The organism is Actinoplanes sp. NPDC023714, from assembly GCF_040639855.1.
Lineage (GTDB): Bacteria > Actinomycetota > Actinomycetes > Mycobacteriales > Micromonosporaceae > Actinoplanes.
On sequence record NZ_JBFAAR010000001.1, the window covers coordinates 474406 to 531542 of the forward strand.

Annotated in this window: 52 protein-coding genes and 1 tRNA gene (2 of these 53 only partly in view); 35 read left to right on the plus strand and 18 right to left on the minus strand. The window is 71.4% G+C overall.

From position 1 onward, the window contains the following. Nucleotides 1-1304, plus strand: the 3' portion of a protein-coding gene (locus tag AB0G10_RS02385) for a capsular polysaccharide synthesis protein (protein ID WP_360915255.1). 664 nt of this gene lie to the left of the window's left edge; the window shows 1304 of its 1968 coding nt (coding positions 665-1968); the start codon falls outside the window, past its left edge; it ends in the stop codon at nt 1302-1304. A 68-nt stretch (nt 1305-1372) separates the two neighbouring features. After that, complete coding sequence (locus AB0G10_RS02390) at nt 1373-1597, plus strand: hypothetical protein (RefSeq protein WP_360915258.1); 225 nt, start codon at nt 1373-1375, stop codon at nt 1595-1597. Here the strand turns inward: AB0G10_RS02390 and AB0G10_RS02395 are convergent. After that, a complete protein-coding gene (locus tag AB0G10_RS02395; protein WP_360915261.1) occupies nt 1594-2595 on the minus strand; it encodes a glycosyl hydrolase in 1002 nt (333 codons plus the stop codon). The two genes, AB0G10_RS02390 and AB0G10_RS02395, sit on opposite strands and share 4 nt — an antisense overlap. Before the next feature lie 74 nt (nt 2596-2669). On the opposite strand from AB0G10_RS02395, the gene AB0G10_RS02400 reads away from it, so the two are divergent. Together AB0G10_RS02400 and glmS are read left to right on the plus strand one after the other, a co-directional pair. Next, nucleotides 2670-4808 (plus strand): bifunctional polysaccharide deacetylase/glycosyltransferase family 2 protein, encoded by a 2139-nt coding sequence (locus AB0G10_RS02400; RefSeq protein WP_360915264.1) that lies wholly within the window; start codon nt 2670-2672, stop codon nt 4806-4808. Between the two features lie 66 nt (nt 4809-4874). Further along, the gene (gene glmS / locus AB0G10_RS02405) at nt 4875-6695 is read left to right on the plus strand and encodes a glutamine--fructose-6-phosphate transaminase (isomerizing) (RefSeq protein ID WP_360915267.1); all 1821 of its coding nucleotides are present in this window, start codon (nt 4875-4877) and stop codon (nt 6693-6695) included. Nucleotides 6696-6943: 248 nt separating this feature from the next. On the opposite strand, the gene AB0G10_RS02410 is transcribed toward glmS, so the two are convergent. The 3 genes from AB0G10_RS02410 to AB0G10_RS02420 all read right to left on the minus strand — a co-directional run bounded on the left by AB0G10_RS02410 (nt 6944) and on the right by AB0G10_RS02420 (nt 8538). Continuing rightward, nucleotides 6944-7015 (minus strand) — tRNA-Arg (locus AB0G10_RS02410). 66 nt (nt 7016-7081) lie between these two features. Next, on the minus strand, nt 7082-7741 hold the full coding sequence (locus AB0G10_RS02415) for a DUF305 domain-containing protein (RefSeq protein ID WP_360915270.1): 660 nt from the start codon (nt 7739-7741) through the stop codon (nt 7082-7084). Further along, nucleotides 7741-8538, minus strand: a complete 798-nt coding sequence (locus AB0G10_RS02420; RefSeq protein ID WP_360915273.1) for a DUF3105 domain-containing protein — start codon at nt 8536-8538, stop codon at nt 7741-7743. Before AB0G10_RS02420 ends, AB0G10_RS02415 begins: the two co-directional genes overlap by 1 nt. Nucleotides 8539-8624: 86 nt before the next feature. On the opposite strand from AB0G10_RS02420, the gene argS reads away from it, so the two are divergent. The 4 genes from argS (at nt 8625) to thrC (ending at nt 14098) form a co-directional block, all read left to right on the plus strand. Next, nucleotides 8625-10283: an arginine--tRNA ligase gene (gene argS, locus AB0G10_RS02425; RefSeq protein WP_360915276.1), complete on the plus strand. Its 1659-nt coding sequence runs from the start codon at nt 8625-8627 to the stop codon at nt 10281-10283. 3 nt (nt 10284-10286) lie between these two features. Further along, the gene (gene lysA, locus AB0G10_RS02430; protein ID WP_360915279.1) at nt 10287-11672 is read left to right on the plus strand and encodes a diaminopimelate decarboxylase; all 1386 of its coding nucleotides are present in this window, start codon (nt 10287-10289) and stop codon (nt 11670-11672) included. Continuing rightward, the gene (locus AB0G10_RS02435) at nt 11669-12967 is read left to right on the plus strand and encodes a homoserine dehydrogenase (protein ID WP_360915281.1); all 1299 of its coding nucleotides are present in this window, start codon (nt 11669-11671) and stop codon (nt 12965-12967) included. Before lysA ends, AB0G10_RS02435 begins: the two co-directional genes overlap by 4 nt. Before the next feature lie 81 nt (nt 12968-13048). Further along, nucleotides 13049-14098, plus strand: coding sequence for a threonine synthase (gene thrC / locus AB0G10_RS02440; protein WP_360915284.1), 1050 nt, complete (start codon nt 13049-13051; stop codon nt 14096-14098). A 150-nt stretch (nt 14099-14248) separates the two neighbouring features. On the opposite strand, the gene AB0G10_RS02445 is transcribed toward thrC, so the two are convergent. After that, nucleotides 14249-14890, minus strand: coding sequence for a MarR family transcriptional regulator (locus tag AB0G10_RS02445; protein ID WP_360915287.1), 642 nt, complete (start codon nt 14888-14890; stop codon nt 14249-14251). Nucleotides 14891-14929: 39 nt separating this feature from the next. Between AB0G10_RS02445 and AB0G10_RS02450 the strand changes: the two genes are divergently transcribed. The 5 genes from AB0G10_RS02450 to AB0G10_RS02470 all read left to right on the plus strand — a co-directional run bounded on the left by AB0G10_RS02450 (nt 14930) and on the right by AB0G10_RS02470 (nt 24283). Beyond that, entirely contained in the window at nt 14930-18169 is a 3240-nt protein-coding gene (locus AB0G10_RS02450) for an efflux RND transporter permease subunit (protein ID WP_360915290.1), read from the plus strand. A 57-nt stretch (nt 18170-18226) separates the two neighbouring features. After that, nucleotides 18227-19468 carry an MFS transporter gene (locus tag AB0G10_RS02455; protein WP_360915293.1) on the plus strand — a complete coding sequence of 414 codons (1242 nt, stop codon included), beginning with the start codon at nt 18227-18229 and terminating at the stop codon, nt 19466-19468. Between the two features lie 24 nt (nt 19469-19492). After that, complete coding sequence (thrB, locus tag AB0G10_RS02460; protein WP_360915296.1) at nt 19493-20437, plus strand: homoserine kinase; 945 nt, start codon at nt 19493-19495, stop codon at nt 20435-20437. Between the two features lie 314 nt (nt 20438-20751). Beyond that, nucleotides 20752-22905, plus strand: a complete 2154-nt coding sequence (rho, locus tag AB0G10_RS02465) for a transcription termination factor Rho (protein WP_360915299.1) — start codon at nt 20752-20754, stop codon at nt 22903-22905. A gap of 214 nt (nt 22906-23119) precedes the next feature. Beyond that, nucleotides 23120-24283 (plus strand): nitric oxide synthase oxygenase, encoded by a 1164-nt coding sequence (locus AB0G10_RS02470; protein WP_360915301.1) that lies wholly within the window; start codon nt 23120-23122, stop codon nt 24281-24283. A gap of 6 nt (nt 24284-24289) precedes the next feature. Here the strand turns inward: AB0G10_RS02470 and AB0G10_RS02475 are convergent, their stop codons facing one another. Genes AB0G10_RS02475 through AB0G10_RS02485 form a run of 3 tightly spaced genes read right to left on the minus strand, consistent with a single transcriptional unit; the run spans nt 24290 to nt 26844 of the window. Further along, nucleotides 24290-24907 carry an RNA ligase family protein gene (locus AB0G10_RS02475; RefSeq protein ID WP_360915304.1) on the minus strand — a complete coding sequence of 206 codons (618 nt, stop codon included), beginning with the start codon at nt 24905-24907 and terminating at the stop codon, nt 24290-24292. A gap of 1 nt (nt 24908) precedes the next feature. Beyond that, nucleotides 24909-25805, minus strand: a complete 897-nt coding sequence (locus AB0G10_RS02480) for an AAA family ATPase (RefSeq protein ID WP_360915307.1) — start codon at nt 25803-25805, stop codon at nt 24909-24911. Then, complete coding sequence (locus tag AB0G10_RS02485; protein WP_360915310.1) at nt 25762-26844, minus strand: RNA ligase; 1083 nt, start codon at nt 26842-26844, stop codon at nt 25762-25764. The genes AB0G10_RS02480 and AB0G10_RS02485 overlap by 44 nt, the downstream gene beginning before the upstream one ends. A gap of 197 nt (nt 26845-27041) precedes the next feature. On the opposite strand from AB0G10_RS02485, the gene rpmE reads away from it, so the two are divergent. Together rpmE and prfA are read left to right on the plus strand one after the other, a co-directional pair. Then, nucleotides 27042-27266 (plus strand): 50S ribosomal protein L31, encoded by a 225-nt coding sequence (gene rpmE / locus AB0G10_RS02490; RefSeq protein WP_127543228.1) that lies wholly within the window; start codon nt 27042-27044, stop codon nt 27264-27266. A gap of 84 nt (nt 27267-27350) precedes the next feature. Then, nucleotides 27351-28442: a peptide chain release factor 1 gene (gene prfA, locus AB0G10_RS02495; protein ID WP_360915313.1), complete on the plus strand. Its 1092-nt coding sequence runs from the start codon at nt 27351-27353 to the stop codon at nt 28440-28442. On the opposite strand, the gene AB0G10_RS02500 is transcribed toward prfA, so the two are convergent. From AB0G10_RS02500 to AB0G10_RS02510, 3 genes are read right to left on the minus strand one after another with little or no spacing between them, the layout of a single operon-like run. Continuing rightward, nucleotides 28426-29772 (minus strand): PQQ-binding-like beta-propeller repeat protein, encoded by a 1347-nt coding sequence (locus AB0G10_RS02500; RefSeq protein WP_360915316.1) that lies wholly within the window; start codon nt 29770-29772, stop codon nt 28426-28428. The two genes, prfA and AB0G10_RS02500, sit on opposite strands and share 17 nt — an antisense overlap. After that, the gene (locus AB0G10_RS02505; protein ID WP_360915319.1) at nt 29769-31067 is read right to left on the minus strand and encodes a PQQ-binding-like beta-propeller repeat protein; all 1299 of its coding nucleotides are present in this window, start codon (nt 31065-31067) and stop codon (nt 29769-29771) included. Before AB0G10_RS02505 ends, AB0G10_RS02500 begins: the two co-directional genes overlap by 4 nt. Beyond that, nucleotides 31068-32564, minus strand: a complete 1497-nt coding sequence (locus AB0G10_RS02510; protein ID WP_360915322.1) for a GGDEF domain-containing protein — start codon at nt 32562-32564, stop codon at nt 31068-31070. It lies immediately after the preceding gene. A gap of 83 nt (nt 32565-32647) precedes the next feature. On the opposite strand from AB0G10_RS02510, the gene prmC reads away from it, so the two are divergent. Genes prmC through AB0G10_RS02530 form a run of 4 tightly spaced genes read left to right on the plus strand, consistent with a single transcriptional unit; the run spans nt 32648 to nt 35749 of the window. After that, nucleotides 32648-33520 carry a peptide chain release factor N(5)-glutamine methyltransferase gene (prmC, locus tag AB0G10_RS02515; protein WP_360915325.1) on the plus strand — a complete coding sequence of 291 codons (873 nt, stop codon included), beginning with the start codon at nt 32648-32650 and terminating at the stop codon, nt 33518-33520. Between the two features lie 24 nt (nt 33521-33544). Beyond that, nucleotides 33545-34189 carry an L-threonylcarbamoyladenylate synthase gene (locus AB0G10_RS02520; protein ID WP_360917928.1) on the plus strand — a complete coding sequence of 215 codons (645 nt, stop codon included), beginning with the start codon at nt 33545-33547 and terminating at the stop codon, nt 34187-34189. Between the two features lies 1 nt (nt 34190). After that, a complete protein-coding gene (locus AB0G10_RS02525) occupies nt 34191-34808 on the plus strand; it encodes a phosphotyrosine protein phosphatase (protein ID WP_360917929.1) in 618 nt (205 codons plus the stop codon). Next, a complete protein-coding gene (locus AB0G10_RS02530; RefSeq protein WP_360915327.1) occupies nt 34805-35749 on the plus strand; it encodes an L-threonylcarbamoyladenylate synthase in 945 nt (314 codons plus the stop codon). The genes AB0G10_RS02525 and AB0G10_RS02530 overlap by 4 nt, the downstream gene beginning before the upstream one ends. Here the strand turns inward: AB0G10_RS02530 and AB0G10_RS02535 are convergent. After that, nucleotides 35702-37195, minus strand: coding sequence for an SDR family oxidoreductase (locus AB0G10_RS02535; RefSeq protein WP_360915330.1), 1494 nt, complete (start codon nt 37193-37195; stop codon nt 35702-35704). The two genes, AB0G10_RS02530 and AB0G10_RS02535, sit on opposite strands and share 48 nt — an antisense overlap. A gap of 76 nt (nt 37196-37271) precedes the next feature. Here AB0G10_RS02535 and glyA point away from each other — a divergent pair, with 76 nt between their 5' ends. The 14 genes from glyA (at nt 37272) to AB0G10_RS02605 (ending at nt 49077) form a co-directional block, all read left to right on the plus strand. Continuing rightward, nucleotides 37272-38561 carry a serine hydroxymethyltransferase gene (glyA, locus tag AB0G10_RS02540; RefSeq protein WP_360915333.1) on the plus strand — a complete coding sequence of 430 codons (1290 nt, stop codon included), beginning with the start codon at nt 37272-37274 and terminating at the stop codon, nt 38559-38561. Nucleotides 38562-38593: 32 nt separating this feature from the next. Next, nucleotides 38594-39040, plus strand: a complete 447-nt coding sequence (locus tag AB0G10_RS02545) for a hypothetical protein (protein ID WP_360917930.1) — start codon at nt 38594-38596, stop codon at nt 39038-39040. Nucleotides 39041-39250: 210 nt separating this feature from the next. Beyond that, complete coding sequence (locus AB0G10_RS02550) at nt 39251-39484, plus strand: hypothetical protein (RefSeq protein ID WP_360915336.1); 234 nt, start codon at nt 39251-39253, stop codon at nt 39482-39484. 14 nt (nt 39485-39498) lie between these two features. Next, a complete protein-coding gene (gene atpB / locus AB0G10_RS02555; protein WP_360917931.1) occupies nt 39499-40287 on the plus strand; it encodes a F0F1 ATP synthase subunit A in 789 nt (262 codons plus the stop codon). Between the two features lie 75 nt (nt 40288-40362). Beyond that, complete coding sequence (locus AB0G10_RS02560; RefSeq protein ID WP_360915339.1) at nt 40363-40587, plus strand: ATP synthase F0 subunit C; 225 nt, start codon at nt 40363-40365, stop codon at nt 40585-40587. A 32-nt stretch (nt 40588-40619) separates the two neighbouring features. Beyond that, nucleotides 40620-41171 (plus strand): F0F1 ATP synthase subunit B, encoded by a 552-nt coding sequence (locus AB0G10_RS02565; RefSeq protein ID WP_360915342.1) that lies wholly within the window; start codon nt 40620-40622, stop codon nt 41169-41171. After that, entirely contained in the window at nt 41171-41992 is an 822-nt protein-coding gene (locus tag AB0G10_RS02570; protein ID WP_360915344.1) for a F0F1 ATP synthase subunit delta, read from the plus strand. Before AB0G10_RS02565 ends, AB0G10_RS02570 begins: the two co-directional genes overlap by 1 nt. A gap of 75 nt (nt 41993-42067) precedes the next feature. Next, nucleotides 42068-43633, plus strand: a complete 1566-nt coding sequence (atpA, locus tag AB0G10_RS02575) for a F0F1 ATP synthase subunit alpha (RefSeq protein WP_360915347.1) — start codon at nt 42068-42070, stop codon at nt 43631-43633. Nucleotides 43634-43635: 2 nt separating this feature from the next. After that, nucleotides 43636-44565, plus strand: a complete 930-nt coding sequence (locus AB0G10_RS02580; protein WP_360915350.1) for a F0F1 ATP synthase subunit gamma — start codon at nt 43636-43638, stop codon at nt 44563-44565. Further along, nucleotides 44562-46007 carry a F0F1 ATP synthase subunit beta gene (gene atpD / locus AB0G10_RS02585; RefSeq protein ID WP_360915353.1) on the plus strand — a complete coding sequence of 482 codons (1446 nt, stop codon included), beginning with the start codon at nt 44562-44564 and terminating at the stop codon, nt 46005-46007. Before AB0G10_RS02580 ends, atpD begins: the two co-directional genes overlap by 4 nt. Before the next feature lie 176 nt (nt 46008-46183). Further along, nucleotides 46184-47332: an LCP family protein gene (locus tag AB0G10_RS02590; RefSeq protein ID WP_360915356.1), complete on the plus strand. Its 1149-nt coding sequence runs from the start codon at nt 46184-46186 to the stop codon at nt 47330-47332. Nucleotides 47333-47403: 71 nt separating this feature from the next. After that, complete coding sequence (locus tag AB0G10_RS02595; protein WP_196413689.1) at nt 47404-47685, plus strand: F0F1 ATP synthase subunit epsilon; 282 nt, start codon at nt 47404-47406, stop codon at nt 47683-47685. Nucleotides 47686-47693: 8 nt separating this feature from the next. Then, complete coding sequence (locus tag AB0G10_RS02600; RefSeq protein WP_360915359.1) at nt 47694-48161, plus strand: DUF2550 domain-containing protein; 468 nt, start codon at nt 47694-47696, stop codon at nt 48159-48161. Between the two features lie 70 nt (nt 48162-48231). Further along, nucleotides 48232-49077 carry a PhzF family phenazine biosynthesis protein gene (locus AB0G10_RS02605; protein ID WP_360915362.1) on the plus strand — a complete coding sequence of 282 codons (846 nt, stop codon included), beginning with the start codon at nt 48232-48234 and terminating at the stop codon, nt 49075-49077. On the opposite strand, the gene AB0G10_RS02610 is transcribed toward AB0G10_RS02605, so the two are convergent. Next, nucleotides 49033-49614 (minus strand): cob(I)yrinic acid a,c-diamide adenosyltransferase, encoded by a 582-nt coding sequence (locus tag AB0G10_RS02610; RefSeq protein ID WP_360915365.1) that lies wholly within the window; start codon nt 49612-49614, stop codon nt 49033-49035. The genes AB0G10_RS02605 and AB0G10_RS02610 overlap by 45 nt on opposite strands. 55 nt (nt 49615-49669) lie before the next feature. Here AB0G10_RS02610 and murA point away from each other — a divergent pair, with 55 nt between their 5' ends. Next, nucleotides 49670-50959 (plus strand): UDP-N-acetylglucosamine 1-carboxyvinyltransferase, encoded by a 1290-nt coding sequence (gene murA / locus AB0G10_RS02615; protein WP_360915368.1) that lies wholly within the window; start codon nt 49670-49672, stop codon nt 50957-50959. A 3-nt stretch (nt 50960-50962) separates the two neighbouring features. On the opposite strand, the gene AB0G10_RS02620 is transcribed toward murA, so the two are convergent. Further along, nucleotides 50963-51295 carry a hypothetical protein gene (locus tag AB0G10_RS02620; protein ID WP_360915371.1) on the minus strand — a complete coding sequence of 111 codons (333 nt, stop codon included), beginning with the start codon at nt 51293-51295 and terminating at the stop codon, nt 50963-50965. A 123-nt stretch (nt 51296-51418) separates the two neighbouring features. Here AB0G10_RS02620 and AB0G10_RS02625 point away from each other — a divergent pair, with 123 nt between their 5' ends. Continuing rightward, entirely contained in the window at nt 51419-52267 is an 849-nt protein-coding gene (locus AB0G10_RS02625) for a 3-hydroxyacyl-CoA dehydrogenase family protein (RefSeq protein WP_360915374.1), read from the plus strand. A gap of 12 nt (nt 52268-52279) precedes the next feature. On the opposite strand, the gene AB0G10_RS02630 is transcribed toward AB0G10_RS02625, so the two are convergent. The 4 genes in view from AB0G10_RS02630 to AB0G10_RS02645 are tightly spaced (at most 57 nt apart) and all read right to left on the minus strand, a layout consistent with a single transcriptional unit that may run on beyond the window. Further along, nucleotides 52280-53050 carry a hypothetical protein gene (locus tag AB0G10_RS02630; protein WP_360915377.1) on the minus strand — a complete coding sequence of 257 codons (771 nt, stop codon included), beginning with the start codon at nt 53048-53050 and terminating at the stop codon, nt 52280-52282. After that, nucleotides 53037-55586: an FtsK/SpoIIIE domain-containing protein gene (locus AB0G10_RS02635; RefSeq protein WP_360917932.1), complete on the minus strand. Its 2550-nt coding sequence runs from the start codon at nt 55584-55586 to the stop codon at nt 53037-53039. Before AB0G10_RS02635 ends, AB0G10_RS02630 begins: the two co-directional genes overlap by 14 nt. A 57-nt stretch (nt 55587-55643) precedes the next feature. Further along, nucleotides 55644-56960 carry a hypothetical protein gene (locus AB0G10_RS02640; protein WP_360915380.1) on the minus strand — a complete coding sequence of 439 codons (1317 nt, stop codon included), beginning with the start codon at nt 56958-56960 and terminating at the stop codon, nt 55644-55646. 8 nt (nt 56961-56968) lie between these two features. After that, nucleotides 56969-57137, minus strand: partial view of a DUF4126 domain-containing protein gene (locus AB0G10_RS02645; RefSeq protein WP_360915383.1) — the 3' end only. 455 nt of this gene lie beyond the right edge of the window; the window shows 169 of its 624 coding nt (coding positions 456-624); the start codon falls outside the window, past its right edge — the gene reads right to left on this strand; the stop codon is at nt 56969-56971.

Below are 57137 nucleotides of genomic sequence, written 5' to 3' on the forward strand. Positions count from 1 at the left end.
ACGTCTTCGAGTGGACCGGGGAGCCGGACGCGTCGCCCTCGCGCCGGACCCTCCAGGTCTCTTCGTCGGCCTCGCCGCCGGATATCGCGGCCGAGGCCGTCCGGCTGGCCCGGGCCGGCGTCGCCGACGAGGCCGCCTTCCTGCGCAAGCAGATCACCGGCGACCGGATGGCGGTCGCCCGGATCCTCCTCGCCTCCGGTGACGAGGAGAAGGCGCTCAAGACGCTGCGCAAGGTGGTCAAGGCCGGCGATCCGGACGGCGAGGCCGCGTACGAGCTGGGCCGGCTCGCGCTCGCCGAGCACAAGTGGGCCGCCGCCGAGAAGCACCTGCGCACCGCCGTGTCGAAGCAGCCCTCGGCGCCGGAGCGGGGGTACGCGCTGGCGTTCGCCCTGGACAAGCTGAAGCGGCGGGACGACAGCAAGCGCGCCTCGAAGGCCGCCCTCGCGCACGACCCGACGCTGCCGTTCGACGGCCCGGCCGTGCTCGACCTCGACGTGAAGTCCTTCGGCGCCCGCCGCGAGCTGGGCATCTTCGTGGCGGAGAACCTCGGGCTGATCCGTACGCAGGCCGAGCAGCGGCTCGCCCGGCGGGTCACCAGCACGTTCGACCAGCCGATCTTCGTCTTCTGGGCGCAGGGCTTCGACCAGGCGCCGCCGGTCGTGCAGGCCTGCCTCGCGGCGCTCAAGGCCAACAACCCCGGCTCCCGCGTGCACGAGCTCACCGAGGCGAACGTCGGCGCCTACGTCGACATGCCGGAGGACCTGGTCGCCACGCTCGGCGGCAACCGCACCCACTTCTCCGACCTGCTGCGGATGCTGCTGCTGGAGAAGTTCGGCGGCGTCTGGGTGGACAGCACCTGCTTCGTCTCCGAGCCGCTGCGGCCGCACATGGACCGGGCGCTCGCGCAGGGCAGCATCTTCGCGTTCAACTACACCGGGCCGTACATCTCCAACTGGTTCCTGGCGAGCCGGCCGGACAGCTACGCCATGCACCTGTGGCGGGCCGCCTCGTTCCTGTGGTGGGAGAAGCGCGGCGAGCTGATCGACTACTTCCAGCACCACCACATCTTCGAGATGCTCTACCACCTCGACGAGAGGTTCCGCGCCGAGTGGGACGCCGGCCTGCGGCTCAACTCGCAGCCGCCGCACGCGCTCCAGGGCGTGATGCTTCAGGCGTACGAGCCGGACATGTACCAGACGGTGATGGAGGGGGCGTTCGCGCACAAGCTGCGCTACAAATACCGCCCGCACGAGCTGCGCAGCGAGTCGTATCTCGCGCGGATCATCCGCGGTGACCTTCCGTAATCTCATCCACAGAATGCGTTGGGAACTCACTGGGGAAACTCATAGGCTGAATTCCTAATGTGTTTCCCATGCCAGAAGACATTCGTTCCGCAGTCGAGCCGGTAGGGGTCCAGGTCTTCGTGGACTCCACCGGCCGGCGAAAGCGCCTGCTCGCCGTTCTCGGATTCTTCGTCGCTCTCCTCGCCGCCGTCTACATCGGCGTCGTGGGAGCCAGTGTGGTGCAGGCCGGCGATTCCGGTCTCTCCACGAAGGCGTCGATATCGGTGTCGGAGTCGGCTGGTGCGTCGTCCTAATTCGCGAAATCCGCGAACATCTCGGTGAATGCGTAATCGTCCTGCTCGATCCCGCTGCAGGTCGCCACCACCTCGCCGTCCAGGCAGTCGCCGTTGTCGCGGTTGACCGACCAGAACCGGACGAATCCCAGCTTCTTCTCCTCGGCGTGGTCGAGCAGCGTACGGGCGTCCGCCGTCCCGGTGACCGGCCCGGTGTCGTTCACCCCGATCATCGGCGTGACGCCGAGCATCGCGGAGATCTCGGTTCCGTCCAGGCCGGTCCAGACCGACTTCACGTCGGCGGCGACCGCCTCGGTGGCCGTGACCATCGAGGCGCCCCAGTCGCCCTCCCCGGTGAAGTTCATCGTCATGGCGTTGACCGTGACGTCGAGGCCGGCGTCCTTCGCGCTCCGCAGCAGGGCGATGCCGGCGTCGGTGAGGCCGAGGACGGTGCCGCCGACCGGCACGGTCAGCGTGATCGCGGTGCCCCGGGCGGCCTGCAGGGTGCGCAGGGCCGTCGTGACAGTGGCCGGCGTGACCGCCTGTTCGATGTCCACGTCGAGGGCGTTGCTGCCGGCCGCGTCGAGCGCGGCGGCGTACGCGGTGGCGAGCTGATCGGCGGTGCAGACACTCTCCAGATAGGTGCCGGTGGCGCCGCCGGTGGCGACCACCACGTCACCGTCCAGCGCCGCGATCTTCGCGATCTCGGCCTGGATGGCGGCGTCGGTGAGCGCCCGGGTGCCGCCCCAGGTCGCGGTGCACGAGCCGGTGCTGTCGGCCAGGACGAACGCGAGCGTGAAGTCCCGCTGCCCGGTCTTCTCCGCCACGTCGGCGACGTCGGCGGTGCCGCTCACGATGTCGATGTACGGCGCCACCTCGGGCACGTCCGCGGCGGCGGCGGTGCTCGCCGCGACCGACGGCGCGGCGCTCGCCGCCGTCGTCGTGTTCTCCGTCCCGTCGTCACCGGAGCATCCGGCGGTGAGCAGCAGGAGGGCGGCCGCGAGCCTCTTCAAGTGCACGTTCCCACTCTTGCAAAACATTCCGGGCGAATTCCGGCGCTCAGCGAATCCCGTTTGCGGCCGATGAGAAGTTCGTGCCCGTCGCTCGGCGTCGTATTCCGGTTCCCCGGCCGCGCTGGATCGTCCTCTCCGTCGTGCTCCTCCTGTTCGCCAGCCTGCTGCTGGTGAACGGTGTGGTGCAGGGCGAGTTCGCCCAGGACGGGGCGGTCGAGTCGACCTCGGACACCGGCCGGGTGCCGGACGAGGCGCTCAACGGCGGGCCGATCATCCAGACCGACGGGACCACCACGACGACGGCCTCGGCCGGGGCCGGCCAGATCGTGCTGACGTTCGACGACGGTCCCAGCCCGGAGTACACCCCGGAGATCCTGGAGGTGCTGGCGGAGTACGACGTGCCGGCCACCTTCTTCATGATCGGCTCGGAGATCAGCAAGTACCCCGGGCTCACCCGGGACGTGCTCGACGCCGGCCACGAGATCGGCATCCACACCTTCACCCATCCGGACATGTCCACGAAGAGCGACCGGCGCCGGTCGGTGGAGATGCAGGAGACCCAGTACGCCCTGGCCGGCGCGGCCGGGGTGACCAGTGTGATCTTCCGGCCGCCGTACTCGTCGACGGTGGCGGCGCTGGACGACACGAACTGGGCCGTCATGGCGGAGATGGGCGCCGAGGGCTACCTCACCGTCGTCAACGACCTGGACAGCCGGGACTGGGAAGCGGACGTCACGAACGACGACATCGTCGAGGCCGTCACCCCGACCGGCGACGACGGCGCGATCCTGCTCTTCCACGACGGCGGCGGCGACCGGTCGAAGACGGCGGCGGCGCTGCGCACGGTCATCCCGGCGCTCCAGGACGGCGGCTACACGTTCACCACGGTCGCGGCGATCACCGGCATGAGCACTGTCAACCCGGCCGCGACCACCCAGGAGAGGGTGCTCGGCCTCGGCATCGTCAGCGCCGTCCAGGTCGCCACGAAGGCCACCGTCTGGTTCTCCGCGCTGCTGGTGATCCTCGGCGTGCTGACCGTGCTCCGGCTCGTGCTGATGCTGGTGCTGGGCCGCCGGCACGCCCGCCGGTACCGGGGCGGGGACGCGGTCTGGGGTCCGCCGTACACCGAGCCGGTCACCGTGATCGTGCCGGCGTACAACGAGAAGGAGATCATCGCCGAGACGCTCGGATCGCTGGTGGCGAGCACCCATCCCATCCGGATCGTGGTGGTCGACGACGGTTCGGACGACGGCACCGCGGAGATCGCCGAGGGTCTCGGGTACGAGAACGTGACGGTGGTCCGGCAGCCGAACGGCGGCAAGTCGGCGGCCCTCAACAACGGCATCGCGCACGCGGACACCGACGTCGTCGTGATGATGGACGGCGACACGGTCTTCGAGCCGGACACCGTGCGGCTCCTCGTGCAGCCGTTCGCCGCGCCGGAGATCGGTGCGGTGGCCGGCAACGCCAAGGTCGCCAACCGGAACAGCATGATCGCGATCTGGCAGCACATCGAGTACGTGGTCGGCTTCAGCATCGACCGCCGGGCCTACGACGTGATGCGCTGCATGGCGACCGTGCCGGGCGCGATCGGCGCGTTCCGCCGTACCGCCCTCCAGCAGGTCAACGGCCTGAGCGACGACACCCTGGCGGAGGACACCGACCTCACCGTCGCGATCATCCGGGCCGGCTGGCGGGTCGTCTACGAGGAGCGGGCCCGCGCCTGGACCGAGGCGCCGGCGACCATGCCGCAGCTGTGGCGCCAGCGCTACCGGTGGAGCTACGGCACCATGCAGGCGATGTGGAAGCACCGGCGGGCGCTGTTCGAGAAGGGGCCCGGCGGGAAGTTCGGCCGTCGCGGCCTGCTGAACCTGGCCCTGTTCCAGACCCTGCTGCCGCTGCTCTCGCCGCTCATCGACGTCTTCCTGGTGTACGGCCTGATCTTCCTGGATCCGGCGCGCACGGTGATCGCCTGGCTCGCGATGCTCGGCATCCAACTGATCAGTACGGTCTGGGCGTTCCGGCTCGACCACGAATCCCTGAAGCCGCTCTGGCGCCTGCCGCTGCAGCAGTTCGTCTATCGGCAGCTCATGTACCTCGTACTGATCCAGTCGGTGCTGGCGGCGCTCGGCGGGATCCGGCTCGGGTGGCAGAAGCTGCGCCGTACCGGTGGCCTCAACGCGCTGATGGGTTCCCGGCTGCCGACAGGGGACGCATAGCTCTCTCGGGAAACCCATAAAAGCGGCACAGCGGAACCCCTCCCCAGAGTTCCTACCGTTGCTCGCATGTGCGGAATCGTGGGATATGCCGGCGGGCAGCCGGCCCTTGACATCGTGATGGACGGCCTGCGGCGCCTGGAGTACCGCGGCTACGACTCGGCGGGCGTCGCCATCGTGGACGCCGGTTCCCTGGTCTCCGAGAAGGCCGCCGGGAAGCTGGTCAACCTGGAGAAGGCGCTCGCCGAGCGGATCGACACCGGGTTCGACGTCGGGACGACCGGAATCGGTCACACCCGCTGGGCCACGCACGGCGGCCCGACCGATCGGAACGCGCACCCGCACGTCTCGGACGACGGCCGGGTCGCGGTCGTCCACAACGGCATCATCGAGAACTCCGCGGCGCTGCGGGCGTCGCTCGAGGCCGGCGGCGTCGCGTTCGTGAGCGACACCGACACCGAGGTGGCCGCCCACCTGATGGCCCGATTCCTGACCGCGACGCTGCGGGAGGGACTGCCGGGACCGGCCGCCCTCGCCGAGGCGATGCGCCGGGTGGCCCGGCTCCTGGACGGCGCGTTCACGCTGCTCGCGGTCTCGCCGGACGTCCCCGGCGCGGTCGTCGCGGCCCGGCGCGACTCGCCGCTCGTGGTCGGCCGTGGCGACGGCGAGAACTTCCTGGCGAGCGACGTGTCGGCGTTCATGGAGCACACCCGGTCGGCGATCGAGCTCGGCCAGGACCAGGTCGTGCTGATCACCGCCTCGGACGTGGAGATCACCGGCTTCGACGGCACCCCGGCGGCCGGCACCCCGCTGACCGTGGACTGGGACCTCGCGGCCGCGGGAAAGGGCGGCTACGACTTCCACATGCTCAAGGAGATCGCCGAGCAGCCGCAGGCGGTCGCCGGCACGCTGCTCAGCGCGTTCCCGGAGCTGCCCCTCGACGGCGTCGAGAAGGTCGTCGTCGTGGCCTGCGGCACGGCGGCGCACGCCGGCATGGTGGCCCGCTACGCGATCGAGCAGTGGGCCCGCATCCCGTGCGACGTCGAGCTCGCCGGCGAGTTCCGCTACCGCGACCCGCTGGTCGGCCCCGGCACGCTGGTGATCGCGGTGAGCCAGTCCGGCGAGACCATGGACACCCTGATGGCGCTCCGGCACGCGAGGGCGCGGGGCGCCCGCGTCCTGGCGATCTGCAACACGAACGGCGCGACGATCCCGCGCGAGTCGGACGCGGTGCTCTACACGCAGGGCGGCCCGGAGATCGCGGTCGCCTCCACGAAGGCGTTCCTCACCCAGCTGGTGGCCTGCTACCGGGTCGGCCTCGCCCTCGCCGAGGCGCGCGGCCGGGCGGTCCCGTCGATCCGGGAGGCGCTGCGCGAGGTGCCGGACCAGCTGCGCGCCCTCCTCACCCGGACCGCCGCGATCCGCGAGGTGGCGTACGACCTCGCCCCGTCCCGCCAGGTCCTCTTCATCGGCCGGCACGTCGGCCACCCGGTGGCCCTGGAGGGCGCGCTCAAGCTGAAGGAGCTCGCCTACATGCACGCCGAGGGCTTCGCGGCCGGCGAGCTCAAACACGGCCCGATCGCCCTCGTCGACGCCGGCACGCCGGTGATCTGCGTGGTGCCGGGGCCCGGCCCCCTCCACGACAAGGTCGTCTCCAACATCCAGGAGGTCCGCGCCCGGGGCGCCCGAACCGTCCTGATAGCCGAGGAGGGCGACGACGCTGTGCTGCCCTACGCCGACGTCCTGATCCGCGTCCCGGCCACCCCACCCCTGCTGGCGCCGCTGCTCACCACGGTCCCGCTCCAGATCCTGGCCTGCGAGATGGCGGCAGCCCGAGGCCACGACGTGGACCAGCCCAGAAACCTGGCCAAGTCGGTGACGGTCGAATAGGGGCGACCACCCACCAACGCGAGACGCGCGTCACGGCCCGGACCCACCACCGGGCCCGCGCAACCGACCGTCAACAGTTCACCTGCGGTTGGTGACCCGAAAAGTTCGTACCCCGAAGAAAGCGCAACAAAAATCCCCCACCGCAACCATCGCACCGTGGGGGGGGGTTCGGGGGGCTCGGCCCCCCGGCAGACAAAACGAGGCGGATCGGTCCAAGGGTTATTTGGACACGAACCGCCTCCGACTCGTGCCCCCGGCAGGATTCGAACCTGCGCTTTCGCCTCCGGAGGGCGACGCTCTATCCCCTGAGCTACGGGGGCCCAGTGGTTCAGAACTCTAGCAGGCCCGCCGGAACCATCGCCAACCGGTTCCGGCGGTGTCGCTCATCAGCTGCTCTGAGCCTTCTTGAGCAGGGAGTCGATCAGCTGGATCTCGCCCTGCTGGGCGGTCACCATGCTCTCGGCGATCCACTGGACGTCTTCGTCGTCGGAGAGCTCGAGGGCCTCCTGGGCCATGTGCACGCCGCCGACGTGGTGGGCGCGCATGAGGGTGAGGAACTGGACGTCGAGGTCTTTGCCGGTGGCGGCGCGGAGGGCGGCCATCTGCTCGGGGGTGGCCATGCCGGGCATCAGGCCGTTCACGATGGAGCCCTCGGAGCCGGGGATCCACGCCATCGGCTCGGCGGTGCCGGTGGGGGAGAGGTCCCAGTCGCGCAGCCAGGACTGCATGTAGCCGATCTGGCCCTGCTGCGTCGTGGCGATGTCGGCGGCCAGGGTGACCACGTCGGGCGTGGCCGAGCCGGCGTGGGCGATCATCGCCATCTCGACGGCCTGGGCGTGGTGGGTCGACATGTCGCGCAGGAAGCCGGCCTCGATCGAGTCGTCGCCGGGGTGGCGCAGGCCGGGCAGGACCAGGCCGGCGCCGAGGCCGAGGATCAGGCCGACCAGCAGGGTCGCGACGGCGACATAGCCGATCTTGCGGGTGCCGCCCGCTCCGGGCGCGTCCGTGGACGCGTCCGAAGCCGGCGGCTGGACCTCAGAGATCATCAGGACGCGGCGGAGGCGGCGGGCGCCGGGACCGGGTCGCTGGTGGTGTTGCCGCTGGAGCAGGCGGCGCCGGGCTCCATCGAGGCCTTGACGCGGGTGATCCGCATGAAGTCGTCGATGCGGGAGTCGTCGGCGCTGTCGACCTTGAGCTGGTAGCCCCAGACCTGGACCGAGACGTTCTTGTCGAGGTTCGCGATGGGGGACAGGAACGTGTAGTCCTTGCCCTCGACCTTCTCCTGGAGCTTCTGCACCTGGGCGGCGTCGAGGCCCTGCTTGTAGGTCACCCAGACCGCGCCGTGCTCGAGGCTGTGCACCGCGTGCTCGTTGGCGATGGGCTCGGTGTAGACGTCGCCCATGCAGTTCTGCCAGGTGCTGTTGTGCGCGCCGCCGACCGGGGGGTTGGTCACGTAGGTCTGCGGACCCTCCTTGTGGGTCCGGTCGTCGATCTGCGCGTTCTTCTGGGCGCGGTAGTCGACGACGCCGTCGATCGCGGCGACCTGCTCCTCCCAGGGCTTGCTGCCCTGGACCGAGGCGAAGACGCCGTAGCCGATGATGCCGGCGGCGATGAGGACCACGACGCCGATGAGCGCGATCGGTCCCCAGTTGCGGCCGCCCGCGACCTTGACGGGGGCGACGGGCTTGCGGCCCTTGCCCTTGCCGCCGCCCTTGGCTCCGGGACGGGCCGCGCCGGGCCGGTTGGATCCGGACTTGCCCGCGGGGGGCTTGCCCTGACCGGTCGTCTTGCCGACCTTGACGGTGGACGGGACCCGTTCGGGACCCGGCGTGCTCATGCTCATCGTGCCTCGTCGATTCGTAAAGGTGGGGAAGGGCGGGGCGCGGGTGGCCGCCGAACGCCGAAGTCTACCCCCGATAGCATGTTCCGGTGACTCCCGCCAACCTTGCTGACACCGTTCTCTCAGCTGCTCGTGCCGTATTCGAGACGCGCGGTCTCGACGTCGCGGCGCTGCCCGCCACGACGGCGGTGGAGCGTCCGCGCAACCCCGAGCACGGCGACTACGCCTCGACCATCGCGCTCCAGGTCGGCAAGAAGGCGGGTGTGGCGCCGCGCGAGCTGGCCGCCGCTCTCGCCGAGGAGCTGGGACGACGCCCCGGCATCAAGTCGGTGGAGATCGCCGGGCCGGGCTTCCTGAACATCCGGCTCGACGCCGCCGCGGCCGGCGTGCTGGCCCGCGACATCGTGCTCGCCGGATCAGCCTACGGCCGGACCGACCGGCTCGCCGGGGAGAAGATCAACCTGGAGTTCGTGTCGGCGAACCCGACCGGCCCGGTGCACATCGGCGGCGTCCGCTGGGCGGCCGTCGGCGACGCGCTCTCCCGGCTGCTGCGCACGGCGGGGGCCGAGGTCGGCACCGAGTACTACTTCAACGACGCCGGCTCGCAGATCGACCGCTTCGCCCGGTCGCTGCTCGCCGCCGCGAAGGGTGAGCCGGCGCCGGAGGACGGGTACGGCGGCGCGTACATCGCGGAGATCGCGGCCGAGGTGGTCGAGCGCGAGCCCGGGGTCCTGGATACAGCGGATCCTCAGGAGACCTTCAGGCGGGTCGGCGTCGAGCTGATGTTCGCCGAGATCAAGCAGTCGCTCGGCGAGTTCGGCGTGCACTTCGACACCTACTTCAACGAGAAGGACCTGCACGACCGCGGCGAGCTTCAGGAAGCCCTGGACCGGCTGCGCGAGCAGGGCCACATCTTCGAGTCGGACGGCGCGACCTGGCTGCGGACCACCGACTTCGGCGACGACAAGGACCGGGTGCTGCGCAAGTCGGACGGCGACTGGACCTACTTCGCCGCCGACTGCGCCTACTACCTGGACAAGCGCAAGCGCGGCTTCGACCGGGTCGTGATCATGCTGGGCGCCGACCACCACGGCTACATCGGCCGGATGAAGGCGATGTCGGCGTGCTTCGGCGACGACCCGGCGAAGAACCTGGAGATCCTGATCGGCCAGCTGGTCAACCTGGTCCGGGACGGCGAGCCGGTACGGATGAGCAAGCGGGCCGGCACGGTCGTGACGCTCGAGGACTTCGTCGAGGCGCTCGGCGTGGACGCGACGCGGTACGCGCTGGCGCGGTACTCCAGCGACTCCCCGATCGACATCGACATCGACCTATGGACCAGCGCGAGCCGGGAGAACCCGGTCTACTACGTGCAGTACGTGGCGGCCCGGACCGCCAGCGTCGCCCGCAACGCCGCCGACGCCGGGCTGGTGCGGACCGACGACTTCAAGCCCGAGCTGCTCGCCCACGACAAGGAGAACGAGCTCCTCAAGACGCTGGGCGAATACCCGGAGACGGTAGCCTTCGCCGCCGAGCACCGGGAGCCGCACCACGTCGCCCGGCTGCTCGAGAAGATCGCCGGCGCCTACCACCGCTTCTACGACGAGCCCGCCTGCCGGATCACGCCCAAGGGCGACGAGCCGATCACCGACGGGCACCGCTCGCGGCTCTGGCTCAACGACGCCACCCGTACGGTGATCGCCAACGGTTTGTCACTTCTCGGCGTCTCGGCCCCGGAGAGGATGTAACGCATGCGCGCACACGAGGCCGGGGCGCTGCACGGCGACCTCGGCAGCCGCGGCCCGGCCTGGCTGCGGAGCCCGGAGGACGTGAACGCCCTGGTGCCACAGCTGTGGCCGCGGACGGTCACCCGCGGTTCCGAGGGCTCGCTCGAGATCGGCAAGGTGAAGGTCACCGACCTGGCCGCCGACTACGGCACGCCGGCCTACCTGCTCGACGAGGACGACCTGCGGGCCCGCTGCCGCGACTTCAAGGCGGCGTTCGCCGGGGCCGACGTCTTCTACGCGGGCAAGTCGTTCCTCTGCAAGGCGGTCGTCCGGATCGTCGAGGAGGAGGGCCTCTTCCTGGACGTGTGCTCGGGCGGCGAGCTGGCGGTGGCGCTCGCGGCCGGGTTCCCGCCGGAGCGGCTCGGCTTCCACGGCAACAACAAGTCGGTGTCGGAGCTGTCCCGGGCGCTCGACGCGGGCGTCGGCCGGATCATCGTCGACTCGTTCGACGAGATCGCCCGGCTGACCGAGCTCGCCAGGGAGTCGGGCAAGCGGCCGGGCGTCCTCATCCGCGTCACGGTCGGCGTCGAGGCGCACACCCACGAGTTCATCGCGACCGCCCACGAGGACCAGAAGTTCGGCTTCAGCCTGGCCGGCGGGGCGGCGTTCGCGGCGGCCGCGCAGATCCTCGACGAGGACGTGCTCGACCTGCGCGGGCTGCACTCGCACATCGGCTCGCAGATCTTCGACACCAGCGGGTTCGAGGTGGCCGCCCGCCGGATCCTGGAGCTGCAGGCGCAGATCCGGGACGCGCGCGGCGTCGAGCTGCCCGAGCTCGACCTCGGCGGTGGCTTCGGCATCGCGTACACCACGCAGGACAGCCCGTCGACCGCCGGCGACCTGGCCAAGCGGATCAACAAGATCGTCGAGTCCGAGTGCGAGCTGGCCTCGCTGCGGGTCCCGCACCTGTCGATCGAGCCGGGGCGGGCCATCGTCGGCCCGGCCGTCTTCACCCTCTATGAGGTGGGCACGGTCAAGGACGTGGACGGCATCCGCAGTTACGTGAGCGTCGACGGCGGGATGAGCGACAACATCCGCACGGCCCTGTACGACGCGTCCTACTCGGCCACGATGGCGAACCGGCGCTCCGAGGCGGAGCCGATGCTCGCCCGCGTTGTGGGAAAACATTGTGAGTCCGGGGACATCGTCGTGAAGGATGAATTCCTGCCCGCCGACGTGCAGCCCGGAGATCTTATCGCTGTGCCGGGCACCGGTGCCTACTGCCGGAGCATGGCCAGCAACTACAACCACGTTCCTCGGCCGCCCGTGGTGGCGGTGCGCGACGGCGCCGCCCGCGTCATCGTGCGGCGCGAGACCGAGGACGACCTGCTTGCATTGGATGTTGGATGAGCTCAGCGAAACCGGTCCGCTTGGCACTGCTCGGCTGCGGCACCGTCGGTACTGAAGTGGTCCGGCTGCTCCACGAGCAGGCCGACGACCTGACCGCCCGGATCGGCGCCCCGCTGGAGCTGGTCGGCATCGCGGTGCGCCGGGCCGGCCGGGAGCGCGGCGACCTGCCGGTCGGCGAGGAGCTCTTCACGACGGACGCGCTGGGCCTGGTCAAGCGGGACGACGTGGACGTGGTGATCGAGGTGGTCGGCGGCATCGAGCCGGCCCGGACCTGGCTCACCGAGGCGCTGCGCGCCGGCAAGAGCGTCGTCACGGCCAACAAGGCGCTGCTCGCCGAGGACGGCGGCGCGCTGCACGACGCCGCGGCCGAGGGCGGCGCCGACCTCTACTACGAGGCCTCGGTGGCCGGCGCGATCCCGCTGCTCCGCCCGCTGCGCGAGTCGCTGCACGGCGACCGGGTCACCGCCGTGACCGGCATCGTGAACGGCACGACCAACTTCATCCTCTCCTCGATGGCGGCCACCGGCGCCGGCTTCAGCGAGGCGCTCGAGGAGGCGACCGAGCTCGGCTACGCCGAGGCCGACCCGACCGCCGACGTGGAGGGCTTCGACGCCGCCGCGAAGGCCGCGATCCTGGCCTCGCTGGCGTTCCACACCCGGGTGACCGCCGCCGACGTGTTCCGCGAGGGCATGACCTCGGTGACCGCCGGCGACATGGCGAGCGCCCGGGAGATGGGCTGCACGATCAAGCTGTTGTGCATCGCGCAGCGTGGGGACGACTCCGTCTCCGTCCGCGTGCATCCGGCGATGATCCCGCTGACCCATCCGCTCGCGAGCGTCGGCGACGCGTTCAACGCCGTCTTCGTGGAGGCCGAGGCGGCCGGCCCGCTGATGTTCTACGGCCGGGGCGCGGGTGGCCGGCCGACCGCGAGCGCGGTCCTCGGCGACATCGTGGCGGCGGCCCGCAACAAGCTGACCGGCACCCGGGCACCGAGCGAGAGCAACTACGCCCGGCTCGCGGTCCGGCCGATCGGCGAGTCCCTGACGCGCTACCACATCAGCCTCGACGTGGCCGAGCGTCCGGGTGTCCTGGCCGCCGTGGCCGGGGTCTTCGCCGACCACGAGGTCTCGATCGCGACGGTCCGGCAGTCCGGTCGTGAGGATGACGCGAAATTGGTCATCGTGACGCACAGTGCTCCGGACGCGGCCCTGGCGGCTACCGTCGAAGCACTGTCGCGACTGGACATCGTCCGTTCGATCGCCAGCGTGCTCCGCGTCGAAGGCTCCGCTTCCTGAATAGTGGGCGCCTGGTCCCATAGATCGGATAACTGGGGCACCCTAGGCGACGAAAACACCAGCTTGAGTGAGGAGTAGGCCATGTGGCGGGGCTTGATTGAGGCGTACCGGGACCGGCTGCCGGTCACCGACGCCACCCCGGTGGTCTCGTTGCACGAGGGTAATACCCCGCTGGTGCCGGCGCCGGTGCTGTCGTCGCGGGTGGGGGCGGACGTCTACCTCAAGGTCGAGGGCGCGAACCCGACCGGCTCCTTCAAGGACCGCGGCATGACCATGGCCGTCTCCAAGGCGGTCGAGGAGGGCGCCAAGGCGATCATCTGCGCCTCCACCGGCAACACCAGCGCGTCGGCCGCCGCCTACGCGGCCCGGGCCGGCATCACCTGCGCGGTCCTGGTGCCACAGGGCAAGATCGCGCTCGGCAAGCTGGCCCAGGCGCTCGTGCACGGCGCCCGGCTGCTCCAGGTCGACGGGAACTTCGACGACTGCCTCGCGCTCGCCTCGAAGCTGTCCCAGGACTACCCGGTCGCCCTGGTCAACTCGGTGAACATCTTCCGCCTGCACGGGCAGAAGACGGCGTCCTTCGAGATCGTCGAGGCGCTCGGCGACGCGCCCGACATCCACTGCCTCCCGGTCGGCAACGCCGGCAACATCTCCGCCTACTGGATGGGCTACCAGGAGGACCTCGAGGCGGGGAACTCGACGAGGCTGCCGAAGATGTTCGGCTTCCAGGCCTCCGGCGCCGCCCCGATCGTGAACGGCAAGGTCGTCGAGAACCCGTCGACCATCGCCACCGCCATCCGGATCGGCAACCCGGCCAGCTGGACCAAGGCCCTCGACGCCCGCGACGCGTCCGGCGGCCTCATCTCCGCGGTCACCGACCGTGACATCCTCAACGCCTACCGCCTGCTCGCGCGCGAGGTCGGCGTCTTCGTCGAGCTCGGCAGCGCGGCCAGCGTCGCGGGCCTCCTTCAGCAGGCCGCGGCGGGGAAGATTCCGTCCGGCTCGCGCATCGTCTGCACCGTGACGGGCCACGGCCTCAAGGACCCGGAGTGGGCGATCTCCACCGCTCCGTCACCCACGGTCATCGCCAACGACGCCCTGATCGCCGCGAAGGCGCTCGATCTCGCCTGACGCGGGGGTCGTTCCAGGACTGCCGGTTCCGCTTTCCTTCATGGGTACGAGGGGGCTGGCAGTCCCCGGCCGCATCACCGGCGTCCCCGCCCACGACGCGGGCTCCTGCCCACTCCAGGCCGTCCGGCGCGTTTCGCTATCGGTGCATGGTCAAGCAGCATCCGGCGGGCCCGCGTCCGCCGCGCCCTCGCCCGTTCCGGCGCTCCCGCCGGCCGCGCTCCCCCCGGCCGCGCTCCCGCTCTCGCTCGAAGCCGCGGCCGCGCCGGCCTCGCGCAGCAGCAGCTCCATCGCATGAGCGACCACCGACAGCTCCTCGGCTGAGAGCCGGCTGAGGAGCTCGCGCTGTCTCGACACGCCTGCGGTGATGATGCCCTCGATGACCTCCGTGCCCGCTCTGGTGAGACCGATCCGGCGAACGCGCCGGTCGTGCAGATCCTCCGTGCGCGTGACCAGGTCCTGCACCACGAGGCGGTCGACCATCCCACTCAGCGCGGCGGCGCCGACGCCGAGCATGCGGGCCAGTTCGCCGCCGGAGACGGTGCCGTGCCGGGCCAGCAGCAGAAGGATCTTCAACTGCGACATGGTGAGGTGCGTCTCGAACAGCGGGTCGGACCGGTCATCGGCAAACACGTGCTGCAGCCGGATCTGCGCGCCCATGATGTCTGCGATGAGCTTCTCTTTCTCGCTCAGCGCCTGCTCCTTCGGTGACGGGCTGATGTCCGGGCGGGGTCCATCTGATGTCGGACGGTATCCCATCACCCCGGCTGAAAACCATTTGTTCGCGTCAGGCAAACTATCAGTATCGACCGAACTTTTCTCGGGGGAGCGCCCATGTCAGCTCTGACACGGCTAAGCCTTGCCAACCGAGGTCTCGTAGCCCTGATCGCCATCGTGATCAGCGGCTTCGGCCTCTATGCGATCCCGTCCCTGAAGCAGCAGCTCTTCCCCTCGATCGAGCTGCCCGCCGCGTTCGTGAGCGCGGTGCTTCCCGGCGCCTCCCCGGAGGCCGTCGAGGAACAGGTGACGAAGCCGATCGAGGACGCGGTCAAGGGCATCGACGGGATCGACACCGTCACCTCGACCTCCCGCGAGAACGCCTCGAGCGTCGTGGTGCTCTTCGAGTACGGCACCGACATCGAGTCCGCGGTCAACCAGGTCACCACCTCGCTGAACCGGATCCAGTCGCAGCTTCCGGACGACGTCGACCCGCAGGTCTTCGCCGGCGGCACCGACGACATCCCGGCCATCGTGCTCGCCGCGACCGGCGGCAGCGACGAGAGCGACCTGCTCAACCGGCTCGACGAGACCGTGGTGCCGGAACTCAGCGCGATCAGCGGCGTCCGCGACGTGCAGGTGACCGGCGCGCGCGCCGAGCAGGTCGTGATCACGCCGGACCTGGCGAAGATGGGCGCGGCCGGGGTCAGCCCGCAGTCGCTCACCACGGTCCTGCAGGCCAACGGCGTCTCCATCCCGGCCGGCGCGGTCGTCGAGGACGACAAGTCGCTGACCGTCCAGGTCGGCTCCCCGATCACCTCGGTCGACCAGCTGAAGAACGTCTACCTGACCGGCTCGAAGGGCTCGGTCAAGCTCGCCGACGTGGCGAGCGTGGCGAGCAAGCTCCCGGCCGCCGAGTCGTACACCCGGACCGACGGCGTCGACAGCCTCGGCATCGCCGTGACGGCCCGCCCGGACGGCAACCCGGTCGAGATCTCGCACGAGGTCCGCGACATCCTCGCCGACCTGGAGGCCGACTCCGGCGCGACGCTGACCGTCATCACCGACCAGGCGCCGTACGTCGAGCGCTCGATCGAGAGCCTCACCACCGAGGGTCTGCTCGGCCTCGTCATGGCCGTCATCGTGATCCTGGTCTTCCTGCTCAGCGTCCGGTCCACTCTGGTCACCGCGGTCTCGATCCCGCTCTCCGTGCTGGTCGCGCTGATCGCGCTCTGGATCGGCGACTACACCCTCAACCTGCTCACCCTCGGCGCGCTCACCATCGCGGTCGGCCGGGTGGTGGACGACTCGATCGTCGTGCTCGAGAACATCAAACGACACCTCGAGTACGGCGAGGAGAAGTCGCACGCGATCCTCGCCGCGGTCAAGGAGGTGTCCGGCGCGGTCACCGCCTCGACGCTCACGACGGTGGCTGTCTTCGCCCCGATCGCCCTGGTCGGCGGCCTGGTCGGGCAGATCTTCTCGTCCTTCGCGATCACCGTGACGGTCGCGCTGCTGGCCTCGCTCTTCGTGGCGCTGACCGTCGTGCCGGTCCTCGCGTACTGGTTCCTCAAGCCGCCGGCCGCCGACGCCGACACCGAGGCGATCCGCAAGGCCGCCGAGGAGAAGGAGCTGCGGAACCCGCTGCAGCGCGGCTACCTGCCGGTGATCCGGTTCGCCACCACGAAGCGGTGGACCACCGTGGCGATCGGCGTGCTGGTGCTCATCGGCACGTTCGCCCTCTCCACCCGCCTGGAGACGAACTTCCTCGACGACTCGGGCCAGGACAGCATCACGGTCAGCCAGGAGTTGCCGGCCGGCACCAGCCTCGCGGCCACCGACGAGGCGGCCAAGAAGGTCGAGACGATCCTCGCGGACCGCGACGACATCACGACGTACCAGGTCACGGTCGGCGGCAGCTCGGCGAACCCGTTCGCCGGCGGCGGCGGTGGCAGCACCGCGACGTTCAGCGTGGCCCTCGACGAGGACGCCGACAGCGAGAAGGTCACCGAGGAGCTGCGCACCGAGTTCGACGGGCTCACCGACGCCGGTGAGATCAAGATCGGTCAGGAGAGCGCCGGCCTCGGCAGCAGCGGCCTCTCCGTCCAGGTGAGCGCCGCCGACAACGAGGTGCTCGCGTCGGCGACCGAGCAGGTGCGCGGCGCGATGGCCGGGATCTCCGGCGTCACCGACGTGGACACCACCCTGAAGGCCAGCGTGCCCCGCCTCGACGTGGTGGTGGACCGCGAGGCCGCGGCCGACGCCGGCCTCACCGAGGCGCAGATCGGCCAGACCGTGGCCGGTCAGTTCCGGGCCGCCCCGGCCGGTCAGATCAGCGTCGACGGCGCGAGCCAGGACGTGGTGATCTCGTTCGGCAGCGCTCCGGCCGACCCCGAGGCGCTGAAGAAGCTCCCGCTCACCACGAGCAAGGGCATCGTCCCGCTCGACCAGGTCGCCGACGTGAAGCAGGTCGACGGCCCCGAGCAGGTCACCCGGGTCGACGGCAACCGGACCTCGACGGTCACCGGCACGGTCACCGGCTCGGACCTGCGGGCGATCAACGCGGACCTGACGAAGAAGCTCGACGCGCTCACGCTGCCGCCGGGCGCCGAGTACACGATCGGCGGCGTCAGCGCCGACCAGGACGAGGCGTTCGGTCAGCTCGGCCTCGCCGTGCTCGCCGCCATCGCGATCGTCTTCATCATCATGGTGGCGACGTTCCGCAGCATCCTGCAGCCGATCATCCTGCTGGTGTCGATCCCGTTCGCGGCGACCGGCGCGATCGGCCTGCTGCTGATCACCGGCACCCCGCTCGGCGTCCCGGCCCTGATCGGTGTGCTGATGCTGGTCGGCATCGTGGTCACCAACGCGATCGTGCTGATGGACCTGATCAACCACTACCGGGCGGCCGGCATGGGCGTCCAGGAAGCGGTGATCGAGGGTGGCCGGCACCGCCTGCGCCCGATCCTGATGACCGCGATCGCGACCATCTTCGCGCTGATCCCGATGGCGCTCGGCCTCACCGGCGAGGGCGGCTTCATCTCGCAGCCGCTGGCCATCGTGGTGATCGGCGGTCTGGTCAGCTCGACGCTGCTGACCCTGGTGCTGGTGCCGACGCTCTACACGCTGGTGGAGAACCGCAAGGAGCGGTCGCGGGAGAAGCGGCAGGCCAAGCGGGCCCGCAAGGCGGCCGGGAAGTCCGGCACGCCGGCCGGGACCGAGGCGTCCGAGGTGCCCGCCGACGACGCCCCGGAGGCGGAGGAGGCGCCGGAGCCGCCCGCCAAGGAGGGCGCGCTCCGCGGCTACACCGACCAGTTCGAGGTGCTGAAGATGCCTCGGAAGCCCAACGAGGCGTGACGACGAGGTGAGGATGCCCGGCCACCGGCCGGGCATCCTCTTTTATAGGCTCGGTGAGTGCCGCCAGCCCTTTCGGTCCTTACCCGCAACCGTGACTTCCGCCGTCTCTTCTCGGCCGAGCTCGTCGTCTTCGGCGCGGACTGGTTCGTCATGGTCCCGCTGCTCGTCCTGCTGCCGGAGCTGACCGGCAGTGGCGTCTGGGGCGCGATGGTGCTCGCCGTGGACACCGGCATCAACGCGCTGCTGCTGCCGTACACCGGCACGATCGCCGACCGGGTGGACCGCCGGAAGATCCTGGTGGTGGCGAACCTGGCGTCGTTCCTCGCGGTCCTGCTGCTGTTCGCCGTGCAGTCGGCGGCCACCGCGCCGCTGGCCCTGGTCGCGGTCGGCGCCATGGCGGTGGCGAAGTCCTTCTACTCGCCGGCCGCCTCGGCCGCCCTGCCCAACGTCGTCGACCCGGCGGACCTGGCCGCCGCGAACACCGTCGCGGGCTCGGCCTGGGGGACCATGACGGTCGTCGGCGCCTCGCTCGGCGGCGTCGTGAGCACGGTCGCCGGCCCGTACGCATGCTTTGCCGTGACCGCGGCCCTGCTCCTGGCCGGAAGCGTGCTGACCGCCCTGATCCGCCGCCCGCTCCAGGCGCCGCGCAGCGGCGGCGAGCGCCCGGAGACCCTGCACGCCCTGGTGGAGGCGCTGCGCTACATCGGGGCCCGGCCGCGGCTGCGCGCCCTCATCACGGTCAAGTCGGCGGTCGGTCTCGGCAACGGCGTGCTCACCGTCTTCCCGCTGATCGCGGTGGCGCACGGCGTGGGCGCGCTCGGCGCCGGCCTGCTCTTCGCGCTGCGCGGCGCCGGCGCGCTGATCGGCCCGCTGCTGATGCGCCCGGTCCTGAACCGGCCCTCCTGGCTGCTGCCCGGCCTGGCCCTCTCGATGGGCCTGTACGGGCTCGGCTACCTCGGCGTCGCCTTTGCCCCCTGGTTCCCGCTGGTGCTCGCGCTGGTCTTCGTGGCGCACTTCGCCGGCGGCACGAACTGGGTGCTGTCCAACTACGCGCTCCAGGGCGAGGTGCCGGACGCGCTGCGCGGCCGCGTCTTCGCCACCGACATGATGCTGGCGACGCTGGCGATCGCGATCAGCCAGCTCGGGGCGGGCGCGGTCATCGACGTGGTGGACATGAAGTGGGTGCTCGCCGGGTGCGCGTCGATCACGCTGGTCTACGCGGTCGTGTGGCGGATCGCGACCCGCCGCCTGGGGGCGCCTCGACATTCGGGAATACCAGGGCGGGACACCTCGGTTTAAATGATCAAGCCCTAGCATGTGGCGATGGGCCTGTCCTTCGTCTCCGACCCGGTCTCCGTCAGCACGCCCGCGACCAGCGCCAATCTCGGTCCCGGCTTCGACGCGCTGGGCCTGGCGCTCACCCTCTACGACGACCTCACCGCGCGGGTGACCGGCGCGGGCTTCACCGTCGAGGTCACCGGTCAGGGCGCCGGCGAGCTGCCGGCCGACGAGTCGCACCTGGTCGTCCGCTCCATGCTCGCCACCTTCGACGAGCTGGGCGAACGGCCGCCGGGTCTCGCGGTCACGTGTGTGAACCGGATTCCGCAGGCGCGCGGCCTGGGCAGCTCCTCGGCCGCCATCGTGGGCGGGGTGCAGCTGGCCCGCGGCCTGGTCGAGGGCGGCCTCGAGCTGATCAGCGACGAGGACGCGCTGCGGATCGCGGCGCGCATCGAGGGTCACCCCGACAACGTGGCGCCCTGCCTGCTGGGCGGGTTCACGGTGGCCTGGACCGAGGGGACCGGCGCCCGCGCGGTCAGCCTGCCGCCGTCCGCGGCGGTCCGCCCGACGGTTTTCATCCCGGACGAGCGTGGGTACACCGCCACCGCCCGGGCCGCGCTGCCGTCCGAGGTCCCGCACCGGGACGCGGCGTTCAACGCCGGCCGGGCCGCGCTGCTGACGCACGCCCTCACGAGTGATCCGTCGCTGTTGTTCCCGGCGACCGAGGACCGGCTGCACCAGGGTTACCGGGGACCGGGGATGCCGGGCAGCGCGTCGCTCGTGGCGGCGCTCCGCTCGGTCGGCGTGGCCGCCGTGATCAGTGGCGCGGGGCCCACGGTTCTCGCGTTGACCGAGGTCCCGGCCGATTTCCAGCCGGGATCGCACTGGCGCGGCGAAGTGCTGGGCGTGGATGACGCCGGTGCTCGTGTGAAAGGGGGTATGGTGGAACACGCCGAGCGGGGCCCTGTTGCCGCAGGTCGCACGAGTTGACTACGCTCAAGACCTAGCACAGTGCTTCAGGACCAGCCGCGAAGCAAGCGATCTCTGCGATTGATTCGGCGCACCCCCGAGATTTCTGGGCCGACGGCCTGTCTCAAACTCTCATCAAGGCACACGCCGAGCAGCAGTCGATGGATCGCTGCACTCGCCGAGACCTACCCGTCAAGCCCTGGCGGGCAGGGACACCGTCGAGCTGCCGTGCTGCACGAAACTCCCGCGCCGCTGTTGCGAAGCGGGCTCCGAGGGCACCCGGCCCAGGCTGCAGTTCCGGGTGGACTCGGGTTTTTTCCGACGGAAGGAATCCATTGAGCGACACCACCGACGTGACGTCGGGTGTTTCTGACGTCGCTGACGGCGCCGGCACCACCGCGACCGCCACGAAGCGCCGCCGCGGCGGCACCGGGCTGTCCGCGATGCTGCTGCCCGAGCTGCAGAGCCTCGCCGCCTCCCTCGGCATCTCCGGCACCGCCCGGATGCGCAAGGGCGAGCTGATCGCCGCGATCACCGAGCGCCAGAGCGGTGGCGGCGCTGCCGCCGAGCCGGCGCCCCGTCCGCGTACCAACGGCTCCGACGCCGTCGCCGCGGCCGCCCCGGCCCAGCCCGCCTCGGCCCAGCCCGCCCCGGCCCAGTCCGCCTCGGCCGCCCAGCCCGCCCCGGCTCAGGCTGCGGCCGCCCAGGCCGCATCCACTCAGGCCGCCCCGGTCGAGGCCGCCCCGGCGGAGAAGCCGCAAACCGCAGCCGCCCCCGCCGAGAAGGCCGAGCGCCCGTCGCGGCGCAGCCGTGAGCGGGTCTCCCGCGAGCCGGCCGCCCGCGAGACCGCCGAGGCCGCCCCGGCCGCCGCCGCCGCGGCTCCCGCCGAGGCGCCGGCAGCCGTCGCCACGGCTCCGGCCGAGACGACCGAGCGCCCGGAGCGGGGCGAGCGTCCCGAGCGGGGCGAGCGCAACCGCGACCGGCAGCGCAACCAGCGCGACGGCCAGCGTGACGGCGGCCAGCGCGACGGCGGTCCTCGTGACGGCCAGCGCGATGGTGGCCAGCGTGACGGCGGTCCGCGTGACGGCCAGCGCGATGGCGGTCCGCGTGACGGCGGTTCCCGTGACGGCCAGCGCGACCAGCGCGACCGCAACGACGACCGGGCGCCGCGCTCCGACCAGGGCCGCAACGACCAGGGGCACGACGACGACGACAACGAGTCCGAGGGCGGCCGCCGGAGCCGGCGCAGCCGTTTCCGGGACCGCCGCCGTGGCCGGGACCGTGACGAGGACGGCGGTGGCCGTCAGCGTGACGGCGGCCGCGAGGGCCGGGAGCCGCACGTCTCCGACGACGAGGTGCTCGTCCCGGTGGCCGGCATCCTCGACGTGCTCGACAACTACGCGTTCGTCCGGACCACCGGTTACCTCTCCGGCCCGAACGACGTCTACGTGTCGATGTCGCAGGTGAAGAAGTACGGTCTGCGCCGCGGCGACGCGGTCACCGGCGCGGTGCGCTCCGCCCCGCGGGACACCGGTGAGCAGCGCCGGGACAAGTACAACCCGCTCGTCCGCCTCGACACCATCAACGGGATGGAGCCCGAGGAGGCGCGCCGGCGTCCCGAGTTCTACAAGCTCACCCCGCTCTACCCGCAGGAGCGCCTGCGGCTGGAGACCGAGCCGCACATCCTCACCACCCGCGTCATCGACCTCGTGATGCCGATCGGCAAGGGCCAGCGCGCCCTGATCGTCTCGCCGCCGAAGGCCGGTAAGACGATGGTGCTGCAGGCGATCGCCAACGCGATCACCCACAACAACCCCGAGTGCCACCTCATGGTCGTGCTCGTGGACGAGCGGCCCGAAGAGGTCACCGACATGCAGCGCTCGGTGAAGGGCGAGGTCATCGCGGCCACGTTCGACCGGCCGCCGCAGGACCACACCACGGTCGCCGAGCTGGCGATCGAGCGGGCCAAGCGCCTCGTCGAGCTCGGCCACGACGTGGTCGTCCTGCTCGACTCGGTGACGCGGCTCGGCCGGTCGTACAACCTGGCGGCGCCGGCCTCCGGCCGCATCATGTCCGGTGGTATCGACTCGACCGCCCTCTACCCGCCGAAGCGGTTCCTGGGCGCGGCGCGCAACATCGAGAACGGTGGCTCGCTCACCATCCTCGCGACCGCGCTGGTCGAGACCGGCTCGATGATGGACACGGTGATCTTCGAGGAGTTCAAGGGCACGGGTAACGCCGAGCTCAAGCTCGACCGCAAGATCGCGGACAAGCGCGTCTTCCCGGCCGTGGACACCGCCGCCTCCGGCACCCGTAAGGAAGAGATCCTGATGGGCAAGGAGGAGCTCGCGATCGTCCACAAGCTCCGCAAGGTGCTCAGCTCGCTGGAGTCGGGCGCCGCTCTGGACCTCCTGCTGGACCGGCTCAAGCAGAGCCGCACCAACATCGAGTTCCTGATGCAGATCGCCAAGTCGACACCTGGCGAATAATGAGGCTTGTTCGCGACCTACGGTGAGTTGCAATCCGCGCTAGTAGCGGCAATTGATCTGAACCGTCGCGAACAAGGCTCACTCGAGCAAAAGGCCGGGATCCATCCGAATCGGGTGGGTCCCGGCTTTTTTGTCGCACAACTTGTCTGATTCGCCCCGGTCGGGGTCATGCAACCTCCGGTTACTACGCCCCTCAAGTAATCCGGAGGCCTCGATGATCGTGCCCGGCTACCGGGACCACCCGGCCGAGCCCTGGGACCCGGAGGCGCCCGCCGACCCCGGCGAGGCGGAGGACTTCCTGCGCCGCTGCTACACCGAGAACCCGCGACTCGGACCGGTCGAGCCCCGGCTCGCCATCGTCCGGGCGCAGATCGCGGCGACCGGCACCTACGTGCACACGCCCGAGGAACTGGCACACGGCGCCCGGATGGCCTGGCGCAACGCGAGCCGGTGCATCGGGCGGCTCTACTGGCGGAGCCTCGTGGTCCTGGACCGCCGCCGGGCGCGGACCGCCGATGAGATCTTCTCGCTGCTGGTGCAGCACCTGCAGACCGCCGGCGACGGCGCGATCCGGCCGGTGATCAGCGTCTTCGCGCCGGCCGAGCCGGGCCGGCCGTGCGCGCGGGTCTGGAACGAGCAGCTGATCCGCTACGCCGGGTACCGGACCGGGTCCGGCGAGACGGTCGGCGATCCGCGGCAGACCGGCCTCACCGACGCGGTGCGCGGCTTCGGCTGGCGGGGCAAGGGCGAGGCGTTCGACGTCCTGCCGCTGGTGATCGAGACGCCGGGCGAGGGCATCCGCCTCTACGAGCTGCCGGAGCGCGCGATCCGCGAGGTGCCGCTGACCCACCCCGAGCACGCCTGGTTCGCCGAGCTGGGCCTGCGCTGGCACGCCGTGCCGGCGATCGCCAACATGCGGCTCACGATCGGCGGCGTGCACTACCCGCTCGCGCCGTTCAACGGCTGGTACATGGGCACCGAGATCGGGGCGCGCAACCTCGCCGACGCGGACCGGTACGACCTGCTCCCGGAGATCGCGAAACGGCTGGAGCTCGACACCAGCCGCGAGTCGACGCTCTGGCGGGACCGCGCCCTGGTGGAGCTGAACCGGGCCGTGCTGCACAGCTTCGAGCAGGCCGGGGTGAAGATGACCGACCACCACACCGAGTCGCAGCGGTTCATGGCCCATCTGCGCAACGAGGAGAAGGCGGGACGGCCGGTGCCGGCGGACTGGACGTGGATCGTGCCGCCGATGTCCGGGGGTCTCACGCCGGTCTTCCACAGGTACTACGAGGAGGCGGATCTGCGGCCGGCGTTCTATCTCGACGACGAGGCGGCGAACCTGGCGCAGGGGTGCCCGTTCAAACGGACGCGGTGAGAGGGCTCAGGCGAACTCGTTGACCGCGAAGTCGTCGCGGTGCCGCCACGACGCCTCGGTGCGCACGTGGCCGGCCCGCACCCACTTCAGCACCCGGTGATCGAAGTCGGCGGCCGGGATGCGCCCGGCCGCCCGTACGACATAACCCTCGGAGCGGTCCTCGGACCGCTGCCGCGACCAGGCCGCGCACGCCTCGGAGAGGCTGCCGCCGCGGTAGAGGACCGGGACGACCGGCAGCTCCAGGCGCTGCGCCCAGTCGACCGTGTCGTCCCAGCCCAGCAGGGTGTCCGTCTCGTCCCAGATGCCGAAGACCAGGAAGACGCCGGGCAGGTCGGCGTAGGCGATGCTGCGGCGGGCCCACATGGACTCGCCGCAGACCCGCCACTCGTCCGGTATCCGGTGCGCGGTCATCGCCCAGAGCGCCTTCGCCGGCCGGTCCCAGGGCTGGGTGCCGGAGTCGAGCGAGCGGGCGTACATCGCGTCGCGGGTGAAGGTGAGATTCCCGCCGTCCATCTTCTCGGTCACCACGAGCTCACCGTCCAGCCAGGACAGATCGTGCTGCACCCGGTCGTCGGAGGTGGCCCCCGGTGATCCGGGCAGATGGAACGTACGCGGGTATTTCACCCTAGAAGTCCCCTTCCGCCACCTGGAAGACCGTGAGGCCGAGCGCCCGCCACATGCGTACCACCTGCCGGCGGTCGTCGAACACCCCGGTGATCCGCCAGCGGTCCCGGATCTCGGAGTCGAAGATCTCGCGCTTCACGATCGCATCCTTGCGGCTGTCGCCCTCCGGCCGCATGAACAGCGCCTCGTACGGCACGCCGACGAAGAGCTCGAGCCACGCCTCGGTCTCGGCCCGGCACACCGCGTCCCGGCCCGAGCAGAAGACGATCGCATGCCCGGCCGCGTGCATCGCCCGCACCGCCGTGATCACCGACGGGTTGGGCGCGTCCTCGCCGACCCGGCCCCAGTCGTACGGGCTGCGGCCGCTCATCAGCGCGACCGTGCCGTCGATGTCGACGAGCACCGCCTCGGGCAGCTCCGGGTCGGGCCGGTAGACCACGCCGGGGCCGCCGCGCTCGACGAACGGGACGGGCAGCGGCAGGTTCCGCCCGGCCAGGTAGCGCTCGTGCATGCGGCGGATGCCGGCCTCGCCGACCCGCTCGTCCCCGGGCCGGCCGGCGTCCCGGCGCAGGCACTCGTCGAGCGGCACGCCGGTGAAGTCGTGCACCTCGAACGACGCGTCGAACCGGGCCGCCAGCTCGGCCCACTCGCGGACCGTCTTCGCCCGCAGGTTGGTGTCGTCGACGACGACGCTGCCGCGGGCCCGCAGCAGCGCCTCGACGGCCGCCCGCTGGGCCTGGGTGACCTGCGCCTCGGAGCGCTGGGTGTAGAGCCGCGCGCCGTGCAGCATGCGGCGCAGATCGTCCCGGTTGACCCGGACCACGTCCGGCTGGAGCTTGCGGGCGAACGTGGTCTTACCGGAGGCGGGCAGCCCACGCGTTATCAGAAGTCGGGTCATCGGAGAGGCTCCTTGCTCGCTGCCACAGGCCGGGACGGTAGTCCTTGCCGTCGAGTCGCAGGAACAGCTCCCCGCGATGTTCGCTGTGCACCGCCGCCGCCGCGAACTCCTTGCGGCCCCAGCCGTCCGGCAGCGAGGCGACGATCGCGGCGAACGCCGACTCCACCGCCGCGGCCCGGGCGTCGACGGCCGCGGTGAGCTCGCCGGCGACGCCGCGCGCCCAGACGTGGAATTCGTCGGGGAGCGGCGCGAGCAGGGCGTCCAGGTCGCCGCCGTTCGCCAGGACCTCCCAGACGGTACGAGGGGTCAGCCCGGTGACGAGACGGTGCAGCCGCACGTAGTCGGCGTACTTGATCTTCACGCGCTGGTCGGTCTCGGTGAAGTGCACCACGAGCCCCTCCCGTCCGGCGCGCGCCGGCGCGTCCAGCGCCTCGGCGAACGTCGCGTACCCGAACGTCTTCACGACCGGGCCGGGCCACCCCGGCACCGCCGACGGCCCGTAGGTGCGGCCGCCCGCGATGTCGACGGCGCCGAGCAGGACGAGGTCGTCCAGGCCCGCGTAGTCCACGACGATCCGGTTCCCCGGGTAGATGATCTCGACGAGGACCGTGACGCCGGCCGGGGGCGCGAACGAGGCGTACCTCGTACGCAGAAGGTCTGTCGCATGGCGTGCCTGATCCGACGCGAAGGACCCCCGCGTGGCGACGGCGTAGCCGGAGCCGTCGTGATAGATCAGGCCGAGGCTGCCGTCCGCCTTGTCGGTCACCGTCACGGCGGCGTCCGGGAGCAGGGCCGGCGCCTGGGGCTCGGAGTGGTTGAAGAACTTCGGCAGCGGGCGCGCCACGATCCGGCCGGCGGCGTCCACGATCAGGCCCCGGCAGGCCAGCGTCACCGGGGTCCAGGCCGCCGAGTACTGGCAGGCCTCGGTGTAGTTGTAGATCGTGAAGGGCCGGGACGGATGACGCTGCGCGCGAACCAGCCCGGTTTCGACCGCGGAGGCCAGTTCGACCGGATCGAGGACGTCGGCGAGCAGGGTCATCGGAGCGCCTTTCAGCTGCGGGAATCACCGGAAGGCCGCTCACGTTAGGTACGACGAAACCAGTTGCACCTCCTGATTTCTCGTTGCTACGGGGGTCATGGCAGACTGGTACATCGGCCAGTAGGGGTTCCGGTTCACGTCTTCCAGCACGTGCAGGCGACCCGGCGACCCGACCATCTGAGAGGGACCGAGTAAACATGAAGAGCGGCATCCACCCCGAGTACGCGACCACCGAGGTCGTCTGCTCCTGCGGCAGCACCTTCACCACCCGTAGCACCGCCAAGGGCGGCGAGATCCGCGTCGAGACCTGCAGCGCCTGCCACCCGTTCTACACCGGCAAGCAGCGCGTCCTCGACACCGCGGGCCGGGTCGCGAAGTTCCAGGCGAAGTACGCCAAGGTGAACGCCGCGAAGAAGAAGTAACTGCTTCAACGGCGCCCGTCCCGGTTCTCGGGGCGGGCGCCGTTCGCATGTGGTCCGCTTTTCTCACAGGCTTGGGAGACTTCGATGAGCAACGACCGTCTGAGCGCGCTTCTCGCCGAGTACGCGGACCTCGAGAAGCAGATGGAGGACCCCTCCATCCACGCCGACCAGGCGCTGGTCCGCCGCGTCGGCAGGCGCTTCGCCGAGCTGGCGCCGCTGAACGCGGCGAACAACGAGCTCGAGGCGGCCCGCGCCGACCTGGCCGCGGCGAAGGAGCTCGCCGCCGAGGACCCGGCGTTCTCGTCCGAGGTCGAGGCGGTCGCCGCGACGCTGCCGGCGCTCGAGGAGAAGCTCGGCGAGATGCTGATGCCGCGCGACCCGAGCGACGCCAAGGACGTGATCGTCGAGATCAAGGCGGGTGAGGGCGGCCAGGAGTCCGCGCTCTTCGCCGGCGACCTGCTGCGCATGTACACCCGGTACGCGGAACGCCGCGGCTGGGTGGTCGAGGTGATCGACTCGCAGGAGTCGGACCTCGGCGGCGTGAAGGACATCTCGGTGGCCGTGAAGACCAGGGGTGTGCCGGAGGGAGGCCACGGCGTCTGGTCCCGGATGAAGTGGGAGGGCGGCGTGCACCGCGTGCAGCGGGTGCCCGTCACCGAGTCGCAGGGCCGGATCCACACCTCCGCGGCCGGCGTGCTCGTGCTGCCCGAGGCCGAGGACGTCGACGTCCAGATCGAGCCGGGCGACCTGCGGATCGACGTCTACCGCTCGTCCGGCCCCGGCGGCCAGTCGGTAAACACCACCGACTCGGCGGTCCGGATCACGCACATCCCCACCGGCACGGTGGTGAGCTGCCAGAACGAGAAGAGCCAGCTCCAGAACAAGGAGTCGGCCATGCGGATCCTGCGCTCCCGCCTGCTGGCGCAGGCGCAGGAGGCGGCGGACGCGGCGGCCGGCGACGCGCGCAAGGCACAGGTGCGTACGGTGGACCGCTCCGAGCGGGTCCGCACCTACAACTTCCCGCAGAACCGGATCACCGACCACCGGATCGGATACACGGCGTACAACCTCGACCTGGTTCTCGGCGGCGAGCTGGACGGCGTGCTGGACGCGCTGGCCGAGGCGGACCGCGCGGCCCGGCTGGCCGGCGAGACCGAGATCAGCCGACGGCCGTGACGACCAGCCGGTCCTCCCGCTGGCAGGCCAGGTAACGGTCGATCGAGCCGCACCGCCAGCGCTGCTCCACGTCGGCGAACGTCTCCAGCAGGCCGACCCGGGTGACCTCGCCGGTGGTCAGGTCGAGGTAGTCGACGGCGTCCCGCATCGGGTCGCGGTAGACCCGGTGCAGCAGCAACAGCGAGCCGTTGTACTCCTCGGCGCGCATCGGGTAGCCGACGCCGCCGGGGCCGACCCTCCCGCCGGTGGCCGGGTCGACCACGACCTGCCGGGGCGGGTCGGCCACCTCCTCGGCGATCAGGCGGTCGCCGACCATCACGGCGGCGCCGAAGCCGGGCAGCTCCCAGAGCCGGCGGCCGGTGCGCGGCTCGAGGCCGTAGAGCGCGCCGGCGTCGGCGTGGCAGAGCACCGGGCCGCACTCGGAGATGTACGAGTACGACGACATCTCGGTCTCCCAGAGCCGTTCCAGGCTGCCGGCCCGGTAGGCGGTGACCCGCGCCCTGCTCGGGCTGTTGCGGCTCACCAGCACGAGGTCGTCGGCGATCGAGAGGTACGTGTCGGTGCCGGCCACCGTGTCGGTCGGCGTCCACGGCAGGTTCTTCTCGTTGATCACCGAGCCGTCGGCGTAGCGCAGCACCGTGGTGCGGCCGGCCCGGTTCGCCAGGATGACCAGGATCGGGGACGGCCCCTCGTTCTGGACGTTGAGGTGCAGCGCGCCGCCGGCCGCGTGCCGCCAGATCTCGGCGCCGGTGCGGGCGTCGACCAGCCGTACGGTCACGTAGTCCCCGGTGCTGTCCCGGTCGGCGAGCAGCACCGACGCGGACGCCACGGCCTGCACCTCGCCGGTGACCTTCCAGAGCCGGCGCCCGGTGGACGCCTCCACGGCCGTGGTGCTGCCGCCGTACGCGATCTGCCCCTGGCTGCCGTCGTCGAACTCGAGGTTCGCGTACTTCTCGTCGCCCGGGATCAGCAGCAGGCCGGCCTCCGGGCCCTGGTACATCCAGCTGACGTTGCCGTCCGACTCCCGGGTCCAGCGAACCGCGCCGGTCGCCGGGTCGTACGAGGTCAGCTCCACCGTGGCGGGGCCGGTGCTCCGGAAGACGAAGATGCCGTCCTTGCGGATCGCCATCGAGTCCTGGTCGCCCATCGGCGCCGACCAGACGTCGTGCACGAGCGGGGTGGCCGGCGGCGCCGCGCCGCCGAGGAGCAGCAGGCTGGCGAGGACCACGGCGCCGAGGAGCGCACGGCGTACCGATCGGGGGTGGAACTCGCCCGGGGAGCCCTCGGGTTCGGTGGGGACGTTGAACTCGCCCAGCTCGATGATGGTCATCGGGGCACCGCGGCGACGACCATCCGGTCCCAGCCGGTGCAGACGAGGTAGCCCGGCGCGGTCCGGCAACCCTGCTGGTCGGGCAGCGGCTCGAGGGACCCGAGCACGGACACCCGGCCGGTCGCCAGGTCGACGCGGGTCACCGAGGTCCGGCCGATCGGCTCGCTGGTGGGGCGCAGCAGCAGGATCTCGTCCTGCCAGCGGTCCGGATACGCCATCCAGCCCGGCACCGGCGGGGAGAGCGCGCGGCCGGTCCGGCTGTCGAGGAGCACGTGCTCGGAGCCGTTCTGCCGGTCGGTGAGGATGCGATCTTCGGTCATGACGGAGGCGATGATCTCAGGCCCGCGCCACAGCTCGCGGCCGTTCCCCGGGTCCAGCGCCGCGAAGCCGCCCTGTCCCCAGGTGCAGATGACGCCGACGCAGTTCGCCAGCGGCCCGCTGATCAGCGGCTCGAGGCCGTCCAGGCGGTAGACGTCGGTGTCCGGGTCCCCAGGGCCGAAGGCGCTCATGTAGAGCAGGCCGGCGCCGACGCTGAGCTCGGAGTACCGCCCGGCGCCGGCCGTGATCCGGCGGCTTGCCAGGCGGGCGCCGTCGGCCCAGGCCAGGACCGTCACGTCACCGGCCGCCGTCCGGGTGACCACCCGGCCTCCGGCAGCCTCCACGCCGACGTCCTGGATCGGGGCGCCGTCGTCGCGGGTCCAGAGCGGGACGCCGTCCTCGAGCCGGACCCGGGACAGCGAGCCGATGCCGCCACGCGGGTCGAACCGCTTCAGCAGCGCGCTGCCGGCCTCGATCCCCTCCGCGTGCGGCTCACCGGGCCGCCGCCACAGCTCGGCGCCGGACGCCGCCCGCAGCGCGATCGTGGTCCGGGAGGCCAGCGCGGCCGGCCCGTCCGGGTCGCCGGAGGAGGCCGGGTCGGCGGTGACCAGCACCGGCCCGCCGTCCGGCGCCGGGCCGACCGAGATCAGGTGGGCGTCGGTGCTCCAGCGCCACAGCCGCCGGCCGTCGGTCAGCGAGTACGCCACCAGCTCGGACCGCTCGCCGCCGCTGAGGACGTAGAGCGTGTCGCCGGCGAGGGCGACGCTGTCCTCCTCCTGGTCGTGCGGGGCCGTCCAGAGGAGACGGACGCCGGGGGCGCCCGGCCGGGTGGCAGCACCGCAGGCGAGCAGGCAGATCAGCACGGCGAGCAGGGCGACCGGGCGCAGCCGGCGGCGGTCGAGCCCGGCGGTGATCCGGTCCGCCACCGGTTCCGGTGTGCGGGCGCCGGACACGTCGCCGAGCTCGATCAGGGCCATCTACGTCGGTTTCCGGCTCGCCGCCGCGGCCGCGAGGGCCGCGCTCAGGCCACGACCGTTGCGGCCCACCTCGGACCAGCCGGCGGCCAGTCCGATCGGGGAGCCGGGCACGAGCGCCTGCCAGTTCTCCGCGTTCGCCGCGGCGCCGATGCGGCGGGCCACCTCGGCCGCCTGGCCCGGCCCGGCGCCCGGCAGGATCAGCACGAACTCGTCGCCGGCGAACCGGGCCACGAAGTCGCCGCGCCGCATGGTCCGGTGCAGCACCCCGGCGATCCGCTGGAGGACCAGGTCGCCGCAGTGCCGGCCGTGCCGGGCGTTCACCGCGGTGAACCCGACGATGTCGCAGATGCCGACGGCGGCCCGCTCGCCGCGCGCCAGCAGAGTGTCCACATAGCGCTCCAGCTGGCGGCGGTTCGGCAGGCCGGTGAGCGGGTCGACGAGCGTCTCGTCGCCGTAGCGGGTGGGGTCGCGGTGGGTCTCCTGGGCGTCCAGCCGGGCGGCCACCCCGTCGAGATAGCCGTCCCGGAGCTGGTCGATGCGCTGGGCGGCGAGGCGGAAGGCGTACCGGTCCAGGGCGTGCGCGGCCTCGTGGTCGCCGGCGCTGGCGTGGCAGATGCTGCGCAGCCGGGCCGGCTCGGGCGCGCCGAGCACCTCGGCCGAGACCGGCACGGCCTCCAGCATGGACAGTGCGCGCTCCGGCTTGCCGTCGGCGATGGTGAGGCAGACCGAGCCGAGATGCCGCAGGTCACGGGTGCGCACGCTGTCGCCGCCGCCGATCAGCCAGGGGGCGGCGTCGGCGCCGGTCGGCTCGCCGAGGGCGGCGCGGCGGGCCAGCGCGTAGCCGTAGACCGTGCGGCTGCCGGGGCGCAGCTGGTCGGTGGCGATGTATCGCGACAGTTCGGCGTCGATGTCGCGCAGCACCCGCAGGCAGCCGTCGGTGTCGCCCTGGTGGTCGAGCGCCACGGCGTTGCGCAGCCGGATCCCGGGGGCCGCGAAGATCTCCGGGGCGAGGCCGGCGCTCGCGCCGACCTCACGGGCCTGCTCGATCGCGGTCAGCGCCTGGCCGTGGAAACCGAGGTAGGAGTAGGCCATCGCGAGGTCGTGCCAGCCCCAGGCGGTCTCCGCGTCGCGCTCGGGGACGGCGGCGAGCGCGCGGGCGGCCTGCACGAGGTGGGTGACCCCGCGGTCGAGGTTGCTCTGCAGATGGGCGCCGAGCGCCGCGAACGCGTGCATCTGGCCGCGGAGATAGGGGTCGGGGACCTCGCGCACGGCCTCGGCGGCGACCGCCATGGCGGTGGACAGCTCGGCGACCCGGCCGAGATTGATCATCGCGCCGAAGCGCTGGATCAGCGCGTAGGCCCTGGTCGGCGGATCGGTCGTGCTGGACAGGACGGCATCGAGGATCGGAAGTGCCTGCGCGGACTGCCCGTTCTGTTGCAGTTGCCCGGCCCGGCGCAGGTCCTCGACGTGTTCCGCGAGCTGGTCCAACCAACCCACCAGGCGCCTCCCACGGCCTCGGCGCGCCGCGGGGTAACCCGGCCGAACCCCGGCGGACAGCGACGTCTCATGATTATGCCGTGATGCCGAGCCACGAACACCCCCGCGAGAGCGCGGATCGGACGCGTCTCGCGCCCGTCCTGGCGGCCGCCACATCGGAGCTGACCGCCGCCGGGGTGGCGTCGCCGCGGGTCGACGCCGAGCTCCTGGCCGCTCATGTCCTCGATGTGCCACGCGGCCGGCTGCTGATAACCGACACGATCCGGGCCGCCGAGTTGGCACGATTCCGGTCGCTGGTGGCCGGGCGCGCCCGGCGGGTCCCGTTGCAGCACCTGCTCGGCACGGCCGCCTTCCGCCACCTCGAGCTGGCGGTCGGCGACGGCGTCTTCGTGCCGCGGCCGGAGACCGAGCTGCTGGCCGGCTGGGGGATCGAGCGGACCGCGCCGGGCGCCACGGTGGTCGACCTGTGCAGCGGCAGCGGCGCGATCGCGCTGGCCGTGGCGGACGAGACCGAGGCGGCCCGGGTGGTCGCGGTGGAGAGGTCCGAGGCCGCCCTGCGCTGGCTGCGGCGCAATGCCGCAGACTTCCCATCGGTACGGGTGGAGCACGGCGACGTGACCGATCCCGACCTTCTGGCCGAACTGCGGGGAGGGGTGGACGTCCTGCTCTGCAATCCGCCCTACGTCCCCGACGGCACCCCGGTCCCGCCCGAAGTGTCCGATCACGACCCGGCCGAGGCGGTGTTCGGCGGCGGCGACGGCCTGGAGATCATCCGGCCGGTGATCGCGCTGGCCGCGAAGCTGCTGCGCCCCGGTGGATGGCTCGGCATCGAGCACGACGACGTGCACGGCGCCGCGGTACCCGCACTCCTCGATGCCGACGGCAGGTTCACCGAGGTGACGGCGCACGACGACCTCACCGGCCGGCCGAGATATGCGACCGCCCGTCTCGGGTGACGGCATGGCAGACTGCACGTCGTGATGCTCTACGACTGCTCCACCGTCGCCGACCGGGACCGTGGCATCGCGGCGGCCGTCGAGGCGGTCAAGAGCGGCGAACTCGTGGTGATGCCCACCGACACCGTCTACGGCGTCGGCGCGGACGCCTTCACCGCCCACGCGGTCACCCAGCTGCACCACGCCCGCGGCTCGGACCGCCGGGTGCCCCCGCCGGTGCTGGTCGGTTCCCGGCACACGCTGGACGGCCTGGTCTACTCGCTGCCCCGGGCCGCCCGGGAGCTGGCCGACGCGTTCTGGCCGGGCGCGCTCACCATCATCGTGGAGCACTCGCCGAGCCTGCAATGGGACCTCGGCGACACCGGCGGCACGGTGGCCGTCCGGATGCCGCTGCACCCGGTCGCGCTGGAGGTGCTGCGCGAGGTCGGCCCGATGGCGGTCACCACCGCGAACAAGCTCGGTTCGCCCGCGCCGCTCACCGCCGACGAGGCCCGCGACCAGCTGGAGTACGCGGTCCGCGTCTACCTCGAGGCCGGTCCGGCGGCCGACCCGGCGCCCAGCACGATCGTCGACGTGACCGGCGACGTGCCGCGGGTGCTGCGGGCCGGCGCGATCCCACTCGAGAAACTGCGCGACGTGGTTCCGGACATCGTCGATGGGCAGGCGTGACGTGGCGCCCTTCACCGTCCTGCACGTCTGCATGGGCAACATCTGCCGGTCGCCGATGGCCGAGCGGCTGCTCGACCGCGCCGTCCAGGACCGGCTCGGGACGGACCGGCTCGGCACGCACCAGGCCGGCGAGGCCGGCCTGGTGCGCAGCGTGAGCGCCGGCACCGGCGGCTGGCACGAGGGCGAGGAGATGAACCCGCCCGCGGCCCGCCAGGTCCGGTCCCGGCGCGGTTCCGCCGACGGCTTCGCCGCCCGCAAGCTGCGCGGCGACTTCATCGACGAGGCGGACCTGATCCTCACGGCGACCGCCGACCAGTACGACTACGTGGTCGCCCTGCGCCCGGACGCCGCGAGCCGGACGTTCGTGCTCGGCGAGTTCGGCCGGCTGATGGCCGGCATCGACCGGGCCGCCCTGCCGCCCGCCGAGGCGAAGCCGGACGCCGTGTACGCCCGGGGCACCGCGATCGTCGAGGCCGCGGCCCGGTTGCGCGGCAGTGACGCCCCGCTGCCCGGCGACGACCTGGACGACCCGTGGGGCCGCGGCGACCAGACGTTCCAGCGGATCGGCGACGAGATCGAGGACACCACGATGCCGCTCGCCAAGCTCCTCCTGCCGTGATCGTCCGTCCCGACGCCGACGGCATCCGCCGCGCGGCCGAGATCCTGGCCGCCGACTCGGTGGTCGCGTTCCCCACCGAGACCGTCTACGGCCTCGGCGCGCACGCGTTCTCGGAGAAGGCCGTCGGCGCGATCTACCGGCTGAAGAACCGGCCCTCCTGGAACCCGCTGATCGTGCACGTCGCCTCGGTGGAGGCGGCCCGCGGGCTGGCCGAGACCTGGCCGGCGCGGGCCGACGAGCTGGCCGCCCGGTTCTGGCCGGGGCCGCTCACCCTGGTCGTCCGCCGGGCCCGGCACCTGCCCGGGATCGGCGCCGCGAACGACACGGTCGCCATCCGGGTGCCGGCGCACGACGTCGCGCTGCGGCTGCTCGAGGCGTCCGGCCTGCCGCTCGCCGCGCCCAGCGCGAACCGCTCGGAGAGCATCTCGCCGACCACCGCCGAGCATGTTCTGCGCAGCCTCCCGGACGTGCCGCTCGTGCTGGACGGCGGCGCCTGCTCCTGGGGCATCGAGTCGACGGTGCTGGACGTGACCGGCGAGGTTCCCCGTCTCCTCCGGCCGGGCGCCCTCGGCTTGCGCGCCATCCGCGACGTGACCGGCGCGATCGCGCTGCCGGACGAGGTCGCCGACGGCGCGGCCCGGCCGTCGCCGGGGATGAGCCGGCGGCACTACGCGCCCCGCGCCCGGGTGCTCCTCCGCAAGGACGTCCGGGACGTGGACCGGGCCGGGCTGGCCGAGCCGATCGGCGTGCTCACCCACGAGGGGGAGGGCACCGAGGTGCTCTCCGCCGACCCCCGCGAGTACGCCGCCGACCTCTACGCGGCCCTGCACCGCCTCGACGACGCCGGGGTCGCGACGATCCTGGTGCAGGAGCCGCCGCAGACCGAGGAGTGGCTAGCGGTGCGCGACCGGCTCTCCCGGGCTGCCGCTGCTCCGGAATGACTCGGCGGTGGCCGTGATGTTCTTGGCCATGCCGCTGAAGACGATGCCGTGGAAGGGCAGCACCGAGGCCCAGTAGAGGTGCCCGGCCAGCCCGCGCGGCAGGAAGATCGCCCGTTGCCGGTAGACGCTGCCGCCGTCCGGGGACGGCTCGGCGCGCATCTCCAGCCAGGCCCGGCCCGGCACCCGCATCTCGGCGCGCAGCCGCAGCAGCGAGCCCGGCTCGATCTCCTCGACCCGCCACCAGTCGAGCGCCTCGCCGACCCGCAGCCGGTCCCGGTCGCGCCGCCCGCGGCGCAGGCCGACGCCGCCGGCCAGCCGGTCCATCCAGCCGCGCACCGACCAGGCCAGCGGGAACGAGTACCAGCCGTTCTCGCCGCCGATGCCCTCGATCACCCGCCACAGCCGGTCCGGCGGCGCCTGCACCGGGCTGCACCGCTCGTCGACGTAGAGGCTGCCGCCGGACCAGCCCGGGTCGCTGGGCAGCGGCTCGGCGTCGGCGTCCCGGCCGGAGGCGCTGGACCAGCGGGTCTCCACGTCGGCGTCGCGGATCTTGCCGAGGGCCAGCCGGACCGCCTCGTCGAACCCGAGCGGCGCCTCCTTCTCGCCGAGCATCCCGGCCAGGTCGTTCTCGTGCGCCACGGCCTCGTGGACGAGGCTCGCCACCAGCGGCCGGGCGATCGCGTTCGGCACCGGGGTGATCAGGCCGACCCAGTGCGCGGAGAGCCACGGGCTCAGCACCCGGGTGGGCAGGATGACCCGGCGGGGGAGCCCGGCCACCCGGGCGTACCGCTGCATCATCTCGGCGTAGGTGAGCACGTCGGCGCCGCCGATGTCGAAGCCGCGGTTCACCTCGGGCGGCAGCCCGGCCGCGCCGATCAGGTAGCGCAGCACGTCACGGACCGCGATCGGCTGGATCCGGTTGGTCACCCAGCGTGGCGTGACCATGGCCGGCAGCCGCTCGCTGAGGTACCGGAGCATCTCGAACGACGCCGAGCCGGACCCGATGATCACCGGTGCCCGCAGCACCGCCGTCGGCACCCCGCTCTCCAGCAGGATCCGGGCCACCTCGGCACGGGACCGCAGGTGCGGGGAGGGCCGGTCGCCGGCGGGCGGCTCGGGGCCGCCGAGGTAGATGATCCGCCGCACGCCGGCCGCGCGGGCCGCCGCCGCGAAGTTGCGGGCCGCCTCCCGGTCGCGCCGCTCGAAGTCGCTCTGGCCGAGCGAGTGCACCAGGAAGTACGCCACGTCGACGCCCTCCAGGGCGGCCGGCAGCGTGGCGGCGTCGGAGAGGTCGGCCTCGACGATCTCGACCCGGCTCGCCCAGGGCGCGTCGCGTAGCCGGCCGGCGCTGCGCGACAGGCAGCGGACCGTGTGGCCGGCGTCGAGCAGCCGGGGAGCGAGGCGGCCGCCGATGTATCCGGTAGCGCCGGTGACAAGGCATCGCATAAGTGCAGACTGTGCCCGCGAACAGGGCCTCTCAAGCCATATGCTTTTAAATCGCAGGTCCGCGAGGGGAGGCCGGATGGGCACCTTCTGGGGTCCGGACTTCGGCGCGCTCGAGCGCGACGATCCGGAGATCGCCGCTGTGCTCCTCGACGAGCTGGCCCGCCAGCGGGAGACGCTCCAGCTGGTCGCGAGCGAGAGCTTCACCTCGACGGCGGTGCTCGCGGCGCTCGGCTCGACGCTGGCGAACAAGTACGCCGAGGGCTATCCCGGCCACCGCTACTACGGCGGCTGCGCCGAGGTGGACCGGGCCGAGCAGCTCGCCATCGAGCGGGCCCGGGAGCTCTTCGACGCCGAGCACGCCAACGTCCAGCCGCACTCCGGCGCGTCGGCGAACCTCGCGGCGTACGCGGCCCTCGCCGAGCCCGGCGACCCGGTGCTCGCGCTCGGTCTCCCGCACGGCGGTCATCTCACCCACGGCAGCCGGGCCAACTTCTCCGGCAAGTGGTTCCACCCGATCGCCTACCGGGTCGACCCGTCGACCGAGGAGATCGACTACGACGAGGTGCGCGACCTCGCCCTGGCCCACCGGCCCAAACTGATCATCTGCGGCTCGGCGTCGTACCCCCGGCTGATCGACTTCGCCCGGTTCCGGGAGATCGCCGACGAGGTGGGCGCCTACCTCATGGTGGACGCGGCGCACGTCATCGGCCTGGTGGCGGGCCGGGCCGTCCCGTCGCCGGTGCCCTTCGCCGACGTGGTCACCTGCACCACCCACAAGGCGCTGCGCGGTCCCCGGGGCGGCATGATCCTCTGCCGGGCCGACCTCGCCCAGCGGGTCGACAAGGCGGTCTTCCCGTTCGCGCAGGGCGGCCCGATGATGCACACGGTCGCGGCGAAGGCGGTGGCCCTCCGCGAGGCGGGCATGCCGGCGTTCCGGAGGTACGCTCAGCAGACCGTCCGTAACGCCCGCGCCCTCGCGGCCGGGCTGGCCGGGGAGGGGATGCGTCCCGTCACCGGCGGCACCGACACCCATCTCGCTCTGCTCGACCTGCGCGAGCTGGGCGTCTGCGGGCGGGAGGCCGAGGCGCGCTGCGCCCGGGCGCGGATCGCCCTCAATAAAAACGCGATTCCGTACGACCCGGAGAAGCCCGCGGTGGCGTCCGGCCTCCGGGTCGGGACGCCCGGCGTCACCTCCCAGGGCATGGGGGAGGACGAGATGCGGCGGATCGCCGGCCTGGTCGGGCTCGCGGTGCGCAGCGACCCGGCCACGACCGCCGGCGCGAGCCGGCTGGACGAGGTGCGTGAGGGGGTGTCGGAGCTGGTCCGGCGTTTCCCGGTCTACGAGGAGCAGGGGGTCATGGCGTGAGGCGTGGAGAACCGGTGGACGTGGTTCCCTACGTGCCGGATGCGGCCGACGAGGAACCCGAGACTCCGCTGCCGGATCTCCCCCCGCTCCCCGCGGATCCGCGCTGGCGGGTCGAGCACCTGCCGTTCCTCTCCGCGGTCTCGATGGCGCTGCTGACCTTCGCGGCCTCCGCCGGGTTCTTCGTGGGTGGCGCGGCGTCGGCGCTCGGCGCGGCGGCCGGCGTCCTGATCGTCACCCTGAGCTTCACGATGAGCACCCTGGTGATCGCCTGGGCCGACACGGTCCGCCCGGCTCTCCTGATGCCGCTCGGTCTGCTCACCTATACGGTGAAGTACACCCTTCTCGGTGTGATCCTCGCGTACGGGGTCTCGAGCGAGTGGGACGGCCGGACGGCGCTCGGCCTCGGCATCGTCGCGGGGGTCATGGTGTGGACCGCCGTACAGGCCTGGTGGATGTACCGCAAAACGGCGCGTAAGTGATCTACGGCACGCTATCGTTGCTGGTCAGGGCGGTACAAGTCGGGCAGGGAGCCACGATCCGGTGACCTTCCCGCTCGTGGCGTGTTCCGTTTTGGCGCGACAGGAGTACCGTGTCCTTCCAGTTGCGAGACCCTCGACGCCTGGACAACTGCGGTTGTGCGGGGGGTCCCGCTTAGCTTCGTGTTTCCTGCTGATATCGTTCGGGCCGTCATGACCGGCCAAGAACCTCCCCCCGAATCTCGCGGTGACAAAGGTCAGCAACCTCCCGACACGGGAGTGGGCATGACCGCCGTCTCCTATCTCATCGCGGGCATGTTGGTGTGGGGTGGGATCGGGTGGCTGGTTGACCACTTCGTCGGAACCAAGGGCATATTCGCCGGCATCGGCGCCGTCCTCGGTGTCGCCGGAGGTGTGTACCTCATCGTGCGCCGGCTCGGCGCCTGACAGGAAGGGCCATGGTGATCGGTCAGTCGACGGTCCTCGCGGCGGCGTTCCCGCCCAGCGTCGAGGACTTCTACCTGCCCAGCATCCTGCCGTGGGGCGAGCACGACAACTACTGGTTCACCAAAGTCACCCTGCTCATCTGGGTCTCGGTAGCGCTGCTGATCCTGTTCTTCCTGTACGCGTACCGGAAGCCGCAGCTGGTCCCCACCAAGAAGCAGTGGCTGGCCGAGAGCGCGTACGGCTTCGTGCGGAACAACATCGCGGTCGACATGATCGGCCCGGCCGGCGTGCGCTTCGCGCCGTACCTGACGACGCTGTTCCTGTTCGTCTTCGTGAACAACTTCTTCGGCATCGTGCCGCTGATCCAGATGTCGCCGATGTCGCACATCGCGTTCCCGACGGTCCTCGCGGTGATCAGCTATGTGATGTTCATCTATGTCGGCATGCGTCACCACGGGCCGCTGAAGTACTTCAAGCACGCCCTGATCCCGCCGGCGCCGTGGTTCATCCTGCCGCTGCTGATCCCGATCGAGTTCTTCTCGAACTTCATCGTCCGCCCCTTCTCGCTGGCGGTTCGTCTCTTCGCCAACATGTTCGCGGGCCACATGCTCCTGCTGGTGTTCACGCTCGGCGGCTTCGCGATGCTCAACGCGAACGTGCTGCTCGCACCGGTCTCGGTTCTGTCCTGGCTGCTCACCATCGCGCTGACTCTCCTCGAGTTCCTGGTGATCTGCCTCCAGGCCTACGTCTTCACGGTGCTGACCGCGAGCTACGTCCAGGGCGCGCTCGCCGACGAGCACTGAGCAGTACCGAACTACTAGTTACACCCCGTTGTCGTCCCGCGTGACAGTCACGCGAGATACCAGGAGGAACTGAGAATGCTTCTCGCCGACGTTGTTGGTAGCACCGCCGCCATCGGCTACGGCCTCGCCGCCATCGGCCCGGGCATCGGTGTTGGTCTGGTCTTCTCGGCCTACATCCAGTCGACCGCCCGCCAGCCGGAGTCGTCGCGACTGACCCTTCCGTACGTCTGGATCGGCTTCGCCGTCATCGAGGCTCTCGCGCTGCTGGGCATCGCGTTCGGCTTCATCTGGCAGGGCTAGTTCTGATCTCCAGCCTCGACTAGGAGGTTTCAATGATCAACCTTTATCTGGCAGCCGAAGAGGGCGCCTCCGAGCACAACCCGATCATCCCGATCTGGCAGGAGATCGTCGTTGGCTCGGTCGCCTTCGCGGTGCTCTGCTTCGTGCTGATCAAGTTCGTCTTCCCGCAGATGGAGAAGACGTTCCAGGCACGGGTGGAAGCCATCGAGGGTGGTATCAAGCGCGCCGAGGCCGCCCAGGCCGAGGCCAACGAGCTGCTGGAGCAGTACCGCACCCAGCTCGCCGAGGCCCGGACCGAGGCCGCTCGCATCCGCGACGAGGCCCGTGCCGACGCCGAGGGCATCCGGCAGGACGTGCTGGCGAAGGCCCGCGAGGAGTCGGACCGCATCATCGCGGCCGGCAACGAGCAGCTCTCCGCCCAGCGTGAGTCCATCGTGCGGGAGCTCCGCAGCGAGGTCGGCACTCTTGCGGTCGACCTGGCCGGCAAGATCGTCGGCGAGGCTCTGGCCGACGAGGCCCGCACCCGCGGCACCGTCGAGCGGTTCATCGCTGACCTCGACGCCACTGGCACGGGGCGGCGCTGATGACGTCGAGCGTAAGCCGCGAGGCCTACGGCGAGGCGTCGGACCGGCTGGTCGCGGACACCGCGTCCGCCACGGCCGCGCAGCTGGCATCGGTCGCCGACGAGATCCTGTCGGTGGCCGGCCTGCTGCGGGCGCAGCCCCGGCTGCGCCGAGCGCTGACCGACCCGTCGCGGCCGGGCAGCGACCGGGCCGACCTGCTCCGCTCGCTGCTCGCCGGCAAGCTCGCCGAGACCACGGTGAACGCGCTGGCCACCCTGGTGGCCGGTCGCTTCGCCTCGCCGGCCGACCTGCTGGACTCGACCGAGCGCCTCGGGGTGGACACCCTGCTGGCCTCGGCCGACCGGGACGGCAAGCTGGCCGACGTCGAGGACGAGCTGTTCCGCTTCAGCCAGATCGTCGCGGGCGACTCCGCGCTGGCCGTCACGCTGAGTGACCCCAGTGCGACCGTCGAGCGCCGGGTTAAGCTGGTTCAGGACTTGCTCAAGGGCAAGGTCCACGTCGCCACGGGCCGGCTCGCCGAGGTCGCCCTCGACGGTTTCGGCGGTCGTGGCTTCGAGGCCTCGCTGACCCGGCTGGTCGAGCTGACCGCCGCCAAGCGGGACCGCGAGGTGGCGTACGTGACGGTGGCGAAGCCGCTCACCGACGCCGAGGAGCAGTCCCTCGGCGCGAAGCTGTCCGCCATCTACGGCCGCGAGGTCTCGCTGAAGGTCGGCGTGGACCCCGAGGTCATCGGCGGGGTCAGCGTCCGCGTCGGCTCCGACCTCTACGACGGCACGATCCTGCGTCGGCTGAACGCCGCCAAGCAGGCGTTCGCTAAATAGACATTTCCCCTCGATTTCCATCGAGAAGGCCCCTCGGCGGCGGAGACGTCCCGAGCTAGACAGAGAAGGCAGAGGATGGCCGAGCTGACCATCTCCTCGGACGAGATCCGGGGGGCGCTAGAGCGCTACGTCTCTTCCTACGAGGAAAAGGTCTCCCGCGAGGAGGTCGGCATCGTCTCCGACGCGGGTGACGGTATCGCCCACGTCGAAGGCCTGCCCTCGGTGATGGCGAACGAGCTGCTCGAGTTCGCCGACGGCACCCTCGGTGTCGCGTCGAACCTCGACGTGCGTGAGATCGGCGCCGTGATCCTGGGCGACTACGCGAACATCGAGGAGGGCCAGCCGGTCAAGCGCACCGGCCGCGTCCTCTCCGTCCCGGTGGGCGACGCCTTCCTGGGCCGCGTCGTCGACGCCCTGGGCAAGCCGATCGACGGTCTCGGCGAGATCGCCAACGAAGGCTTCCGCGAGCTTGAGCTCCAGGCGCCGAACGTCATGGCCCGCCAGCCCGTGAAGCAGCCGCTGCAGACCGGCATCAAGGCGATCGACGCCATGACGCCGATCGGCCGCGGCCAGCGCCAGCTGATCATCGGCGACCGCAAGACCGGCAAGACCACGGTCGCGATCGACACGATCATCAACCAGAAGGCGAACTGGGAGTCCGGCGACCCCGCCAAGCAGGTCCGCTGCATCTACGTGGCGATCGGCCAGAAGGCCTCGACCGTCGCGAGCATCCGGGGCACCCTGGAGGCGCAGGGCGCGCTGGAGTACACGACGATCGTCGCGGCCCCGGCGTCCGACCCGGCCGGCTTCAAGTACATCGCCCCGTACACCGGCTCGTCCATCGGACAGCACTGGATGTACAACGGCAAGCACGTCCTGATCGTCTTCGACGACCTGACCAAGCAGGCCGAGGCGTACCGCGCCGTGTCGCTGCTGCTGCGCCGCCCGCCGGGCCGCGAGGCCTACCCGGGCGACGTCTTCTACCTGCACTCCCGCCTGCTGGAGCGCTGCGCCAAGCTCTCCGACGAGCTGGGTGGCGGCTCGATGACCGGTCTGCCGATCATCGAGACGAAGGCCAACGACATCTCGGCCTTCATCCCGACCAACGTCATCTCGATCACCGACGGCCAGATCTTCCTGGAGACCGACCTGTTCGCCTCGGGTGTCCGCCCGGCGATCAACGTCGGTACCTCGGTCTCCCGCGTGGGTGGTTCGGCGCAGGTCAAGGGCATGAAGCGGGTCTCCGGCCGGCTCCGCCTCGACCTGGCCCAGTTCCGTGAGCTGGAGGCCTTCTCGGCCTTCGCCTCCGACCTGGACAAGGCGTCGCGCGCCCAGCTCGAGAAGGGCGTCCGCCTGGTCGAGCTGCTCAAGCAGCCGCAGTACTCGCCGTACTCGGTCACCGAGCAGACCATCGTCATCTGGGCCGGCACCACCGGCCAGCTCGACGACGTCCCGGTCGGCGACGTGCGCAAGTTCGAGCAGGAGCTGCTCGACCACATCAAGCGCAACCTGAGCGAGGTCTACACCTCGATCGAGTCCACGAACAACCTGACCGACGACAACATCGCCGCGCTCGAGGGCGCCGTGGTCGAGTTCAAGAAGTCGTTCCAGGGCTCGCAGGCCAGCGAGAGCGGTAACTAGGCATGGCCGGTCAGGTACAGGCGCTGCGGCGGCGCATCCGCACCGTCAAGTCGACCAAGAAGATCGCCAAGGCGCAGGAGCTGGTCGCGACCAGCCGGATCGCCAAGGCCCAGGAGCGGGTGAACGCGTCCCGGCCGTACTCGGAGGCGATCACCAAGGTCCTGGGCGCGCTGGCGAAGAACGCTTCGGTCGACAACCCGCTGCTGGTCGCGCGCGAGCGCGTCCAGCGGGCGGGTGTCCTGCTGATCACGAGTGACCGTGGCCTGGCCGGCGCCTACAACGCCAACGCCATCCGCACCGCCGAGCAGCTGATCGCTCAGCTGAAGTCGGAGGGCAAGGAGGTGGCGCTGTACGTCGTGGGCCGCAAGGGCGTCGGTTACTACCGGTTCCGCAACCGGGACATCGCCGCCAGCTGGACCGGTTTCTCGGAGCGTCCGACGTTCGCCGACGCCAAGCGCATCGGCGACGCCCTGATCGAGGCGTTCGCGGCCGGCTCGGCCGAGGACGGCACGTTCGGGCCGGAGGGCATCGCGGGCGTGGACGAACTCCACATCGTGAGCACCGAGTTCAAGTCGCTGATGACGCAGTCCGCGGGCGCGAGGCCGCTGGCGCCGGTCCAGGTCGGCGACCAGGACGAGGAGCCCGAGGGTCTGCGCGCGGCGTACGAGTTCGAGCCGGACGCCGACGAGCTGCTCGACGCGCTGCTCCCGAAGTACCTCAACACCCGTCTGTACGCGGCGTTGCTGGACTCGGCGGCGAGTGAGTCGGCATCCCGGCGGCGGGCGATGAAGAGCGCGTCGGACAACGCCGACGACCTTCTCAAGCGGTACACGCGCGAGATGAACTCCGCGCGGCAGGCTGCGATCACCCAGGAAATCAGTGAGATCGTCGGCGGCGCCAACGCGCTGGCCGAGGCGGGAAGTGATGTGTGATGACTGCTGTAGCTGAGCCCACCAAGGCGGAGACTGCTGTCGGCCGCGTCGTCCGGGTCATCGGCCCGGTCGTCGACGTCGAGTTTCCCCGTGACGCCATGCCCCCGATCTTCAACGCGCTGCACGTCGACGTCACCCTCTCCGAGGGCACCAAGACGCTGACGCTGGAGGTCGCCCAGCACCTGGGTGACAACCTGCTGCGCGCGATCTCGATGCAGCCGACCGACGGCATGATCCGCGGTTCCGAGGTCAAGGACACCGGCGCGCCGATCTCGGTGCCCGTCGGTGACGTGACCAAGGGCCACGTGTTCAACGCCCTCGGCGAGGTGCTCAACGTCGACCCGTCGACGCTGAACGTCACCGAGCGCTGGGCGATCCACCGCAAGCCCCCGGCGTTCGCCGACCTCGAGCCGAAGACCGAGATGCTGGAGACCGGCATCAAGGTGCTCGACCTCCTCGCGCCGTACGTGCGTGGTGGCAAGATCGGCCTGTTCGGCGGCGCGGGCGTGGGCAAGACGGTGCTCATCCAGGAGATGATCATCCGCGTTGCCCGCAACTTCGGTGGTACCTCCGTGTTCGCCGGCGTCGGCGAGCGCACCCGTGAGGGCAACGACCTCATCCTCGAGATGGACGAGGGTGGCGTTCTCGACAAGACCGCTCTGGTCTTCGGCCAGATGGACGAGCCGCCGGGCACCCGCCTCCGGGTCGCCCTGACCGCTCTGACCATGGCGGAGTACTTCCGGGACGTCCAGAACCAGGAGGTGCTGCTCTTCATCGACAACATCTTCCGGTTCACCCAGGCCGGCTCCGAGGTGTCGACCCTGCTCGGCCGTATGCCGTCCGCCGTGGGTTACCAGCCCACGCTGGCCGACGAGATGGGCGAGCTCCAGGAGCGGATCACCTCGGTCCGCGGCAAGGCGATCACCTCGCTGCAGGCGATCTACGTGCCCGCCGACGACTACACCGACCCGGCGCCGGCCACCACCTTCGCCCACCTGGACGCGACCACCAACCTCGAGCGGTCGATCTCCGACAAGGGCATCTACCCGGCCGTGGACCCGCTGGCCTCCAGCTCGCGGATCCTGGCGCCGGAGTTCGTCGGCGCCGAGCACTACGCGGTCGCCCGTGAGGTCCAGCGGATCCTCCAGAAGTACAAGGACCTGCAGGACATCATCGCCATCCTCGGTATGGACGAGCTCTCCGAGGAGGACAAGGTCACGGTCGCCCGGGCCCGTCGCATCGAGCGGTTCCTGTCGCAGAACACCTACGCGGCGGAGCAGTTCACCGGCGTCCCCGGCTCGACGGTCCCGCTGAAGGAGACCATCGAGGCGTTCAAGAAGATCTCCGAGGGTGAGTACGACAACTACCCCGAGCAGGCCTTCTTCATGTGCGGTGGCCTCGAGGACCTCGAGAAGAACGCGCACGAGCTGATGAAGGGCTGATCGAGCCCCTTCGAACGCGGGGAGCCGCGCCGGCGAGCACGCCGGCGCGGCTTCTGCGTATCCGCCCGCTGCCGCTGCGTTCACCCAACCTGTGAACTGTGTTTATGCAGCCTGGGAGTGGGAATCGAGGTTCCGGAAATCCGCCCGGGCGTGGGTATGCTTGGCCGCGCGTTCGCATGGGCCGGCGAGATTTTGGGGATCGGGTGGCTAAGTCTTTCAAGCGCCGCACTCCGCTGTGGGCACGTCTCTGCGCGATCTTCGGCAGTGTGCTCATGGTGGTCAGCGGCGGTGTGCTGGTCGGTGGCAACGCCCTGATCTCCAAGTACACCGGCGCCGTGGACGCCGGCGGCGGCAGCCTCATCGGCGACCCGGCCGCGGCCACCCAGAAATCCGAGATCAAGGGCCCGATCAACATCCTGCTCGCCGGCATCGATCCGCGCGACACGAAGACGGCGCCGCTCTCCGACTCGATCATCGTGGCGCACATCCCGGCCTCGATGGACCAGGTCTACCTCTTCTCCATCCCGCGTGACCTCTACGTGGAGATCCCGGCGTTCGCCCCGACCGGCTTCAAGGGCGGCAAGTCGAAGATCAACGCGGCGATGTCGTACGGCAGCGCGGTGGGCAACGGCGAGCACGACGTGAAGCAGGGCTTCCAGCTGCTGGCGAAGACGGTCACGAAGCTGACCGGGATCAAGACGTTCGACGCCGGCGCCATCGTGAACTTCGGCGGCTTCAAGGACATCGTCGAGGCCATGGGCGGCGTCACCATGACGATCGACCAGAACGTGAAGTCGGAGCACCTCCAGCCGAACGGGAAGCCGCGCCCGCGCATCCCGGGCTGCGACAAGTGCGCGCACCCCTACACCGGTCCGCAGAAGACCTACAAGAAGGGCACCTACCACCTCGAGGCGTGGGAGGCCCTGGACTACGTCCGCCAGCGTTACACGCTGCCGAACGGCGACTACGACCGCCAGCGGCACCAGCAGCAGTTCATCAAGGCCATGGCGAAGCAGGCCATGAGCAAGGACGTCGTCTCCAACCCGTCGAAGCTGCTGTCGATCCTGGACGCGGCCGGTGAGTCGCTCACCTTCGACGGCGGCGGCAACAGCGTGATCGACTGGGCCACGGCGCTGCGCGGCGTCAACACCGACGACATGACCACGATCAAGCTGCCCGGTGGCGGGCTCTTCGCGCCGGGGTCCAACAAATACCTGGGCGAGCAGCTTCAGGGCGACTACGAGTCGTTCTTCGAGGCGGTGCGGAAGGACGACATCGCGCCGTTCCTGCTCGACCACCCGGAGTACGTCAACGTCAACAGCTGACCCCGTACCACGCGTACGCGGGCAGCCGTTTAGACTTCACCCGTTCAGGTTCTGCAGTCAGAGGAGACCAGGTGGCCAACCAGCTGCATGTCGAGGTCGTCGCCGTCGAGGAGAAGGTGTGGTCCGGCGAGGCGGAGATGCTCGTCGCGCGTACCACCGAAGGCGAGATCGGTGTGCTCCCCGGCCACTCGCCGCTGCTCGGCCTGCTCAAGGAGCCGTCCCAGGTCCGGGTGAAGCTCGCCGGTGGTGAGCAGCTCACCTACGACGTGGCCGGTGGCTTCCTCTCGATCGACGCGAACGGCGTCACGGTGCTCGCCGAGAGCGCCACGCCCGCCACGCCCGAGTCCCACTGACGCCGACGATGCGGGTTCTGGAAATCGTCGGAATCTGCGTCGCCGCGCTGCTCGCGCTCCTCTTCGCAATCTTCTTCCGCCGCCGGCTGCTCATGGCCGGCGGCGGAACCATTCGCCTGCAGGTCCGGATCAGCACGCTGGTGCCGGGCCGCGGCTGGTCGCCCGGCCTGGGGCAGTTCGTCGGCGACGAGCTCCGCTTCCACCGCATGTTCAGCCTGGCGATCCGGCCCAAGAGGGTGCTCGACCGCCGATCGCTCACGGTCGAGGAGCGGCGCCTGCCGACCGGCCCGGAGCGGCTCACCATGCCCGGTCACTGGGTGGTCCTGCGCTGCGCGACGAGCGGCGCGCAGATGGAGATCGCGATGGCGGAGACCACCGTCACCGGTTTCCTCTCCTGGCTCGAGGCGGGCCCGCCCCGCGACCCGGGCGCGCTGCGCAGCAGGCCGGTCTTCGGCCCGCGCCCGATCGAGCCCTGAGACCGACGCCTCTCGCACCCATCGCGCCCTGGGGCGCGGCGTGGCTTCGTGCTGCCCTACCGTCGATCGCATGCGCATCCGTATCGTCGACGCCTTCACCGATCAGCCCTTCTCCGGAGCGCCGGCCGGCGTCGTGCTTCTCGACGCCTTCCCCGAGGACGCCTGGATGCAGCGCGTCGCCGCCGAGGTCAATCACGCGGAAACGGCCTTTCTGCATCCCATTACCGACAATTCCGAAAAGTCGAAAAGCGCGGATTGGGCCCTCCGCTGGTTCACCCCGGCCGTCGAGGTGGCTCTCTGTGGTCACGCCACCCTCGCGGCCGCCCACGTGCTCGCCGCCGGGAGCGTCCGGTTCGCCACGAGGAGCGGCATCCTCACGGCCCGTACCGCGGCCGACGGGCTGATCACCCTGGACTTCCCGACGGCGCCGCTCACGCCGGTCGAGGCCGGCCCCGCGCTGGCGGCCGCGCTCGGCGCCGAGGTGAAAGCCGTGCACCACACCGGACCGGACACCGACGACCTCCTCGTCGAGCTGGCCGGCGAGAAGGCAGTCCGGGAGGTCGTCCCCGATCTGCGCGCCCTGATCCCGCTCTCGAACCGCGGGGTCATCGTGACCGCCGCCGGGGAGGGCGGCGGCTACGACTTCGTCTCGCGCTTCTTCGGCCCGGCCGTGGGCGTGGACGAGGACCCGGTCACCGGCAGCGCCCACACGGCCCTGGCGCCGTACTGGGCCGCCCGGCTGGGCCGGGACGAGCTGACCGGGTACCAGGCCTCCCGCCGGGGCGGTTTCGTACGGGTGCGGCTCCGGGGCGGCCGCACCGAGCTCGCCGGTCACGCCGTCACGGTCATCGACGGCGCCCTGACCGCCGGGCTACTCGGCGCGGGGACCGCCGGGGACCCACTTCACGTCGCCTGACGGGTTCGCCACCCGGGAGAGGATGAACAGGAGGTCGGAGAGGCGGTTCAGGTACTTGGCCGGCTCGACGGCGGTCCGCTCCGGGTCGGCCTCGACGAGGGCCCACGCCGAGCGCTCGGCCCGGCGGGCCACGGTCCGGGCCACGTGCAGCAGGGCCGCGCCCGGGGTGCCACCCGGCAGGATGAAGCTGTCGAGCGGCGTCAGCCTCTCGTTGTACTCGTCGCACCAGCCCTCGAGACGTTCCACGTACGCGGGGGTGATCCTCAAGGGCGTGTATTCGAGGACCTCGTCGGTGAGCGGGTTGCCGAGATCCGCCCCGAGGTCGAAGAGGTCGTTCTGGATGCGCGCGAGCACCCCTCGTACATCTGAAGGCAGATCGCCCAGGGCGAGCGCCGCACCCAGCGCGGCGTTGCACTCGTCCGCGTCCGCGTAGGCGGCGATCCTCGGATCGGTCTTCGGCGCGACCTCGTTGTTGACCAGGCGGGTCTGGCCCGCGTCGCCGGTCCGCGTGTAGATACGGGTGAGATGGACAGCCATGCGACCCACCCTACGAGCCGACCCTACGAGGCGCTGCGGGCGCGGGAACCCTACGATGGCCCGCGTGGATGTGATCAGGGTGAAGGGTGGCGCGCGGCTTGCCGGTGACGTCGCCGTCGGTGGGGCGAAGAACTCGGCGCTGAAGCTGATGGCGGTCGCGTTGCTCGCCGAGGGCCGCAGCGTGGTGGCGAACGTCCCGCGCATCACCGACATCGCCATCATGGCCGAGGTGCTGCGCCGGCTCGGCTGCGACGTCGAGCTCAAGGGCAACGAGGCGATCATCGACGTGCCCTCCGAGCCCGGCGCGGAAGCCGACTACGACCTGGTCCGCCGGCTGCGCGCGTCGATCTGCGTGCTCGGCCCGCTGCTGGCCCGCCGCGGCTACGTCCGGGTGGCGCTGCCCGGCGGCGACATGATCGGCTCCCGGGGTCTGGACATGCACGTCTCCGGCCTGGCCCGGATGGGCGCGGAGATCTCCAACGAGCACGGCTTCGTGATCGCCTCGGCGCCGCACGGCCTGCGCGGCACCAAGATCTGGCTGGACTTCCCGAGCGTCGGCGCCACCGAGAACCTGCTGATGGCGGCCGTGCTGGCCCGCGGCGTCACGGAGATCGACAACGCGGCCCGGGAGCCGGAGATCGTCGACATCTGCGAGATGCTCACCGCGATGGGCGCCAAGATCGAGGGCGCCGGCACGTCGACGCTGGTGGTCGAGGGCGTGGAGGGGCCGCTCAAGCCGGTCGAGCACACCACCGTCGGCGACCGGATCGTCGGCGGCACCTGGGCGTTCGCCTCGGTGATGACCCGTGGCGACGTGACCGTGAAGGGCGTCCGGCCGGAATTCCTCGACATCGCGCTGGACAAGCTGGTCACCGCGGGTGCCACGGTCGAGCCGGGAGAAAACCAGTTTCGGGTACGGATGACCGAACGCCCCCGCGGCGTCGACATCGTGACCCTGCCCTACCCGGGCTTCGCGACCGACCTGCTGCCGATGGCGCTCGGCCTCGCGACCGTGGCCGAGGGCTCCTCGCTGATCACCGAGAACATCTTCGACGGACGATTCATGTTCGTGAACGAGATGGTCCGGCTGGGGGCGGAGATCCGTACCGACGGGCACCACGCCGTCGTGAACGGGCGCGAGCGGCTCTCCGGCGCGCCGGTGCGGGCCACCGACATCCGGGCCGGGGCGGGCCTCGTGATCGCGGGGCTGTGCGCGGACGGGGTGACCGAGGTCGGCGAGGTGCACCACATCGACCGGGGCTACCCCGACTTCGTCAACGACCTGGCAAGCCTCGGCGTCGAGGTGGAGCGCACCGACGTACCCGAGCCGACGTTCGACTTCTGAGGGTCAGGACTGGGCCAGGCGTCTGGCCTCCTCGACCTCCTCGGCGAAGACCAGCACGCTGACCCGCCCGTCCCGCCGGGTCGCGCTCGTCGCTCGGATGCCCGCATCGGCGAGCAGCCGCCGGATCTCGTCGGCGACCTCCGGGTCGTCCGTGACGGCCGCGGGCCAGAGCAGTCCGTAGTCCTCGTACTCGGAGAAGATCGAGAGACCGTCCGGTTCCCCGCCTGGGGCGCCGGTGGGTTGCAGGCCCATCCGCCAGAAGACCGCGCCGAGAAAGCCGACCAGACCGACGGCGATCAACGGTCCGATGAGGTACCAGCCGTCGCTCGTGGCCATGGGCACAGTGTGGCACCGCTCAGCGCCGATTTCTGGGGAATTGCCCCGATCGAGAACCGCCCTGAGCCTTCGTTAAGTAACCCCGTTAAGGTGGGGCGACATTCAACGGCGAAGGAGTGGGCTATGGCGGGTCGTCTCGCGGTCATCGGTTCCGGTCTGATGGGCTCCGGCATCGCGCAGGTCTCGGCGCAGGCCGGCTGGCAGGTCACCATGCGGGACGTCACCGACGCCTCGCTCAACCGCGGTCTCGCCGCGATCGAGGAGTCGCTGACCCGGTTCGCGGTGAAGGGGAAGATCCCGGAGTCGGACGTCGAGGCCACCCTGTCCCGGATCACCGCCACCACGGACCTCGACGCCGCGGCCGACGCCGACGTCGTGGTCGAGGCGATCTTCGAGAAGATCGAGGCGAAGCACGAGGTCTTCAAGCAGCTCGACAAGATCTGCAAGGAGGGCGCGGTCCTCGGCACCAACACCTCGGCCATCCCGATCACCCAGATCGCCACGGTCACCGCGCGGCCGGAGTCCGTGGTCGGCATCCACTTCTTCTCGCCGGTGCCGATGATGAAGCTGGTCGAGCTGGTCCGCGGCTACCAGACCTCGGACGCCACGCTCGCGGCCGCCCGCTCGTTCGCCGAGGGCGTCGGCAAGACCTGCGTCGAGGTGAAGCGCGACGTCGCCGGCTTCGTGTCGAACCGGCTCTTCTCCGCGATCCTGGTCGAGGCGATCAAGCTGGTCGAGTCGGGCGTGGTCAGCGCCGAAGACCTGGACACCGTCATGAAGCTCGGCTTCGGGCACGCCATGGGCCCGCTCGCCACGGTCGACCTGACCGGCCTCGACGTGATGCTCAACGCCGCCGGCAACATCTACCGCGACACCGCCGACGAGAAGTTCTTCCCGCCGGAGCTGCTCCAGCGCATGGTCACGGCCGGCGACCTGGGCCGCAAGACCGGCAAGGGCTTCTACACCTACTGAGAAACCGGGGTGTCAGCGCTGCGCGGCGAACGCCAGCGACAGCGCCGTGGCCGCCACCATGCCACCGAGCAGCGTCAACCCGATGCCGCCGATGTCCAGCCGCGCGTGCAGCCGGCGGTGCGCGAGCCAGGCGGCCACCGGCACCCCGGTCGACGGCGCCACCAGGAACCCGAGCCAGCCGACACCCCGGATCAGCACGCCGCCGGGTACCCCCGTACCCCCGAAGGTCACCAACCCGGCGGCGACCAGGCCCGCCAGGGCCGCGCAGAGCGCGCCCACCAGTGGCAGCAGCGGGAACACCCACCGGGTGAGCCCGCGCCCGGCCGGGCGGACCGTCACGTCGATCCGGTCCTGGGCGCGGGCCAGCAGCACCCGCGGCGACTGCCGGCCCTGGGTGAGAGCCGTGCCGGCGCCGGGTTCCCCGGACTCCCCGGAGGGCCGCCGCTGCAGGGCCACCCGGGGCATCGCCTCGATCGGGGCCGGCTCGGGCACCTCGCCCAGCGCGCGCACCCGCATCCCGCGCGCCCGGCGCAGCTGGTCCCAGAGCCGGGCCGCCTCCCGGTCCACGTCGAGGACCTGGGCGGCCGCCGCGCCGGCCCAGCGGTCGGCGGTGAGCGCGTCGTGCTCGGCGCGGGCCAGCTCACCGGCGGCCCGTGCCGCGTTGTCCTGGTACGCCTGCTCCGCGCTGTCCAGTTCGGTGTCGCGGCGCTTGTTCACCTCGGCGAGGGCGCTCACCATCAGCTGGTAGTCGCGCCCCAGCGGCTGCCGGTCACGTGTGGTCACTGTTCACCTCGTACGGGATGATCACTTCGGGTGTGCGGTGCACGGAACGGTCGAAGAAGAGGGCCCGCCGGGGGCGCGGATACCAGACCGGGCCGCCGGGGTGCGGGTAGAGCGGCGTCAGGTCGGCGCCGGCCACGTCGAGGGCCACCCAGGCGCCGATGGCGTCCAGGTCGGCGCCGAGGCCGCCCAGGTCGTCGCGGAGCCTCGGGACGGTACGCCACCAGCCGAGCACGTGCGTACGGCGCTCGGGCCCGCTGTCCAGCAGGGCCCGCAGCGACGGCCGGTGCGCCGGGCCGGCCGCGTCGAGCGCGTACCCGAGCACGTAGTGCGGTACCTCGGTGGCGGGCAGGTCGAACGTGACGTCCGAGGAGTCGTACCAATCGGCGGCCGGCAGCTCGGCGACCAGCCGGGCCGCCGCACGTTCCGCCTCGGGGGCCAGGCAGATCACGCTGAAGTGCGCCGGACCCTGTGCCGCGAGCGACAGCGCCGCGGCCGCGAGCACGTCGCAGGCCTCGTCGGTCCGCGCGCCGAGGACGGCGAGGTTGCGCCCCGGCATCCGCCCGAGTCGCAGCCGGGCCGGCTGAGCCGCCACGTCGATCCGTTCCCCCAGAACGGCGCCCGGCGAGGAACCGATCAGGGTGGGCCCCGGTGCGGAGAAGGCGGCGAGCCGGTACGCCGCCGGCAGCCGCGGCACCGCGTTGCCGTCGAACAGGCGCGGCTCCTCGCAGCCGATCGGCCGGGACCGCCAGAGCCGCCGCTGCAGGGTGCGCCAGACGGTCCGGTCGCCGGCGTCCGGCAGCCGTACGATCCGGTTCGCGCCGGCCGCGCCCGAGGCGGTGTTCACGACCGCGTGGTAGCGGGGGATGACCGCGGCCGCGAGATTGTCGTCGGGCAGGATCCGGCGGGCCTTGGGCAGCGCGATCCGCAGCGGGAAGCAGCCGGAGAGCGCCTGCACCCCGATCGTGTCCGGGGACGCGAGGATCAGGTGCACGCCCTGCGCCCCGCCCCGCCGGGCGATGTCCTCGAGCAGGCCGGCCGCCTCCTCGGCGGTGGCGTCCCGCCCGGTGATCAGCGCCTGGAACTCGTCGACGACGGCCACGATCCGCGGCCAGTGGCCGTCCGGGTCGGCGGCCCGCAGCCCGGCGAGCGTCCCGGCGCCGTGCCGTTTCCCGGCGAGCGACCGGGTGCGCATCTCCTCGGCGAGGTGCCGCAGCATCGCCAGGCCGAACTCGCGGTCCGCGTTCACGTTGATGCCGGCCAGCCGCACCTGGGGCAGCCAGCTCGGGTCGCGCGAGCCGGGGGCGTACCGCGCGAACGAGACGCCCTCCTTGAAGTCGAGCAGGTAGAGCGCGAGCTCCTCGGGGCCGTACCGGGTGGCGAGCGAGGAGAGCCAGACGTGGATCAGGTTGGTCTTGCCGGAGCCGGACGGGCCGCCGATGAGCGCGTGCGGGAACTCGTCGCCGAGCGGCACCTCGACCATCGTCCCGTCGGTGCAGTCGCCGATCGGGGCGGGCAGCCCGTACGCCGAGGACGCCGCCCAGAACTTCGGCGGCTCCAGGTCGCTGAGCCTGGCCGGGGCCGGCCCGGCCCGCAGCCGGTCGGCGGCCGCCTTGCAGAACGCGGCGACCCGGTCGGCGGGCGGCGGCGGGTCGAGGCTGATCGGCAGCGTCCCGAGTGAGTCGCAGTACGCCGTCCGCTCGGACACCACGATCCGCTCGACGCTCGCGTGGTCCACCAGGTCCAGGCCGCGGACCAGCAGGTGGACCCCGGCCGCGACGCCGTTCCGCACGATCCGCTCCAGCTGCGCCCGCTGCACCGGCGTCATCTCGGCCCCGGTGGCCCGGTCGGCGAGCAGCACGACGAGCCGCCACGGCTCGGTACGCGGCCCCGGCATGGCGTTGACCCGGCAGATGTGCTCGACCAGCTCGTCCAGAAGGGACCCGAGCGCGCCCGGCCCGACCAGCGAGGGGGACAGCGGGGCGAACGGCGCGAGCGTGCCGCCGAGCTGCTCCGGGTCGTAGACGGTGAGCTGCACGTCGCCGGGCCGGGTGCTGCCGAGCGCGCGCAGCAGCAGGCCGGTGATCACCTGGTCGAGGACCGCCGGCGGCCCGGCCAGGTGCAGGTGTGCCGCGTCGAGCAGCGGCACGAGCCCGGGCAGGGCGGCCGTCTCCTCGAACGCGATCGTGCCGATGCGCAGCAGGCCAGGCCGTCCGCCCGGTTCCGGCTCGCTCGGCGCCCACACCCGCCACGGCGCGCCGGCCGCGCCGGTGGCGGTGACCGTGGCGAGCCCTCGCAGGTGACCGGCAAGGCGTACCGCTTCGCTGCGGTACCGCCGCTGGATGTCGTCACGGGCCGCCTCGCGCGCCGCGGCCAGCTGGTTCAGGCAGGTGGCGTACGCCTCCCGCACCAGCCCTTTGCGGTGCTGAGCTTCGCCCCGTGCGGTTTCCGCGGCGGCCAGCACCGCCCGTGCGGTGCCCCGAGCCTCGGCGAGTTCCTGCCGGACAGCGGCGACCAACGCGTTGCGGTGACTACCCACGCGCACCCCCGGAGTCCATGTTGGGGGAGTTTAGCCATATCTGCCCAATTCGGGCATTTAGCCGTTGCGTGTCGTGATCTCGTGCAGGTTACGGCCGCTCAGTTCCTCCCACAGCCGGCCCGCGACGACCATGCCGGCCTCCTGCTGCCACTGCCGGGTCACGTCGCGGGGCACGTACCGCCGGAACCAGTCGGCGGCGAGCCGCGCCTCCCGGCTCACGCCGTCGGTGCGGGGCCTCCGCGCGTACGGGTCGATGCCGAGCACGCAGCAGAACTGCAGCACGTTGTAGTAGCGCCACTCGTCGGTGGTCCCGAACGGCCCGGCCGGCCGCAGCGCCGAGACCGACTCGCGCAGCACCGCGCGCAGTTCCCGGGCCCGCGCCCGCGGCGAGTCCTCCCGGCCGGCCAGCCGCCGCTCGACCACCGGCAGGTCGGTGAGCGGGCTGCGGGTCAGCCGGTCCAGGTCGCCGAAGTCGGTGAGCGCCCGCCGGGTCAGCCGGAGGAACTCGGGCTCGCTGATGGCGTCCAGCCGGCGGCGTTCCCGGCGGCGCAGCAGCGCCTCGGCGTTGGTGAAGAGCGCGGCCCGGTCCGTCCGCAACGGACCCTCGTCGGCGAGCGCCACCCGGTCCAGCAGCCGCCGCACCCGGCTGGACAGCCCGACGCCGGCCGCCGCGACCGCGAGGATCATGAACTGGAGCACCACGATTACGTCGTGGCCGGGCGACAGCATCACGGTGACCGCGGCCGGCACCCCGGCCAGCACCGTCACGGCGATCGCCCCGGTCACCGAGCGCCGCAGGTCGGGCCGCAGCCGCTCACCGGTCTCCACGGCGTGCGCCACCGCGATGAGGTAGCCGGCCGCCAGCAGGTCCACGCCGAGCGCCGCGAGCGCCGGGATCTCGGCGTTCGCCGACGGCGTCAGCAGCAGGGCCAGCGCGGCCGCGTAGAGCACCGCCAGCATCGTCATGGTGGCCGGCAGCCGGGGCGGGAACACCTGTGCGCGCCCCCGCCAGAGCAGCGTCAGCGCGCCGGCCAGCGGGGTCAGCGCCACCAGCCGGCCCATCGGCGGCAGCGCGATCACCATGACCAGGAAGAGCACGCCGAGCACCAGCGCCCCCCGGTCGATCGGCCGCCGTTCCCGGGGCGTCAGCGGCAGCAGCGCGACGACGGCGCCCGCCCAGCCCAGCGCCGGCAGGCAGAGCCAGATCTGGGCGAGGGCGCCGCCGTCCGTGACCGTCCAGATCAACAGCCCGATCGCGTACGCCCACAGCGTCGCCGACGCCCAGCGCAGGACCGTCCGACGTGGATCGCGCCCGACCAGGTAGCAGGCGAGCCACGCGGACAGCGTGAAGACGGGAACGGCGAGAGCGGCCACCGGAAGAGTCAACCAAAGAGGCGTTGCGTATCGACAGCCCTGTCCTCTCTCGCCTCCCGGCGCCGGTTGCGCCGCCGCAGCACCCAGAACGAGAAGAACAGCAGGAACGCCAGCCCGATCAGGACCAGGATCGGCAGCACGATCGCGAGGACCGACATGACCACGCTGCCGAAGTCC

Bases quoted from the DNA above. Each gene is read 5' to 3' on its own strand.
- AB0G10_RS02505 (WP_360915319.1), bottom strand. From the start codon at position 31,067: ATGGCCCTGATCGAGCTCGGCGACGTGTCCGGCGCCCGCACACCGGAA.
- AB0G10_RS02610 (WP_360915365.1), bottom strand. From the start codon at position 49,614: ATGGCTGTCCATCTCACCCGTATCTACACGCGGACCGGCGACGCGGGC.
- atpA (WP_360915347.1), top strand. From the start codon at position 42,068: ATGGCCGAGCTGACCATCTCCTCGGACGAGATCCGGGGGGCGCTAGAG.
- AB0G10_RS02520 (WP_360917928.1), top strand. From the start codon at position 33,545: ATGCTCTACGACTGCTCCACCGTCGCCGACCGGGACCGTGGCATCGCG.
- glyA (WP_360915333.1), top strand. From the start codon at position 37,272: ATGGGCACCTTCTGGGGTCCGGACTTCGGCGCGCTCGAGCGCGACGAT.
- lysA (WP_360915279.1), top strand. From the start codon at position 10,287: ATGCGCGCACACGAGGCCGGGGCGCTGCACGGCGACCTCGGCAGCCGC.
- AB0G10_RS02550 (WP_360915336.1), top strand. From the start codon at position 39,251: ATGACCGGCCAAGAACCTCCCCCCGAATCTCGCGGTGACAAAGGTCAG.
- AB0G10_RS02620 (WP_360915371.1), bottom strand. From the start codon at position 51,295: ATGGCCACGAGCGACGGCTGGTACCTCATCGGACCGTTGATCGCCGTC.
- thrC (WP_360915284.1), top strand. From the start codon at position 13,049: ATGTGGCGGGGCTTGATTGAGGCGTACCGGGACCGGCTGCCGGTCACC.
- AB0G10_RS02560 (WP_360915339.1), top strand. From the start codon at position 40,363: ATGCTTCTCGCCGACGTTGTTGGTAGCACCGCCGCCATCGGCTACGGC.
- AB0G10_RS02500 (WP_360915316.1), bottom strand. From the start codon at position 29,772: ATGACCATCATCGAGCTGGGCGAGTTCAACGTCCCCACCGAACCCGAG.
- AB0G10_RS02485 (WP_360915310.1), bottom strand. From the start codon at position 26,844: ATGACCCTGCTCGCCGACGTCCTCGATCCGGTCGAACTGGCCTCCGCG.
- AB0G10_RS02600 (WP_360915359.1), top strand. From the start codon at position 47,694: ATGCGGGTTCTGGAAATCGTCGGAATCTGCGTCGCCGCGCTGCTCGCG.
- prmC (WP_360915325.1), top strand. From the start codon at position 32,648: ATGCCGAGCCACGAACACCCCCGCGAGAGCGCGGATCGGACGCGTCTC.
- thrB (WP_360915296.1), top strand. From the start codon at position 19,493: ATGGGCCTGTCCTTCGTCTCCGACCCGGTCTCCGTCAGCACGCCCGCG.
- AB0G10_RS02570 (WP_360915344.1), top strand. From the start codon at position 41,171: ATGACGTCGAGCGTAAGCCGCGAGGCCTACGGCGAGGCGTCGGACCGG.
- AB0G10_RS02590 (WP_360915356.1), top strand. From the start codon at position 46,184: ATGGGCCGGCGAGATTTTGGGGATCGGGTGGCTAAGTCTTTCAAGCGC.
- AB0G10_RS02450 (WP_360915290.1), top strand. From the start codon at position 14,930: ATGTCAGCTCTGACACGGCTAAGCCTTGCCAACCGAGGTCTCGTAGCC.
- AB0G10_RS02625 (WP_360915374.1), top strand. From the start codon at position 51,419: ATGGCGGGTCGTCTCGCGGTCATCGGTTCCGGTCTGATGGGCTCCGGC.
- AB0G10_RS02605 (WP_360915362.1), top strand. From the start codon at position 48,232: ATGCGCATCCGTATCGTCGACGCCTTCACCGATCAGCCCTTCTCCGGA.
- AB0G10_RS02470 (WP_360915301.1), top strand. From the start codon at position 23,120: ATGATCGTGCCCGGCTACCGGGACCACCCGGCCGAGCCCTGGGACCCG.
- murA (WP_360915368.1), top strand. From the start codon at position 49,670: ATGGCCCGCGTGGATGTGATCAGGGTGAAGGGTGGCGCGCGGCTTGCC.
- AB0G10_RS02435 (WP_360915281.1), top strand. From the start codon at position 11,669: ATGAGCTCAGCGAAACCGGTCCGCTTGGCACTGCTCGGCTGCGGCACC.
- glmS (WP_360915267.1), top strand. From the start codon at position 4,875: ATGTGCGGAATCGTGGGATATGCCGGCGGGCAGCCGGCCCTTGACATC.
- AB0G10_RS02390 (WP_360915258.1), top strand. From the start codon at position 1,373: ATGCCAGAAGACATTCGTTCCGCAGTCGAGCCGGTAGGGGTCCAGGTC.
- AB0G10_RS02565 (WP_360915342.1), top strand. From the start codon at position 40,620: ATGATCAACCTTTATCTGGCAGCCGAAGAGGGCGCCTCCGAGCACAAC.
- AB0G10_RS02535 (WP_360915330.1), bottom strand. From the start codon at position 37,195: ATGCGATGCCTTGTCACCGGCGCTACCGGATACATCGGCGGCCGCCTC.
- AB0G10_RS02420 (WP_360915273.1), bottom strand. From the start codon at position 8,538: ATGAGCATGAGCACGCCGGGTCCCGAACGGGTCCCGTCCACCGTCAAG.
- AB0G10_RS02480 (WP_360915307.1), bottom strand. From the start codon at position 25,805: ATGACCCGACTTCTGATAACGCGTGGGCTGCCCGCCTCCGGTAAGACC.
- AB0G10_RS02580 (WP_360915350.1), top strand. From the start codon at position 43,636: ATGGCCGGTCAGGTACAGGCGCTGCGGCGGCGCATCCGCACCGTCAAG.
- prfA (WP_360915313.1), top strand. From the start codon at position 27,351: ATGAGCAACGACCGTCTGAGCGCGCTTCTCGCCGAGTACGCGGACCTC.
- AB0G10_RS02415 (WP_360915270.1), bottom strand. From the start codon at position 7,741: ATGATCTCTGAGGTCCAGCCGCCGGCTTCGGACGCGTCCACGGACGCG.
- rpmE (WP_127543228.1), top strand. From the start codon at position 27,042: ATGAAGAGCGGCATCCACCCCGAGTACGCGACCACCGAGGTCGTCTGC.